The 56079-nt window shown below is 61.5% G+C and carries 54 protein-coding genes and 1 pseudogene (1 of these 55 only partly in view); 31 read left to right on the top strand and 24 right to left on the bottom strand.

Features of this window, described 5'->3' with window-relative positions:
- Positions 1 to 86, top strand: partial view of a cystathionine beta-lyase gene (metC, locus tag NPS29_RS10990; protein ID WP_274132554.1) — the final stretch only. The gene continues 2656 nt to the left of window position 1, outside the view; only the last 86 of its 2742 coding nucleotides appear in the window; the start codon falls outside the window, past its left edge; its stop codon occupies positions 84 to 86.
- 141 nt (positions 87 to 227) lie between these two features.
- Here metC and NPS29_RS10985 read toward each other — a convergent pair whose 3' ends face one another.
- A complete protein-coding gene (locus NPS29_RS10985) occupies positions 228 to 950 on the bottom strand; it encodes an SDR family oxidoreductase (protein WP_274132553.1) in 723 nt (240 codons plus the stop codon).
- Positions 951 to 1078: 128 nt separating this feature from the next.
- The gene (locus tag NPS29_RS10980; RefSeq protein ID WP_274132641.1) at positions 1079 to 2260 is read right to left on the bottom strand and encodes an MFS transporter; all 1182 of its coding nucleotides are present in this window, start codon (positions 2258 to 2260) and stop codon (positions 1079 to 1081) included.
- A gap of 251 nt (positions 2261 to 2511) precedes the next feature.
- On the opposite strand from NPS29_RS10980, the gene NPS29_RS10975 reads away from it, so the two are divergent.
- Complete coding sequence (locus NPS29_RS10975) at positions 2512 to 3447, top strand: Ku protein (protein ID WP_274132551.1); 936 nt, start codon at positions 2512 to 2514, stop codon at positions 3445 to 3447.
- A gap of 63 nt (positions 3448 to 3510) precedes the next feature.
- On the top strand, positions 3511 to 6117 hold the full coding sequence (gene ligD / locus NPS29_RS10970) for a DNA ligase D (RefSeq protein ID WP_274132550.1): 2607 nt from the start codon (positions 3511 to 3513) through the stop codon (positions 6115 to 6117).
- Here ligD and NPS29_RS10965 read toward each other — a convergent pair.
- Complete coding sequence (locus NPS29_RS10965) at positions 6114 to 7028, bottom strand: AraC family transcriptional regulator (RefSeq protein WP_274132549.1); 915 nt, start codon at positions 7026 to 7028, stop codon at positions 6114 to 6116. The genes ligD and NPS29_RS10965 overlap by 4 nt on opposite strands.
- Positions 7029 to 7141: 113 nt before the next feature.
- Between NPS29_RS10965 and NPS29_RS10960 the strand changes: the two genes are divergently transcribed.
- The gene (locus tag NPS29_RS10960; protein WP_274132548.1) at positions 7142 to 7483 is read left to right on the top strand and encodes a carboxymuconolactone decarboxylase family protein; all 342 of its coding nucleotides are present in this window, start codon (positions 7142 to 7144) and stop codon (positions 7481 to 7483) included.
- A gap of 168 nt (positions 7484 to 7651) precedes the next feature.
- Here NPS29_RS10960 and NPS29_RS10955 read toward each other — a convergent pair whose 3' ends face one another.
- From NPS29_RS10955 to NPS29_RS10945, 3 genes are all read right to left on the bottom strand, one after another.
- Complete coding sequence (locus NPS29_RS10955; protein WP_274132547.1) at positions 7652 to 8515, bottom strand: SDR family NAD(P)-dependent oxidoreductase; 864 nt, start codon at positions 8513 to 8515, stop codon at positions 7652 to 7654.
- A 62-nt stretch (positions 8516 to 8577) separates the two neighbouring features.
- The gene (locus NPS29_RS10950) at positions 8578 to 9150 is read right to left on the bottom strand and encodes a TetR/AcrR family transcriptional regulator (protein ID WP_274132546.1); all 573 of its coding nucleotides are present in this window, start codon (positions 9148 to 9150) and stop codon (positions 8578 to 8580) included.
- Positions 9151 to 9239: 89 nt separating this feature from the next.
- Positions 9240 to 9575, bottom strand: coding sequence for a hypothetical protein (locus tag NPS29_RS10945; protein WP_274132545.1), 336 nt, complete (start codon positions 9573 to 9575; stop codon positions 9240 to 9242).
- Positions 9576 to 9763: 188 nt separating this feature from the next.
- Between NPS29_RS10945 and NPS29_RS10940 the strand changes: the two genes are divergently transcribed.
- Together NPS29_RS10940 and NPS29_RS10935 are read left to right on the top strand one after the other, a co-directional pair.
- Positions 9764 to 11068, top strand: a complete 1305-nt coding sequence (locus tag NPS29_RS10940) for an NTP/NDP exchange transporter (protein ID WP_274132640.1) — start codon at positions 9764 to 9766, stop codon at positions 11066 to 11068.
- Positions 11065 to 12006 (top strand): aldo/keto reductase, encoded by a 942-nt coding sequence (locus NPS29_RS10935; RefSeq protein WP_274132544.1) that lies wholly within the window; start codon positions 11065 to 11067, stop codon positions 12004 to 12006. Before NPS29_RS10940 ends, NPS29_RS10935 begins: the two co-directional genes overlap by 4 nt.
- Positions 12007 to 12123: 117 nt before the next feature.
- Here the strand turns inward: NPS29_RS10935 and NPS29_RS10930 are convergent, their stop codons facing one another.
- The 4 genes from NPS29_RS10930 to NPS29_RS10915 all read right to left on the bottom strand — a co-directional run bounded on the left by NPS29_RS10930 (position 12124) and on the right by NPS29_RS10915 (position 16451).
- Positions 12124 to 13437 carry an MFS transporter gene (locus NPS29_RS10930; protein ID WP_274132543.1) on the bottom strand — a complete coding sequence of 438 codons (1314 nt, stop codon included), beginning with the start codon at positions 13435 to 13437 and terminating at the stop codon, positions 12124 to 12126.
- A gap of 248 nt (positions 13438 to 13685) precedes the next feature.
- Positions 13686 to 14318 carry an N-carbamoylsarcosine amidohydrolase gene (locus NPS29_RS10925; protein ID WP_274132542.1) on the bottom strand — a complete coding sequence of 211 codons (633 nt, stop codon included), beginning with the start codon at positions 14316 to 14318 and terminating at the stop codon, positions 13686 to 13688.
- A gap of 169 nt (positions 14319 to 14487) precedes the next feature.
- Positions 14488 to 15306, bottom strand: a complete 819-nt coding sequence (locus NPS29_RS10920; protein ID WP_274132541.1) for an alpha/beta fold hydrolase — start codon at positions 15304 to 15306, stop codon at positions 14488 to 14490.
- Positions 15303 to 16451 (bottom strand): FAD-dependent monooxygenase, encoded by a 1149-nt coding sequence (locus NPS29_RS10915; protein ID WP_274132540.1) that lies wholly within the window; start codon positions 16449 to 16451, stop codon positions 15303 to 15305. The genes NPS29_RS10920 and NPS29_RS10915 overlap by 4 nt, the downstream gene beginning before the upstream one ends.
- Before the next feature lie 356 nt (positions 16452 to 16807).
- Between NPS29_RS10915 and NPS29_RS10910 the strand changes: the two genes are divergently transcribed.
- From NPS29_RS10910 to NPS29_RS10895, 4 genes are all read left to right on the top strand, one after another.
- On the top strand, positions 16808 to 17860 hold the full coding sequence (locus NPS29_RS10910) for a 2,5-dihydroxypyridine 5,6-dioxygenase (protein ID WP_274132539.1): 1053 nt from the start codon (positions 16808 to 16810) through the stop codon (positions 17858 to 17860).
- 197 nt (positions 17861 to 18057) lie between these two features.
- Positions 18058 to 18516 (top strand): MarR family winged helix-turn-helix transcriptional regulator, encoded by a 459-nt coding sequence (locus NPS29_RS10905; protein ID WP_274132538.1) that lies wholly within the window; start codon positions 18058 to 18060, stop codon positions 18514 to 18516.
- 302 nt (positions 18517 to 18818) lie between these two features.
- Complete coding sequence (locus tag NPS29_RS10900; protein ID WP_274132537.1) at positions 18819 to 19304, top strand: (2Fe-2S)-binding protein; 486 nt, start codon at positions 18819 to 18821, stop codon at positions 19302 to 19304.
- Positions 19305 to 19317: 13 nt separating this feature from the next.
- The gene (locus NPS29_RS10895) at positions 19318 to 22881 is read left to right on the top strand and encodes a molybdopterin cofactor-binding domain-containing protein (protein ID WP_274132536.1); all 3564 of its coding nucleotides are present in this window, start codon (positions 19318 to 19320) and stop codon (positions 22879 to 22881) included.
- A gap of 172 nt (positions 22882 to 23053) precedes the next feature.
- On the opposite strand, the gene NPS29_RS10890 is transcribed toward NPS29_RS10895, so the two are convergent.
- The 3 genes from NPS29_RS10890 to NPS29_RS10880 all read right to left on the bottom strand — a co-directional run bounded on the left by NPS29_RS10890 (position 23054) and on the right by NPS29_RS10880 (position 26298).
- Positions 23054 to 23713: a TetR family transcriptional regulator gene (locus NPS29_RS10890; protein ID WP_274132535.1), complete on the bottom strand. Its 660-nt coding sequence runs from the start codon at positions 23711 to 23713 to the stop codon at positions 23054 to 23056.
- Positions 23714 to 23718: 5 nt separating this feature from the next.
- Entirely contained in the window at positions 23719 to 25062 is a 1344-nt protein-coding gene (gene pssA / locus NPS29_RS10885; protein ID WP_274132534.1) for a CDP-diacylglycerol--serine O-phosphatidyltransferase, read from the bottom strand.
- Between the two features lie 231 nt (positions 25063 to 25293).
- A complete protein-coding gene (locus NPS29_RS10880; protein WP_274132533.1) occupies positions 25294 to 26298 on the bottom strand; it encodes an NADP-dependent oxidoreductase in 1005 nt (334 codons plus the stop codon).
- A gap of 241 nt (positions 26299 to 26539) precedes the next feature.
- On the opposite strand from NPS29_RS10880, the gene NPS29_RS10875 reads away from it, so the two are divergent.
- Positions 26540 to 27301, top strand: a complete 762-nt coding sequence (locus NPS29_RS10875) for an SDR family oxidoreductase (protein ID WP_274132532.1) — start codon at positions 26540 to 26542, stop codon at positions 27299 to 27301.
- A gap of 176 nt (positions 27302 to 27477) precedes the next feature.
- Here NPS29_RS10875 and NPS29_RS10870 read toward each other — a convergent pair whose 3' ends face one another.
- On the bottom strand, positions 27478 to 28053 hold the full coding sequence (locus tag NPS29_RS10870) for a TetR/AcrR family transcriptional regulator (protein ID WP_274132531.1): 576 nt from the start codon (positions 28051 to 28053) through the stop codon (positions 27478 to 27480).
- A 190-nt stretch (positions 28054 to 28243) separates the two neighbouring features.
- On the opposite strand from NPS29_RS10870, the gene NPS29_RS10865 reads away from it, so the two are divergent.
- The 5 genes and pseudogenes from NPS29_RS10865 to NPS29_RS28850 all read left to right on the top strand — a co-directional run bounded on the left by NPS29_RS10865 (position 28244) and on the right by NPS29_RS28850 (position 33925).
- Complete coding sequence (locus NPS29_RS10865) at positions 28244 to 29017, top strand: SDR family oxidoreductase (protein WP_274132530.1); 774 nt, start codon at positions 28244 to 28246, stop codon at positions 29015 to 29017.
- Positions 29018 to 29097: 80 nt separating this feature from the next.
- Positions 29098 to 30570: a mechanosensitive ion channel family protein gene (locus tag NPS29_RS10860; RefSeq protein WP_274132529.1), complete on the top strand. Its 1473-nt coding sequence runs from the start codon at positions 29098 to 29100 to the stop codon at positions 30568 to 30570.
- Positions 30571 to 30709: 139 nt separating this feature from the next.
- Positions 30710 to 31639, top strand: a complete 930-nt coding sequence (locus NPS29_RS10855) for a S66 peptidase family protein (RefSeq protein WP_274132528.1) — start codon at positions 30710 to 30712, stop codon at positions 31637 to 31639.
- Between the two features lie 315 nt (positions 31640 to 31954).
- Positions 31955 to 33064 (top strand): annotated as a pseudogene (locus NPS29_RS28855) (HAMP domain-containing protein); the annotation flags it as partial.
- Entirely contained in the window at positions 33044 to 33925 is an 882-nt protein-coding gene (locus NPS29_RS28850; RefSeq protein ID WP_425312487.1) for a methyl-accepting chemotaxis protein, read from the top strand. The pseudogene NPS29_RS28855 and the gene NPS29_RS28850, both read left to right, overlap by 21 nt.
- 109 nt (positions 33926 to 34034) lie before the next feature.
- On the opposite strand, the gene NPS29_RS10845 is transcribed toward NPS29_RS28850, so the two are convergent.
- Together NPS29_RS10845 and NPS29_RS10840 are read right to left on the bottom strand one after the other, a co-directional pair.
- On the bottom strand, positions 34035 to 35222 hold the full coding sequence (locus NPS29_RS10845; RefSeq protein ID WP_274132526.1) for a benzoate/H(+) symporter BenE family transporter: 1188 nt from the start codon (positions 35220 to 35222) through the stop codon (positions 34035 to 34037).
- A 229-nt stretch (positions 35223 to 35451) separates the two neighbouring features.
- Positions 35452 to 35895 carry a MarR family transcriptional regulator gene (locus tag NPS29_RS10840; protein ID WP_274132525.1) on the bottom strand — a complete coding sequence of 148 codons (444 nt, stop codon included), beginning with the start codon at positions 35893 to 35895 and terminating at the stop codon, positions 35452 to 35454.
- Positions 35896 to 35976: 81 nt separating this feature from the next.
- Here NPS29_RS10840 and NPS29_RS10835 point away from each other — a divergent pair, with 81 nt between their 5' ends.
- From NPS29_RS10835 to NPS29_RS10825, 3 genes are read left to right on the top strand one after another with little or no spacing between them, the layout of a single operon-like run.
- Positions 35977 to 37143 carry a PLP-dependent aminotransferase family protein gene (locus NPS29_RS10835; protein WP_274132523.1) on the top strand — a complete coding sequence of 389 codons (1167 nt, stop codon included), beginning with the start codon at positions 35977 to 35979 and terminating at the stop codon, positions 37141 to 37143.
- A 37-nt stretch (positions 37144 to 37180) separates the two neighbouring features.
- Positions 37181 to 37783 (top strand): glutathione S-transferase family protein, encoded by a 603-nt coding sequence (locus NPS29_RS10830; RefSeq protein WP_274132522.1) that lies wholly within the window; start codon positions 37181 to 37183, stop codon positions 37781 to 37783.
- 26 nt (positions 37784 to 37809) lie between these two features.
- Positions 37810 to 38190 carry a lysozyme inhibitor LprI family protein gene (locus NPS29_RS10825; protein ID WP_274132521.1) on the top strand — a complete coding sequence of 127 codons (381 nt, stop codon included), beginning with the start codon at positions 37810 to 37812 and terminating at the stop codon, positions 38188 to 38190.
- A gap of 109 nt (positions 38191 to 38299) precedes the next feature.
- On the opposite strand, the gene NPS29_RS10820 is transcribed toward NPS29_RS10825, so the two are convergent.
- Both NPS29_RS10820 and folE read right to left on the bottom strand, forming a co-directional pair.
- The gene (locus NPS29_RS10820) at positions 38300 to 38671 is read right to left on the bottom strand and encodes a glutathione S-transferase N-terminal domain-containing protein (RefSeq protein ID WP_274132520.1); all 372 of its coding nucleotides are present in this window, start codon (positions 38669 to 38671) and stop codon (positions 38300 to 38302) included.
- A gap of 27 nt (positions 38672 to 38698) precedes the next feature.
- Complete coding sequence (folE, locus tag NPS29_RS10815) at positions 38699 to 39244, bottom strand: GTP cyclohydrolase I FolE (protein WP_274132519.1); 546 nt, start codon at positions 39242 to 39244, stop codon at positions 38699 to 38701.
- 641 nt (positions 39245 to 39885) lie between these two features.
- Here folE and NPS29_RS10810 point away from each other — a divergent pair.
- Positions 39886 to 40077 carry a hypothetical protein gene (locus NPS29_RS10810; RefSeq protein WP_274132518.1) on the top strand — a complete coding sequence of 64 codons (192 nt, stop codon included), beginning with the start codon at positions 39886 to 39888 and terminating at the stop codon, positions 40075 to 40077.
- A 10-nt stretch (positions 40078 to 40087) separates the two neighbouring features.
- Here the strand turns inward: NPS29_RS10810 and NPS29_RS10805 are convergent, their stop codons facing one another.
- From NPS29_RS10805 to NPS29_RS10795, 3 genes are all read right to left on the bottom strand, one after another.
- Positions 40088 to 40648, bottom strand: a complete 561-nt coding sequence (locus NPS29_RS10805; protein WP_274132517.1) for a Smr/MutS family protein — start codon at positions 40646 to 40648, stop codon at positions 40088 to 40090.
- A 93-nt stretch (positions 40649 to 40741) separates the two neighbouring features.
- Positions 40742 to 41062, bottom strand: coding sequence for a hypothetical protein (locus NPS29_RS10800; RefSeq protein WP_274132516.1), 321 nt, complete (start codon positions 41060 to 41062; stop codon positions 40742 to 40744).
- A 233-nt stretch (positions 41063 to 41295) separates the two neighbouring features.
- Complete coding sequence (locus tag NPS29_RS10795; protein ID WP_274132515.1) at positions 41296 to 41919, bottom strand: cysteine hydrolase family protein; 624 nt, start codon at positions 41917 to 41919, stop codon at positions 41296 to 41298.
- 253 nt (positions 41920 to 42172) lie between these two features.
- Here NPS29_RS10795 and prmB point away from each other — a divergent pair, with 253 nt between their 5' ends.
- Positions 42173 to 43081 carry a 50S ribosomal protein L3 N(5)-glutamine methyltransferase gene (prmB, locus tag NPS29_RS10790; RefSeq protein WP_274132514.1) on the top strand — a complete coding sequence of 303 codons (909 nt, stop codon included), beginning with the start codon at positions 42173 to 42175 and terminating at the stop codon, positions 43079 to 43081.
- 116 nt (positions 43082 to 43197) lie between these two features.
- Here prmB and NPS29_RS10785 read toward each other — a convergent pair whose 3' ends face one another.
- The gene (locus NPS29_RS10785; protein ID WP_274132513.1) at positions 43198 to 43998 is read right to left on the bottom strand and encodes a hypothetical protein; all 801 of its coding nucleotides are present in this window, start codon (positions 43996 to 43998) and stop codon (positions 43198 to 43200) included.
- Between the two features lie 589 nt (positions 43999 to 44587).
- Positions 44588 to 45583 (bottom strand): alpha/beta hydrolase, encoded by a 996-nt coding sequence (locus NPS29_RS10780; RefSeq protein ID WP_274132512.1) that lies wholly within the window; start codon positions 45581 to 45583, stop codon positions 44588 to 44590.
- A 130-nt stretch (positions 45584 to 45713) separates the two neighbouring features.
- Between NPS29_RS10780 and aroC the strand changes: the two genes are divergently transcribed.
- The 4 genes from aroC to NPS29_RS10760 all read left to right on the top strand — a co-directional run bounded on the left by aroC (position 45714) and on the right by NPS29_RS10760 (position 49682).
- Positions 45714 to 46805: a chorismate synthase gene (gene aroC / locus NPS29_RS10775; protein WP_274132511.1), complete on the top strand. Its 1092-nt coding sequence runs from the start codon at positions 45714 to 45716 to the stop codon at positions 46803 to 46805.
- A gap of 37 nt (positions 46806 to 46842) precedes the next feature.
- A complete protein-coding gene (locus NPS29_RS10770) occupies positions 46843 to 47985 on the top strand; it encodes an MFS transporter (protein ID WP_274132510.1) in 1143 nt (380 codons plus the stop codon).
- Between the two features lie 19 nt (positions 47986 to 48004).
- Positions 48005 to 48550, top strand: coding sequence for a 1,2-dihydroxy-3-keto-5-methylthiopentene dioxygenase (locus NPS29_RS10765; RefSeq protein WP_274132509.1), 546 nt, complete (start codon positions 48005 to 48007; stop codon positions 48548 to 48550).
- Positions 48551 to 48965: 415 nt separating this feature from the next.
- Positions 48966 to 49682 (top strand): helix-turn-helix transcriptional regulator, encoded by a 717-nt coding sequence (locus NPS29_RS10760; protein ID WP_274132508.1) that lies wholly within the window; start codon positions 48966 to 48968, stop codon positions 49680 to 49682.
- A gap of 122 nt (positions 49683 to 49804) precedes the next feature.
- Here NPS29_RS10760 and NPS29_RS10755 read toward each other — a convergent pair whose 3' ends face one another.
- Positions 49805 to 50083 carry a DUF3509 domain-containing protein gene (locus tag NPS29_RS10755; protein ID WP_274132507.1) on the bottom strand — a complete coding sequence of 93 codons (279 nt, stop codon included), beginning with the start codon at positions 50081 to 50083 and terminating at the stop codon, positions 49805 to 49807.
- 445 nt (positions 50084 to 50528) lie between these two features.
- Here NPS29_RS10755 and NPS29_RS10750 point away from each other — a divergent pair, with 445 nt between their 5' ends.
- From NPS29_RS10750 to NPS29_RS10725, 6 genes are all read left to right on the top strand, one after another.
- Positions 50529 to 51065, top strand: coding sequence for an ankyrin repeat domain-containing protein (locus NPS29_RS10750; RefSeq protein WP_274132506.1), 537 nt, complete (start codon positions 50529 to 50531; stop codon positions 51063 to 51065).
- Between the two features lie 107 nt (positions 51066 to 51172).
- The gene (locus NPS29_RS10745) at positions 51173 to 51697 is read left to right on the top strand and encodes a hypothetical protein (protein WP_274132505.1); all 525 of its coding nucleotides are present in this window, start codon (positions 51173 to 51175) and stop codon (positions 51695 to 51697) included.
- Between the two features lie 98 nt (positions 51698 to 51795).
- Entirely contained in the window at positions 51796 to 51987 is a 192-nt protein-coding gene (locus tag NPS29_RS10740; RefSeq protein WP_166594949.1) for a PLDc N-terminal domain-containing protein, read from the top strand.
- 199 nt (positions 51988 to 52186) lie between these two features.
- On the top strand, positions 52187 to 52438 hold the full coding sequence (locus NPS29_RS10735) for a helix-turn-helix domain-containing protein (protein ID WP_274132503.1): 252 nt from the start codon (positions 52187 to 52189) through the stop codon (positions 52436 to 52438).
- Positions 52435 to 53643 (top strand): type II toxin-antitoxin system HipA family toxin, encoded by a 1209-nt coding sequence (locus tag NPS29_RS10730; RefSeq protein ID WP_274132501.1) that lies wholly within the window; start codon positions 52435 to 52437, stop codon positions 53641 to 53643. The genes NPS29_RS10735 and NPS29_RS10730 overlap by 4 nt, the downstream gene beginning before the upstream one ends.
- 258 nt (positions 53644 to 53901) lie before the next feature.
- Complete coding sequence (locus NPS29_RS10725) at positions 53902 to 55971, top strand: LTA synthase family protein (RefSeq protein ID WP_274132499.1); 2070 nt, start codon at positions 53902 to 53904, stop codon at positions 55969 to 55971.
- Positions 55972 to 56079 lie beyond the last annotated feature (108 nt).

The following is a 56079-nucleotide window of genomic DNA, read 5'->3' as shown; positions in this document are numbered from 1 at the left end:
ACCCTTTGCTCAGGCTGCATGTGGGGCTGGAGGATGTGAAGGCGTTGATCGAGGACCTTGAGCGAGGCTTCGCAGCAATCCAGTGACCGCCCCCGCGGGTTCGCGAAGCCCTGTGGGAGGGAGCTTGCTCGCGACAGCGTCAGCGCAGGCACCACGGCGTTGTCTGACCTGGCGCAGTCGCGAGCAAGCTCCCTCCCACAAGCGCCTTCCACAGGACTGGCGTAAGCCTAGAACCCCGCCTTGCCCACCGAAGCCCCACCATCGACGAACAGCGTCTGCCCGGTGATGAATCCGCTCTGCTCGGACAGCAGGAACGCGATTGCCGAGGCGATTTCGTCTGGCTGTCCGAAGCGGCCCATGGGCACTCCCGCCAGATAGCGTTTTTCGCCTTCGCTGCCCACCGGGTTGTTCTGGCGAAACAGTTCGGTTTCGGTCGGGCCGGGGGCGATGGCATTGACCGTAATGCCGGTCTGCGCCAGTTCCAGCGCCCAGGAGCGGGTGAAGCTAATGAGCGCGGCCTTGGCGGCGGCGTAGGCGGTGCGCTGGGTGATGCCCAGCACGGTGAGGCTGGAGATGTTGACGATGCGGCCCCAGCCCTGTTCGCGCATGGTGGGTAGCAGGGCCTGGGTCGCCAGCAGGGCAGAGTGCAGGTTGACGCTCATCACCGCGTCAAAGTCCTCGAGTTCGATCTGCCCCAGGGGCTGCGGGCGCACCAGCCCGACGTTATTCACCAGGCCGTCGAAGCGGTAATGCTGGGCCAGTTCCGCCAGGCCGCAGCGGGTCTGGGCCTTGTCGGCCAGGTCCAGTGCGATGAGCACGCCGGGGAAGGTCGGGTCATCGGCGTTGCGGGCGATGCCCACCACCTGGTGACCGGCTGCTGCCAGGTGTTCGGACAAGGCGCGGCCAATGCCTTTGGTGGCGCCGGTGATCAGGAAGGTACGTTGGGACATCTGAAGTCTCCATCAAAAGTGAGTGGCACCCTGTAGGAGTGAGCTTGCTCGCGATAGCGGTGCGTCAATCACCAAATCGGTTACTGATACACCGCTATCGCGAGCAAGCTCACTCCTACAAAAGCGAATTAGTCAGCGTGTGCCGAGTTCTTCAGGAACACCAGCAGCGCCAGCAGGGGAAACGCGCTTCCGGCGATGACGATCCAGGTCCAGCCGCCGTGGTCGTACAGGGCGCTGGCAATCACCGAGCCTGCGGCGCCGCCGATGAAAATGCTGGTCATGTACAGCGCATTCAGGCGGCTGCGGCTCTTGGCGTCCAGGGCGTAGACCGAGCGCTGACCGAGGACCATGTTCATCTGCACGCAGAAATCCAGAACGATGCCGGTCACCGCCATGCCGATCACTGCGTAGGACGGCTGCACCAGGCTTGGCAGAAAACTCAGGGCGGCGAACAACATCGCAAAACGGCTGGCGACCCGGGTATGCCCGGCATCGGCCAGACGACCGGCGATGGGCGCGGCGATGGCACCGATGGCGCCGACCAGGGCGAAGATCGCGATCTGGCTCTGGGAAAGGCCGTGATTGCGCGCAAGCTCCAGCGGCACGGCGGTCCAGAACAGGCTGAAGGTGGCGAACATGCACGCTTGGTAAAACGCCCGCTGGCGCAGCACCGGCTGTTTGCTCAGCAGCGTCCACAGGGATTTGAGCAGTTGCCCGTAGCTGGCGCTGTGGGCGGGCTGGTGCTTGGGAATGGTGGTGGCCAGTACCACGCTGATCAGCAGCATCAATACGGCGGCAACGCCGAACACCGCACGCCAGCCGAAATGGTCGGCAATCAGGCTGGACGCGGGCCGGGCCAACAGGATGCCCAGCAACAGGCCGCCCATGATGCTGCCCACCACGCGACCGCGGGATTCCTCTGGGGCCAGGTGAGCGGCCAGCGGAATAAGGATCTGCACCGCCACCGAACTGAACCCCACCAGCAGCGAGGCCAGCAGGAACACGTTGGGCGTCTGGGCGAAGGCTGCGCTGGCAAGGCTGGCAATCGCAACAACGGTGGTCACGATCATCAACCGGCGATTTTCCAGCAGGTCACCCAGCGGCACCAGGAAGAACAGCCCCAAGGCATAGCCGATCTGCGTCAGAGACACGATGAAGCTCGCCAGCGTGCTCGACAGGCCGATGTCCGGGGCAATCAGCCCGATGATGGGTTGGGCGTAGTAGATGTTGGCAACGATGGCGCCGCAGCAAAAGGCGAACAGCATCGCCAGGCCTTTGGTCATCGTCGCTCGGTGAGTGAGGTCAGTCATGGCTGTCATGGGATTCTCGAAGGGCATTCAAGGAAGGTGCCGTTGCGCAGGCCAGGGGCTCTGCATCGGTGCCTTTAAAGGAAGTGAGAGAAGGCTAACGCTTTTTCGTTGCGTTAAGAAGGTCGGGACTGGGGATATGTTTCATGCCTTGGAGGAATACCCCAACGGCCTGCCGCTGCACCCGTCGCACGCTCAGAACTTTTGCCCGTCAGCCCCGGTCACTGCTGGATACACCTCAAGGAAATAAAACCATGGCTCGGGCAATCTGGAAGGGCGCGATCAGTTTCGGGCTGGTGCATATTCCTGTGGCGCTGGTGTCGGCGACGTCGCAGCAGGGGGTCGATTTCGACTGGCTGGACAAACGCAGCATGGACCCGGTCGGCTACAAGCGCATCAACAAGGTCACCGGCAAGGAGATGACCAAGGACAACATCGTAAAGGGCGTGCAGTACGAGAAGGGCCGCTACGTGGTGATCAGCGAAGAGGAGATTCGCGCTGCGCACCCGGCGTCCACCCAGACCATCGATATCTTCGGTTTTGTCGACAGCACGCAGATCCCGCTGCAAAACATCGACACGCCGTACTTCCTTACACCCGACAAGCGCGGCGAGAAGGTCTACGCTCTCTTACGGCAGACACTGGAAGACACCGCCAAGGTGGCGCTGGCCCATGTGGTGATTCGCACGCGCCAGCATCTGGCGGCGGTGATGCCGCTGGAATCGGCGATCATTCTGGTGTTGCTGCGCTGGCCCGCTGAAGTACACGGGCTGGACAGCCTGGATCTGCCCAAGTCAGCCACGGACGTCAAGCTCAACAAGAGCGAACTGGACATGGCCAAGCGTCTGGTCAAGGACATGTCCACCGACTGGACGCCGGACGCCGAAGAGTACCGTGACACGTTCCAGGACCAGATCATGACGCTGGTCGAGACCAAGGCCCGGGAAGGCAAAATCGAGAGTGTGGAAACCGACGCCGGCCAGGCCGAGCGCAAATCTGCTGATGTCATCGATCTCACCGAATTGCTCAAACGCAGTCTGGGCAGCCGTGGCGGTTCCGCCAAGGCCCCGGGAAAGACCAAATCTGCCAGCAAGAGCAAAACCGCTGCCGCTGATGCTGCTGTTGATGGTGATGCACCACCGGCCAAACGGCGCGCCCCTGCAAGGAAGAAAACGACCAAGGCGTCCTGATGTTGTGGACGGCAACGCGCGGCGCCTGAGGCTAAGAGAAGAGTGCAGAGGTTTTAACCGATCATGGCCAAACCCGTGAGTGAGTACACCCGCAAGCGCAATTTTGACATCACCTCCGAACCTCCTGAAACCGCAGGCCGGGCCCGTGGCGGCAAGGCCCGCGCATTGAGTTTCGTGATTCACAAGCACGATGCGCGCAACCTGCATTACGACTTTCGCCTGGAGCTGGACGGCACGCTCAAGAGCTGGGCCGTGCCCAAGGGCCCGAGCCTGGACCCGAAAAACAAGCGCCTGGCGGTGCATGTCGAGGACCATCCACTGGGCTATGGCACCTTCGAAGGCAACATTCCCGAAGGCCAATATGGCGCCGGTGATGTAATCGTGTGGGATCGAGGCATCTGGCAGCCCCATGGCGATCCGCGCAAGACCTACAAGGAAGGCAAACTCAAGTTCACCCTGGTCGGCGAGAAACTCACCGGCGACTGGGCGCTGGTGCGCACGCACCTGCAGGGCAGCGGGGACAAGGAACAGTGGCTGCTGATCAAGGAGAAGGATGACGCGGTGCGCTCGGCTGACGAGTACGACATCGTCGTCGACAAGCCTGAAAGCGTGGTCAGCGGCGCGACGGTGGGCGAGGGTCGTCCGGTCGCAAAAAGCCGCAAAGCCAAGACCGCTGCTTCAGCTCCTGTTACTAAAAAGGCCAGCAAGACCAGCAAGGCGTCGATCCCCGACAAACTCAGCCCGCAACTGGCGACGCTGATGGATGCCCCGCCCGACGGTCAGTGGCTGTACGAGATCAAGTTCGATGGCTATCGGATCATGACCCGCATTCGTGATGGCGAGGTGCGGCTGTTTACCCGTAACGGTCACGACTGGACCGAGCGTCTGCCCTTGCAGGCCAAGGCGTTGAGCGAACTGGAAGCGCCGGATAGCTGGCTGGATGGCGAAGCAGTGGTGCTCAACGAGGACGGGCTGCCGGATTTTCAGGCGCTGCAGAACGCCTTCGAGATCGAGCGCACCAAAGACATCGTTTATTACCTGTTCGACGCGCCGTTTCTCAACGGTCAGGATATGCGCGAGAAGCCTGTGGAAGACCGTCGCGCGGCCCTGAAGAAGCTGCTCAACAAGCACAAGAATCGGCTGCTGCGTTTCTCCGACGCGTTTTCGGCCAACCATCGCGACATCATCGAAAGCGCCTGCTCGCTGTCCCTCGAAGGGGTAATCGGCAAGCGTGCGGGCAGCGTCTATCAGTCTCGCCGCAGCCCTGACTGGATCAAGCTCAAGTGCAAGCTGCGCCAGGAGTTCGTCATCGTCGGCTTCACCAAGCCCCAGGGCACCCGAAGTGGCTTTGGCGCGCTGTTGCTGGCCGTCAACGAAGAGGGCGCAGGGCTGGTCTACGCCGGCCGGGTGGGAACCGGGTTCAGCCAGAAGACGCTCGGCGAGTTGTTCGACAAGATGAAACCGTTGGAGCAGGACGCATCGCCCCTTGGCAAGAAGCTCACCAGCGCCCAGGCCCGTGGCGTGCACTGGATCGAGCCGACGCTGGTGGGCGAGGTGGAATTCGGCGAGTGGACCCGCGAAGGCATCATCCGCCACTCGTCGTTCGTTGCGCTGCGCAGTGACAAGCCGGCCAGCGCGGTCGTCCACGAATTCCCGAAAACACCGAAGGACATCAAGGCGCCATTCAAACCCAAGGCCTCCAAGAAGGGTTCGTCAGAGCCTGAAGTCGTTGCCGAGAAGCCCGGCAAACGCCAGGCCCGTGATGCAGAAAGGGTTGAGGTGGCAGGGGTGGTCATCAGCCATCCCGAGCGGGTGATCGATAAGCAGAGCGGGTTGCACAAGGTTGATCTGGCGCATTTCTACGAGTCGATCAGCGACTGGATTCTGCCCCATCTGGATCACCGAGCGGTGGCGCTGTTGCGCTGTCCGGAAGGCGTGGAGGGCGAGCAGTTTTTCCAGAAACATTCCGAGCGCCTGGCGATTCCCAACATCAAGCAACTGGACGCCAAGCTGGACCCCGGGCACGCCCGGCTGATGGAGATCGATAGCGTGCAGGCGCTGGTGGGCGCTGCGCAAATGGGCACCATCGAGTTGCACACCTGGGGCTCGACCTACGACAAGATCGAGCAGCCGGACCATTTCGTCCTCGATCTGGACCCGGACCCCGCGTTGCCCTGGCGCAGCATGATCGAGGCCACGCAGATGACCCTCGCCGTGCTCGATGAACTGGGGCTGGACGCCTTCCTCAAGACCAGCGGCGGCAAAGGCATGCACATCATTGTGCCGCTGGCGCGCAAGGCCGATTGGGATACCGTGAAAGCCTTCGCCAAGGCCCTGGCGCAGTTCATGGAGAAACAGTTGCCGGAGAGATTCACCGCAACCTCAGGGCCGAAGAACCGGGTTGGCAAGATCTTCATCGACTACCTGCGCAACGCACGGGGTGCCAGCACGGTGGCGGCTTATTCGGCGCGGGCGAGGCCGGGGTTGCCGGTGTCGGTGCCGATCACCCGGGATGAACTGGCCGGCCTCAAGTCGTCGGGGCAGTGGACCATCGCCAACCTGCAGAAACGCCTGCGCAAACTCAAGGCCGACCCCTGGGCCGGCTACAAGAACACCCAGCGCATCACCCTACCCATGTGGAAGCGGTTGGGTGCCAAGCCGCCGGCCTAGACGCCAGCGTCGAGGCTGCGGCGCAGTTGGCCGGGTGCCATGCCGTAGGTGTCCTTGAACACCTTGCTGAACGCCGCCTGAGATTGATAACCGACCTGGGCGGCGATGTCGCTCAGGCCGCTCTGTGAACGACTCAACAGCCCGTACGCCAGTTGCATGCGCACTTGGGTCAACAGCGCCCATGGGGAGCGCCCCGCCAGTTTGCTGAAGGCGCGCATGAAGGTGGCGCGGGACATGCTGGCAAGCTCGGCCAGTGCTTCGACGGTCCAGTCGTGGGCCGGGTCCTGCAGCATCGCTTGCCACGCCCGGCCCAGACGGCGGTCACTCAACAGCGCCAGGCTGCCTTCGCTCTGTGGTGATTGTTCAAGATGGGCGCGCAACACCAGGGTGAACAGCGCCGAGGTCAGGGCGTTAACCATGAACTGGCCGCCAGCGCGATTGGCTTCTGCTTCACTGCGCAACAGCGCCACCAGGGCGCGCAGCGGATCCCCCTCGTTCAAGGCCTGGCTGGGAATCAGCAGATGATCGGGCAGCGCGGAGAACAGCAGGGCGCCGGGTTGATACAGGAAGCGCCCGCAGAGCAGGTCCAGTTCGGCACCCTCGCCGAAGCGCTTGATGGGCAGCAATCCGCCATTACTGATCACCGGGAGGCCGCTGGCGACGCGCTCGCCGGGGCTTGTCACCACGTGCTCGAAACCACCGGGCAGCACCACGATATCGCCTGCGGCCAGCTTCAACTGGCGACCGCCCGGCAGTTCGATCCGGCACTGGCCGTCCAGCACCACGTGGTAGGGCGCGACCCCCTCGACCTCGGGGGCATGGTCCAGCGCCCAGTCGCCTTGAAACTGGCAACGCAGGTCAAGGCTTCCGCGTACCTGGGCTAGAGTGATGAGCGTGTCGATGGCGTTCATATGCGACTTTCGGACAAAGAAATGAGCCAAACGAGCAAGTTACCCGAATGCCATTGGCGGACACTATCTGTGTTCCCGGCGCAGTCTAGTCGCCGCTCTCAGGAGATACCACCATGTTCAGCAATTGGTCCGACCTCGTTTCAACCATCAAGCAATCTTTCGGTTCGCTGTCCAAATCCAACCCGAAAATGGTCAAGGCCTACATGGCCCTTGGCGATGCGGCTGCGGAAAACAACGTGCTTGACGCCAAGACCCGCGAGCTGATTTCCATCGCCGTGGCGATCACCACTCGCTGCGACGGCTGTATCGGCGCGCACTCGGAAGCCGCCATCGCCGCCGGCGCCACCCGCGAAGAAGTCGCCGCCGCACTGGCCACCGCCATCTCCCTGAATGCAGGCGCGGCCTATATCTACTCGATGCACGCGCTGGAAGCGTATGACGCGTTGAAGAAATAACGCCTTCGCCGTCTACTCACGACCGCCCCCGCCGGCAAGCCGTGCTGCTACGGGTCAAGCGTTGAGCACAAACCCTGTGCACAACACCAACCCCGTAGCAGCCGGGCTTGCCCGCGGGAGCGATCTCAAGAACGCCATCGCCATCAAGCCGTGCAACTACGCCAAACCTCAGTGCGCCGGCAACTCCGGCACCGACCCTTGCGCCGCAAAATCCACCGCCGTGCTGATCGCTTTCCAGCGTTCGGCGGTTTCGGCGCGATCGGCTTCCACCGGCCCCAGGTAATGCAGAGCATCGCTGCCCAGCAACAGACGCAAAGGCGGTTGAGCATGTTGCGCCACCTTGAGCACCACCTGCGCTACCCGGTCGGGGTCACTGTTTTCGTTGCCGGCGATTCTGCGCAGCACGTCAAACATCATGCCGACACTCGCCCCATAGGCTGGCATCACCGGGGTGTCATGACCCCGCGCACGCACGGCCCAGTTGGTGCGCATGCCGCCTGGCTCCAGGGTCGTCACGTGCAGGCCCAGTGGTTTGACTTCCGTGGCGAGCACGTCCGAAAACCCACCCACGGCCCATTTCGCCGACTGGTAGGCTGTCATGCCCGGGGTCGCCAGACGCCCGCCCACCGACGAAATCTGAATGATGTGTCCCGAGCCCTGCTCACGCATCACCGGCACCGCGGCGCGGCACAGGTTGACCACGCCAAAGAAGTTGGTCTCGAATTCCATGCGAAACGCGCCTTCTTCGGTCTGCTCGAAGGGCAGCATGTGCCCGAAACCGGCATTGTTGACCAGTACATCCAGGCGCCCGAACGTATCCACTGCAGCCTGTACAGCGGCCTTCGCAGCAGCAGAGTCGGTAACGTCCAGCTCGAAAGGCAGGACCTGCGACCCATAGCGTTCAACCAGATCGTCGAGGCGCTCAATATTGCGTGCCGCGGCAAGCAACCGGTCCCCCGATGCCAGGACCGCTTGCGCAATGTTGCGACCCAGACCACTGGCACTTCCGGTAATCAACCAGACTTTGGACATGATGCTTCTCCTGTCGTTAAGGTAATATGAGTAAGTAAGCACTCATTTATTTGGTAAAAAAATCAGTCCCTTGCGATTGCATTCCAGTACGCCTCAAAGCCCGCTTCGCAGTAGCGCTCGGCGAGTTCAGGTTCGTTGCTCATGAAATCCATGGTGGTGTCGGCCAGGGAGCGCATGATCGCTGCGGCGAAAGCAGGGGTCTGGTCGCGCAAGGTACTGCAGGCCGAGCCTTCGTTCAGCAGGGCGCTGATGTCGTTGAAGGCCTCGCTGCCAGCGACGCGGGTGGCGTCGGTAATCCGATCGGACATCATCAGCAGTGCCATGGACTTGCGCTTCTCAGGATTTGCCGCGCCCCAGCCGACATAGGTGTGCCAGGCATGGTGCAGGCGCGACCTGACGTCTTTGTCCCGCGGGTAACCGGGGAGCATCGCGTCTCGCAGCTGGGCCTTGAGTTCCAGGTAGACCTGGTTGAGCAGGTCGTCCTTGGTTTCAAAATAATTGAACAGCGTCCCCTCGGCCACGCCCGCGCCCTTGGCGATTCTGGACGTCGGCGCGCCCAGCCCCTGCTCGGCGAACACTCGCAGAGCAGAGTCGATCAGGGCGTTGCGCTTGTCTTCGCTCTTGGGGCGGGCCATGGGAAAATCGCGTAATGAGTGAGTAGTTGCTCATTTATACGCCGTATCGATAGCCACAAGCAAGTGCGGCGTTGATAAACGCTGCTGCATCACCCCATCGACGTAAATCGCCCTCCCGTCTGCGCAGGATAAAACTCCCCTTTGAGCCCCAGCGCCTGCAAGCGCTGGCGCACGTCGTTTTCGATGTCGATGACCTGGTCCGGGTCGTCGATGTCGTCGACCACCAGCCACACCCCGGACAGGTTCTGGTCATGGGTGCCTTCGCTCATCATGTCGTGGGTAAAGGCCTGGTCGGAACGCCACAGGCACAGTTCGTCTTCGTTATGGCCACTTTCAGCCAGCGCTTGCGCCGAAGTCAGCCAGACTTCCTTGTATGGCCGCAGGTCCGCTTCGGCGAGTTCTTGCAGGGTGATCACGGTTTTCATTTCGTTGCCTCCATGGTCAGTGCTTAAGTTGTGACGCACGGGGAATGCGCGGTGTTCCCGGCAACTTGCCCGGGCGGACGAAATGGTCGTTGAACCGACCACGCGCAGTGGCGGTCGATCAATCAACAGTCGCTCAGGAGAATCGCAATGGCTTGTCCCAGACGCTTGCGTGTCGATGCCTCGCTGACATGACCAGCTTCTCGCCCCTCAAGAGCCTTCGGGTCCAGTCCCATGAGCGGGCAGCCCTGTTGTTGGGTTTCGTCTTTCATTTCTGTGTGCTGGCCAGCTATTACCTGGTGCGGCCGCTGCGTGATGCGCTGGGCCTGGAGGGCGGGGCCGACAAGTTGCAATGGCTGTTCACCGCAACCTTCGTGGTAATGCTCGTTGCCGTGCCGCTGTATGGCGCGCTGGTTGCCAGATTGCCGGCGATCCGCTTCGTGCCGCTGGTGTACCGGCTGGTGGCGCTGTCGATGCTGGCCTTCGGCGTGCTGATTGCGCGCCACGATGCGCCGGTGCTGGTGGGGCGGGTGTTTTTCGTGTGGATCAGCGTCTACAACCTGTTCATCGTCACGGTGTTCTGGAGTGTGCTGGTCGATCGATTTTCCAATGAGCAGGGGCGCAGGCTGTTCGGTTTCATCGCTGCCGGTGGCACCCTGGGAACCTTCATCGGGCCTTTGCTGGCCGCGACCATGGCCACCCGATTGGGGCCGGTGGCGCTGACGATTGCCGCCGCTGTGTTGCTGGAAGTTGCCGTGCGCTGTTATCGCGCCTTGTTGAGCCGGACCCGGCCACGCAACCTGACTGAATCCGAGGTCGGCGCGTATCAGCGCTTTGGCGAGGAGGGCCGCAGCATGGGCGGCGGTGTGCTGGCCGGGGTGACGCTGATTCTGAAATCCCGCTATTTGCAGGGCATGGTCCTGTTCATGCTGCTGCACACCAGCGCCGCGACGCTGCTGTATTTCGAGCAAGGCCGCATCGTTGCCGAGAGTTTCTCCAGCGTGGCCACCCGCACTCAGTTTTTCGCCTATGTGGACCTGACCGTTTCCGCCCTGACCCTGATCTTCCAGCTCCTGCTGACTGCGCCGCTGATCCGGTTGATCGGCGTCAGTGGCGCCCTGGCTGCCATGCCGATGGCGACGCTGATCGCCTTTGCCGCCATGGCGCTGGCGCCGGTGCCTGCCAGTGTGGCGCTGGCCCAGGGGCTGCGCCGGGCGGTGGAATTCGCCATCGTGCGGCCGGGGCGTGAGGTGCTGTGGACGGTGGTCAGTCGCGAAGAGAAATACAAATCCAAGAACGTTATCGAAACCCTGGTCTATCGTGGTGGCGATGCGACCAGTGGCTGGTTGTCGGTGGGGTTGACCTCCCTGGGAGCCGGGTTTGGCCTGCTGGCGCTGCTCATCGTGCCGTTTGCCGGGCTCTGGAGCTGGTTGGCGGCGTGGATGGCCGAACGCCAGGAAGACCGGAAACGTGACGCCGAAAGGAGCCATCCATGAAGGACGCTACGCTGTTGACCCGTAGACGCTTTGTCACCCTGGCCGCCGGGGTGTCGGCGGCGCTGGTATTCGATTCTGCAGCGGCAGGTGTCACGCCCGATTCACAAGGAGATTCGAAGATGCTGACCCGCAATATTCCTTCCAGTGGCGAGGCCTTGCCGATGATCGGCGTGGGCACCTATCGCGGCTTCGATGTCACCCCAGGCAGCGACGAATACAAACTGCTGCCCCAGGTGCTAAGCGAACTGTTTCATGCGGGCGGCACGGTCATCGACAGCTCGCCCATGTACGGTCGCGCCGAGCAGACCACCGGTGAGCTGCTGTCGATTCATCAGCCGCGCTCGCCTGCGTTTCTGGCCACCAAAGTCTGGACCCGTGGCCGCGAGGCCGGCATCGCGCAGATGGAGGATTCATTCAGACTATTGCAGACCGACCGCATCGACCTGATGCAGATCCACAACCTGCTGGACTGGAAAACCCACCTGCCGACCCTGCGCCAATGGAAGGAGCAGGGGCGCATTCGCTACATCGGCATCACCCATTACACCTCGTCTGCCTATGACGAAGTGGAGGCGGTGCTCAAGGCCGAGCCTGTGGATTTCCTGCAGATCAACTACGCGCTGGATGATCGCGCCGTGGAGTCTCGATTGCTGCCGCTGTGTCGCGAGCGCGGGGTGGCGGTGATCTGCAACCGTCCGTTTGGCGGCGGTGGTCTGCTTGGCCGCCTGCGCGACAAACCGCTGCCGGGCTGGGCCGGGGAGGTCCAGGCCAGAAGCTGGGCGCAACTGGCGCTCAAGTTCCTGATCTCCCACCCGGCCGTGACCTGCGCCATTCCGGGAACGGGAAATCCGAAATACATGAAGGAAAATGCAGGGGCGGCGACAGGGCCGTTGTTGACCGATGCGCAGCGGCATCAGTTGATTGCGTTGGTGGCCTGAGCCTGAAGTGTTCCTCCCGTAGCAGCGCGGCTTGCCGGCGGGAGCGGTGTGCCAGACGACTGATTGGTCACAGATGCACCGCTCCCGCCGGCAAGCCGCGCTGCTACGGGGAAGGGTTCAACGATTCACCAGCTTCGCCGGCAACGCCACCACCAACAGGCTGCTGAGCACCAGGCAACCGGCGAAGAACCACAGCGCGCCCGCGCTGCTGCCCGTCACGTCAATCGCGATCCCCATCATCGAGTTGCTCACCAACCCCGCGATGTTGGCCAGCGAACAGGCCAGGGCAAAGCCGGTGGCTGCCGCGCGGCCCTTGAGGAAGGTGGCGGGCAGGCTGAAGAACACCGGCACCGCGCCGATGATCGCCGCCGAGGCCACGGCGAACAGCGCTACGGTCGCCACCACGTTATGGGTGAAGAAAGGGCTTGCGGCCATGGCCACGGCACCGATCCAGAACGGCACGATGATGTGCCAACGGCGTTCGCGACGACGGTCCGAGCTGGCGCCGATCATCAGCATGCCGATCAGTGCGGCGACACTGGGCAAGGCGGTCAGCACGCCGATGTGGAAGGTGTCGGTCACGCCAGCGTTCTTGATGAAGGTCGGCATCCAGAAGCCCATGGCGTAGGCGCTGAGCAGGATCGAAAAGTCGATGCCGCCGAGCATCCACACTTTCAGGTTGAAGAACCCGTCCCGGAAGCTGTGCTTGCTGTCCTTGCCCTCGGCATCGTCCAGGCGCAGCTCGCCTTCAAGCAGGGTCTGTTCGCTGGCGTTCAGCCACTTGGCTTCCCTGGGGTTGTTCGGCAGGGCCCAGAATGTCAGCACGCCCAGCAACACGCTTGGAATGCCTTCGATCAGGAACAGCCACTGCCAGCCGCGCAGCCCGGCCGCCTGGTCGAAATGCCCCATGATCCAGCCCGACAGCGGCCCGCCAATCACGCTGGACAGCGGCAGGCCGATCATGAACAGCGCGATGATGCGCCCGCGGCGGTAGGTCGGGAACCAGGTGGTCAGGTAGAACAGCACGCCCGGCAGAAAACCGGCTTCGGCCGCACCCAGAAAGAAGCGGAGGACATAGAACTGCATCGGCGTGGTGACGAACAGGGTGCAGACCGACAGCGCGCCCCAGGTAATCATGATCCGGGCGATCCAGATCTTCGCGCCGACCTTCTCCAGCACCAGGTTGCTGGGCACTTCAAACAGGATGTAACCAACGAAAAACAGCCCGGCGCCCAGGCCGAACGCGGTTTCGCTGAAGTGCAGCTGGTCGAGCATCTGCAGCTTGGCGAAGCCGATGTTGATGCGGTCCAGGTAGGCAGCCAGGTAGCAGAAACACAGGAACGGAATAAGCTTCCAGGTGATCTTGTGGTACAGCGCTTTGATCGGGTCCGCGGCATCTGACGCGGCGGTTTCTACATTCGCAGAGGGCATGGGTGTCTCCTGGCGGTTCTTCGGCCGGTGAGTGCCGACGCGGCGGATAGTGCCTGCGTTTTCGACGATCTCAAACGGCCTGTCGTGGTTTTTGTTTGCCGCACATCCAGTACTTTGGCAAGCACCGGATGGCGGCTTCCAAAGGCAGTGTCAGAAGACTGGGCGTTGTCGGGCGTCCAGTTGTGTGCGCATTCATCCTGCGCGACCAGTGCTCTGTGGCCTGGTTCTAAAAAGCGACGCGACGGTGTTCATGTTTCGAATTGCTTTATTGCCTCCTGCTTGCTCACTACGTCGCCGTACTTGCTGTCGATGTCGAACAGGTTGGCTTCATGGGGATCGGGGTGGCGGTCGCCGACGCATTCGCGCACCACGATGGTCCGAAAGCCATACTGCACGGCATCCACGGCGGTGGCGCGGATGCAGCCGCTGGTGGAGCATCCGGCCAGCACCACGGTGTCGATGCCCTGGGCGTGCAGCATCGATGCCAACGAGGTGCCGAAGAACGAGCTGGCGTACTGTTTGCTGATGACCACCTCTTCAGGCAGCGGCAACACTTCCTCACAGAACGCTGCCAGCGGATTGCCCTCGACCATGTCCTTCATGACCGGCGCCTTTTTCACCCAGATGCCGCCGTCGGCGAAATGCCCGGCGTGGTAGCGGATGTTGGTGTGCACCACCGGGATGCCCCGCGCGCGGGCCGAGGCCAGCAGTGCGACGCTTTCGGCCACTGCACTGACCACCCCGGGTGCGAACAGCGGCGCACCTGGCTGGGTGTAGCCTTGCATGAAGTCGATCATCAGGAGGGCAGGTTTCTTGCCGAAGCCGATGCGATTGCCCCAGACGCCCTGGTAATTGGCGTCGGCGCTTTGGTGTTCAGTCATTGCGTTCTCCTTTGGAAAAACCGGCTCGGAAGCGGAACTCCGATGGCACGTCGGTCGTGTGCCCTGTAGGAGTGAGCTTGCTCGCGAATGCGGTGTGACAATCGAAAAAGTCTTCACTGACGGACCGCAATCGCGAGCAAGCTCACTCCTACAGGGATTGCGTGCGGAGTTAATTCATGGGTGTGCCGAGAAAATCCCCAAACGCCGCAAAGAACCCCGGCAGGTCGTCCCACGGAATCATGTGCCCGGCGTTTTCCACGCGGGCGATCAGAATCTGCGGTTGCAACTGTCGGATTTCGGCTTCGTCTTCTGCCTGAATCACGCCACCGCGACCGGCGACGATCAGCAGGGCAGGGACCGGCAATTTCGGCAGATCCTGATGAAAATCCACTTCATGGAAATCGCTGAAGGCGCGCACGATGGCCGGCTCGTAACAGGTGTGTAGCCATTCGGCGCGCAATTGCAGTTGCTCGTCGGTCCAGGTCGGGCAGAACGCGCGCATGTCGTCGGCGCTCATGCCTTGTTGAGATTGACGAATCGAATCGACGTACCACGGCAGCTTCGACGGGTATTCGCGGCGGCCCGGGCCTGACACCGGTGGGTCGATCAGCACCAGGCTTTTCAGGCCCTTGGCATTGCGCACCGAGGTTCGCGCGGCGAAACGCGCCCCCATGGAATGCCCCATCAGGTGATAGCTCTCGATGCCCATGGCGGTAGCAAAGGCGCTGATGTCATCGGCGCAGGCATCGACGCTGTAGTCCAGATCCGGCCCCGTGGAAGACAGGCCGCGCCCTCGCGCATCCAGCACGTAGGTGTCGAAATGCTGCCCCAGACGCTCGGCGACGAAACCCCAGGTGATCGCCGGGCTGGTGATGCCGGGGATCAGGATCAAAGCCGGTTTGTCAGCGTGACGGGCACCGCCGTAGCGCAGGTAATGCTGGCGAATGCCGTTGGCCGCCACGTTGCCGCCGTGGATGAAAGTGCTCACGCCGCCACCCCCGATTTCAGCTCCTGGCCGTAGAGGTCATAGCCGTACACCCAGGCCGGGTCTTCCTGTGTGCGCAGCCAGGTGTTGGCGTTGGACACGGCCTGCACTCGGGAGGCGCGCTCCTTGCGGTTGGCTTCGTAGAGTTCAAAGGCGGTGCGGTAGTCGCTGATGCCGGTTTCCTGCAGGCAGCGGGTCAGCATGGCAGCGTCTTCGATGGCCATGCCAGCGCCCTGGGCCATGTGCGGCTTCATCGGATGACAAGCGTCGCCCAGCAGCACTAGACGACCACGGCTCCACAGTGGCAGCGGGTTACGGTTGAGCAACGGCCACTTGGTCACGCTCTCGGTGGATTCGATCAGCGCCTGCACCGTGGGGTGATACCCGGCGAAGGCCTCATACATTTCTTCCTGACTGCTATCGACGAAGTTGCCCTGGAAGTCCCACGCCGCATGGGGCACGCCGGTGACGTAGTAGTACTCATCGCGCTTGCCGGTGGTGTGGTAGACCATCATGTGACGGTCCTCGCTCCACCATTTAACGCAGTTCTCGAAATCCAGCTTGTACTTGGTCAGCACTTCGCTGCGGATCAATGCGCGGTGGGCGACCCAGCCGCTGTACAGCGGCTTCTCGAAACCGAGCAATTCTTCGCGAATCTTCGAGTTGATGCCATCGGCGCCGATCACGATGTCGGCGTCGGCGTGGGTGCCGTCGGCGAAGTTCAAGCGAACGCCATTGTCGCGTTCTTCAAGGGTGGTCAGGCACTTGCTGAAATGCACGCTGCCTGGCGCCAGGGTCGACATCTGCAGCGCGTGCAGGTCGCCACGGTGAACGGTGATGTAGGCCGCACCGTATTCCTTGCGTGAGAACTCGCCCAGCGCGATGCGCGACATGTAGTCACCGGTGGCGCCATCGCGGCTGAACCAGAAGTCCGGGTGCGAACCCATGTCGCTCAGGCGCTGCTCGATGCCCATGCGGCGGAAGATCTTCATGATGTTCGGGCCCATGTGGATGCCCGCACCAATGCGCGAAAACTCCGGGGCCTGTTCATAGATATCGACTGTGAAGCCGGCCTGCTGCAACAGCGTGGCGGCGGCAGCCCCCCCGAGACCTGCTCCGACGATGGCGATTTTTTGCGTGGTTGGCATGGCGCACTTCCTTCGTGTTTCGTGAATCTTCGGTAAGGGTCTGACGATCGAGCGTAGTCACTCATTCGCGTTTTTAAAGTGTATACGCTGAAAAATTTAAAAGTGAACTGCTTTTTGAAAAATAACTGTGCGACGTCGTAAATGGGTATGTCACCCACGGTAACCCTTTAATTATTGGGATTGTGTGTATGGGTAACAAACTGGCTTGGGTATTGCAGCCGATCTGAATTTGATGTCTGATCGTATTTAATAAGTGTGTACGCTTTAAAAATTGCACTAATCTGAAGCGCGATGCCTTTCGATGGTGCGTCTGGCGAGATGCCTGATGCCCCGCCTCAAACGCCAGGAGAAAAGAAATGCCGGTAAGCGATTGCGAATTGACCCAGATGTTCGAGCACGTGCTGACGCTGTCGAAAGTGGACGCGACCCAAAGCGTGGCGGTGCTCAAGAGCCACTACTCCGATGCGCGCACCGTGCGCGCGGCGATGGAGGCGGCGCAGCGCCTGGGGGCCAAGGTGTACGCGGTGGAACTGCCGTCGTTCAACCATCCCAAGGCCATGGGCAATGACATGACCGCCTACTGCGGCGACACCGCGCTGACTGGCAATCTCGCCGCGCAACGGGCGCTGGAAGCGGCGGACCTGATCGTCGACACCATGATGCTGCTGCACTCGCCCGAGCAGGAACAGATCCTCAAGACCGGCACGCGGATCCTGCTGGCGGTCGAACCCCCTGAAGTGCTGGCGCGCATGCTGCCGACGGTGGCCGACAAGGAGCGGGTGCTGGCGGCCGAGCAGGTGTTGAAGTCGGCGCGTTCGATCCATGTGAAGTCACGGGCGGGCAGCGATTTCCGCGCGCAGCTTGGGCAATATCCGTCAGTCACCGAGTACGGTTTCGCCGACGAGCCCGGGCGTTGGGATCACTGGCCCAGCGGCTTTCTGTTCTCCTGGCCGAACGAGGAAACCGCCGAGGGCACGCTGGTGATCGACGTCGGCGACATCGTGCTGCCATTCAAGAACTACTCCCGCGAGCGCATCACCCTGGACATCGAAAAGGGTTTCATCACCGGCATCCACGGGGGCTTCGAGGCCGAGTACCTGCGCGACTACATGAAGTATTTCAATGATCCTGAGGTGTACGGCATTTCCCACATCGGCTGGGGATTGCAGCCCCGCGCCCAGTGGACGGCCATGGGCCTGCACGACAAGAACGACGGCATGTGCATGGACGCCCGGGCGTTCTACGGCAACTTCCTGTTCTCCACCGGCCCGAACACCGAAGTCGGCGGCACCCGCAAGACGCCATGCCACCTGGATATCCCGTTGCGTCATTGCGATATCTATCTGGATGATACGGCGGTGGTGGTGGGCGGGGACGTGGTGGCGCCCGAGGCCTCAAAAGCTATCTGATGATTTCGATCATCGCCTGACGGACGCTTACCTGTAGGAGTGAGCTTGCTCGCGATGGCGTTCGTCCAGCCGCCTTCCGTGTAAATGACCCACCGCATCGCGAGCAAGCTCACTCCTACAAGGTTGCGTGCAGTTCCCCTGCAAGCCCGCAACCGTTAATGTACCGCCCATGTTTAAAGCCGCCGAACGAGCCACCCGTGTCCACTGACAACCCCTCCAACAATAATGCGTCCTATACCTTCTCCGAGCAGGTCGGCCACCTGCTGCGCAAGGCTTATCAGCGGCACCTGGCGATCTTCCAGCAGAACGTCGGCGATTCGCAGCTCACCGCCGTGCAGTTCGTCACCCTCTGCGCACTGCGCGATCACGGCCCCAGCTCGCAGACCGAACTGGTCAAGGCCACTGCGGTGGATCAGGCCACCATTCGCGGGATCGTCGACCGGCTCAAGGCGCGTGATTTGATCAGCCTCGATCCCGACCCTCAGGACCGGCGCAAAGTCATCTGCAGCCTGACCGACAGCGGCCTGCAACTGGTACAGGAAACCGTGCCCCGCGCGGCGCAGATCAGCGAACTGACCCTGAGCCGCCTCAATCCGGCCGAGCGGGTGGCGGTGTTGTTTCTGCTGCGCAAGTTGATCGACGAACCCGAAGAATAAAGCCTACGCCCCGTAGCAGCACGGCTTGCCGGCGGGGGCGGTCTGCCTGTGCCCGATCTGTCACCTGACACCCCACCAACCGCTTTGTAGGAGCGCGCTTGGTCTGGGCCGCATTCGGACGATGGCGGTGTGTCAGGTAAAAATTTTCTTAATGACACACCCTCATCGCGGGCAAGCGCGCTCCTACAGTTCCCCGGTCGATTTGCATTCAGTTCTCCACTGGCACGCTTCCTGCTCTCTTTTCATGAAGTAACCACTTCATCAAAAGCCAGAGACAGGCGGTAACACATGGGGAAGGCGATATGAGCGAGCCGCTGGCGGGGGAGAGGACTGTCGCGTTGAGGGTCAATGGCCAGACCGCGACGGTCACGGCGATGGCGGACACGCCGCTACTGCTGATCCTGCGCAATGACCTGCAGCTCAACGGCCCCAAATACGGCTGCGGCCTTGGGGAGTGCGGCGCGTGCACGGTGATCGTCGATGGGGTGGCCGCGCGTTCCTGCGTGTTTCCCCTGGCCGGCGCCGAAGGGCGGGACATCACCACCCTTGAAGGCATCGGTTCGCGCCAGTGCCCCCACCCGGTGCAACAGGCGTTCATCGACGAGCAGGCGGCGCAATGCGGCTACTGCATGAACGGCATGATCATGACCGCCAAGGCCTTGCTCGACCGCAACCCGCATCCCAGCGAGGCCGAGATCCGCAACGAACTCTCGGCCAATCTCTGCCGTTGCGGCACCCACATCGAAATCCTGCGCGCGGTCATGCGGGCCGCCCGTCACCCGCTTTGAACCGGATGCACTCATGACCCAGACCACGCCCACTCGCGATTCCTTCCTGGCCAAAGACGGCGTGCTGCTCATCGTCGACGACATCCTGCCGCCCTCCGGCCCCGTCGCCAAAGGTGGCACGCCCACGGTCAAGCCCAAGGAACTGGGGCTGTTCATCGCCATCGATCAGGACAGTTCGGTGTATGCCTTCAACGGTCACGTCGATCTGGGCACCGGGATTCGCACCTCCCTGGCGCAGATCGTCGCTGAAGAGCTGGACCTTGGGATGGATCAGGTGACCATGATTCTGGGCGACACCGAGCGCGCGCCGAATCAGGGCGCGACCATCGCCAGCGCCACCCTGCAAATTTCCGCGATCCCGCTGCGCAATGCCGCCGCCGAGGCGCGCCGCTATCTATCGCAGGCGGCGGCGCAACGCTGGGCGCTGGACGCGGCCTCCCTGGTGATTGAACGCGGCACGATCAAGGCACCGGACGGACGCCACTGCCGATTTGGCGAGTTGCTGACGGGCGAGCATATCGAGTTGCGCATCTCCGGCAACGCACCGCTCAAACGGCTTGAAGACTACAAGCTGGTGGGCACCGTCGCCCCCCGCGTGGACATTCCGGCCAAGGCGACCGGCGAATTGACCTACGTTCACGACATGCGCCTGCCCAACATGCTCCACGGCCGGGTCGTACGCCCGCCCTACGCCGGATATGACACGGGAGCGTTCGTGGGCACCAGCCTGCTGGAGGTGGACGAGTCGTCCATCGCTCACATCCCCGGCATCGTCAAAGTGGTGGTGCTGGCGGATTTCATCGGCGTGGTGGCGATGCGCGAAGAGCAGGCGGCCAAGGCTGCGAAGGAGCTGAAAGTCAGTTGGAAGCCCTGGCAGCATCAATTGCCGGACATGAGCGATGTGGAGCAGGCCATTCGCGATAACCCGAGCATCAAGCGGGTGGTGTTGGACAAGGGCGATATCGATGCGGCATTGGCCGGTGCCAGTGAGCGGATGACACGCACCTATCTGTGGCCCTACCAGCTTCACGGCTCCATCGGACCCTCCTGTGGGTTGGCGGACTACACGCCTGACGGCATTCGCGTCTGGTCCGGCTCGCAAAACCCACACATGCTGCGGGCCGATCTGGCCTGGCTGCTGGAATACCCCGAAGAGCGGATCGAGATCATTCGCATGGAGGCTGCCGGTTGTTACGGGCGCAACTGTGCGGACGATGTGTGCGCCGACGCGGTGTTGCTGTCCCGTGCCGTGGGCTTGCCGGTCAGGGTGCAACTGACCCGAGAGCAGGAGCATGCGTGGGAGCCCAAGGGCACGGCGCAATTGATGGAAGTCGATGGCGGCATCAACGCCGACGGCGGTATTGCCGGTTATGACTTCACCACCAGCTATCCGTCCAACAACTCGCCGACCCTGGCGTTGCTGCTGACCGGGCGGGTCGAACCGGTGCCGGTGATGTTCGAAATGGGCGACCGCACCTCGATCCCGCCCTATGACATCGAGCACATGCGCGTGGCCATCAACGACATGGCGCCCATCGTCCGTGCGTCGTGGATGCGCGGCGTGTCGGCGTTGCCCAACACCTTTGCCCATGAGTCCTACATCGACGAGCTGGCGTTTGCCGCCGGGGTCGATCCGGTCGAGTACCGCCTGCGTTACCTGCACGACGAGCGCGCCGCAGAACTGGTGCGCTCCACCGCTGAACGGGCCGACTGGTCGCCGCGGACCCAGCCAATGCAAATCCCCGAAGAAGACGGCGTGCTGCGCGGGCGCGGGTTCGCCTACGCCCGTTACATCCACAGCAAGTTTCCGGGTTTCGGCGCGGCGTGGGCGGCGTGGGTGGCCGATGTGGCGGTGGACAAGCACACCGGCGATGTTTCGGTGACGCGGGTGGTGATCGGCCACGACGCCGGGATGATGGTCAACCCGGCCGGGGTGCAGCACCAGATTCACGGCAACGTCATCCAGTCCACCAGCCGCGTGCTCAAGGAGCAGGTGACGTTCGAGGAATCGACCATCGCCAGCAAGGAGTGGGGCGGCTACCCGATCCTGACCTTCCCGCAGGTGCCCAAGGTCGATGTCATGATGATGCCGCGCCAGGCCGAGCCGCCCATGGGCGCGGGTGAGTCGGCGTCGGTGCCCAGTGCGGCGGCCATTGCCAACGCGATCTATGACGCCACCGGCATTCGTTTTCGCGAGTTGCCGATCACGGCGGAGCGGGTGTTGGCGGCATTGAAGCATGCCGGTGACGAGGCCAACGCCAACCCGCCTGAGTCACCCAAAGCCAAGCGTTCGAAATGGCTGTTCGGCTCGTTGTTCGCAGCCTTTGGGGCGGTGCTGGGCATGGCGGCAACCGCATTGCCCTGGCGCGCCGAAATCGCCCCGATCACGCCACCCGCCGCAGGCACCTGGTCGGCGGCGACCCTGGAGCGTGGCCGTTTGCTGGCGTCAGCCGGGGATTGTGCGGTGTGCCACACGGCGCCGGGCGGAGTGAAAAACGCCGGCGGGCTGGCGATGCAAACCCCGTTTGGCACCTTGTACAGCAGCAACATCACCCCGGACCCGGAAACCGGCATCGGCAACTGGTCCTATCCTGCTTTCGAGCGGGCGATGCGTGACGGGATCAGTCGTGATGGCAAACACCTCTACCCGGCATTTCCCTACACGGCGTTTCGCAATATCGACGATGCCGACATGCAGGCGCTGTACGCCTACCTGATGTCCCAGGCGCCGGTGAGGCAGGTGCAGCCGGCCAATGACATGCAGTTTCCGTTCAACATGCGGCCCTTGATGGCGGGCTGGAACGCGTTGTTTCTGCGCAAGGGCGAGGTGCAGTCCAGGCCTGAACAGAGCGCCCAGTGGAATCGCGGGCAATACCTGGTGAACGGATTGGGGCACTGCGCGGCGTGTCATTCACCGCGCAATCTCATGGGCGCGGAAAAGGGCGGGGCTTCGTTTCTGGCCGGCGGCATGGTCGATGGCTGGGAGGCGCCGGCGCTCAACAGCCTGTCGAAATCGCCGACGCCCTGGACTGAAGATCAACTCTTCAACTACCTGAGCACCGGGTATTCCGACGCCCATGGCGTGGCGGCGGGGCCGATGGGGCCGGTGGTGTCCGAGCTGTCGAAGCTGCCGAAGTCGGATGTGCGGGCGATGGCGGTGTATCTGGCGTCGCTCAATGATTCGGCGCAAGCAGCACCGCAGACGGCAACCACTGTACAGCCGGGTGCTTCTGCGCAGTCCTTGAGCAACGGAAGGCGGGTGTTCGAGGGGTCATGCCAGGGCTGTCACGCCGACGGCGCAGGGCCGAAGCTGTTTGGCGTCAGCCCGTCGCTGGCCAGCAACTCCAATGTGCACAGCGCGTTGCCGGATAACCTCATTAAAGTGATCCAGCAGGGTATCGCCAACCCGGCCACGCGGGATCTGGGTTACATGCCGGGGTTCAAGGACAGCCTGAGCGATACGCAGATCAGCGACCTGGCCGCCTACCTGCGCAGTCGCTTCGCGCCGAATGAACCGCAGTGGACGGGGTTGCCGGAAAAAGTGGCGTATCTGAAAGCCAATCCCGGTACCCATTGACTAACGCAATCCGATCCGTCCGGACGCCTGCTGCCGTAGCAGTCCGGCTTGCCGGCGTTCTGCCGGAAACCGGCAGCAAAACCAGACACTGCAATCTGTCTGGCACACCGCGTTGGCTGGTTTTACTGCTGCTGCGCAGCAGAACGCCGGCAAGCCGGACTGCTACGGGGGGTCATGAGTGCATGCTGGAATCGGGCAACACCTGCACCCCACGCACCACCAGATCCTGAATGAACGCCAGCCAATCCTGGCGCTGTCCCTGGCCGCCCATGTCCTGGCCCAGAAACGAGGTCAGGGTGTGCAGGTTGGAGTTATAGAAATAGCAGAGCGAGGCGATCATCAGGTAGACGTGCTTGAGGTCGACGTCACTGCGAAACAGGCCCTGCTGCTGGCCGGCCTCGATGATCGGCTTGAGCACGCCCACCGCTTCCCCCGACAGGCGTCGCAGCTCGCTGGATTGCCTGGCGTGCTTGCCCTTGTGCAGGTTTTCGATGCTGAGGATGGCGACGAATTCCGGATGCCTGACGTAGTAGTCCCAGACGAACGCCACCAGTTGCCGCAGGGTTTCGACAGGCGTGGCCGGGTCGAGCTGCAACTGGCTTTCGGCCTGGTTGAACTGCTCGTAGGTGTGCTCCAGCACTTTGACGAAGAGTTTTTCCTTGCTGCCAAAGTAGTAGTAGATCATCCGGTCGTTGGACTCGGCCTCGGCGGAAATCTTCTCGATACGCCCGCCCGAATAGCCATCGCGGGTGAAGACCGTGATGGCCGCCTTGAGAATGCGCGCTCGGGTTTCTTCGGCTTGCTGGGCGCGGATGCCAGTGTTCTTGCTCATGGCGATCAGAGGATCCGGTACAGCAGGCGCTCGACCCGCACGCGGCTGACCCGACGCAGGAAGGTCCGTACGCCCAACGGGTATTCGCTCAGGGTATCCAGCTCATCGAACTTGCCGACTCGGTGGGTGTTGCGCATCAACAACTCAAGCTCGCCGGCACGAGGCGTGAGCCATTCGCCCTTGGGGTCGTCGATCAGCACGGCGTTTTCCAGATCCAGCTGAAAGGCCCGGGGGTTGAGGTTGTTGCCGGTGAGCAGCGTGTAGCGCTCGTCCGACCACAGGCCCTTGAGGTGGAAAGTGTTGTCGCCGTCCTTCCACAGGTGGATGTTCAGATCGTGCCTGGCCACCGCATTCTGGTGCTTCTGCATGAAGCGACGCAGGCTGATTTCGTACAGGTACGGCAGCGCGGAAATGACCTTGAACGGCTCCTGGGGCGGGATGAAGAAGTCGTTGGCGGTCTTGTCACCGATGATGATGTCGACCTTGACCCCGCGCTTGAGCGCCCGATTGATCTCGCGCTTGACCACCAGCGGCATGTTGAAATACGGCGTGCACAGGGTCAATTGATGACGGGTGGCGGCGATCAGGTCGCACAGCACCTTGCTCAGCGGGTTCTTGTTGCCGATACCCAGCAGCGGGATCAGGCGCATTTCACCGTTTTCCCGCACGCCTTCGTTGATGTCGTAGCTGGCGCGCTTGAGGCGCTGGCGGAACTGGCGGATTTCCCCGCGAATACTGCGCGAGGCCGGCGGGGAGGGCAGGTCCAGGCGATGCACGGCGTCGGACGGCAGGATCTGCTCGCGCACCAGGCGCAGGAACGAGTCGGCCAGCTCGCGGTTTTCCAGCAACTGGTAGCGGTCCAGGCGGTACTTGCCCAGCTTGTGCAGGTAGACGTTGTTGATGCTGGCCCCTGTGTAGATCACGCAGTCATCGATGATGCTGCCCTTCAAGTGCAGCACGCCGAACAGCTCGCGGGTCTGGACAGGCACACCGTAGATCGGCACTTCGTGCTCGTGCTCGAGGTTCTGCGCCTGGTACCACGCCGAGTTGCCCGCCTGTTTGCCAGCGCCGATCAGGCCACGCTGGGCGCGGAACCAGTCCACCAGCACGACGATTTCCAGCGCCGGATTGGCAGCCTTGGCAGCGTACAGCGCGTCGAGGATTTCCTGGCCGGCTTCGTCCTGCTGCAGGTACAGGGCAACGATGCAGATGCGCCGGGTCGCCTGGGCGATCTTCTCCAGCAACACGCGCCGATAGTCGGCCGCGCCCGGCAGAAGGGTGATGGCCTGGCTGGACGATTCAAAGCCGCGCAGCGCTGCAAGGGTAGAGCGTCGGAAGGGAGCCCGCATAAGCCTCTCGATGGGTCGAATCAACAGCGCACGAGCTTACACCAGAGTGCGCCTATTGGTGCCTTTGGCAGCAGCTTCGTTGAGTTGTTCAGCGGATTTTCAGGAAAAGCCGGGCCCAGGCATTCCTTTCGTAGCAGCACGGCTTGCCGGCGGGGGCGGTGTGTCAGTCACGTATAGGTCGCCTGACACACCGCCCCGCCGGCAAGCCGTGCTGCTACGGGGCGTGTTCTTTCAGACCTTCAACACCAGCTTGCCGTTGTTCTCGCCTTTGAACAGCATCTGCAGCGTTTCCGGAAAGGTCTCCAGCCCTTCAACCACATGCTCTTTGCTCTTCAACTTGCCCTGAGCCAGCCAGCCGGCCATTTCCATGCCCGCGCGGCCAAAGTGCTCGGCGTGATCCATGACCACGAAGCCTTCCATGCGCGCACGGTTGACGAGCAGTGACAGGTAGTTGGCCGGGCCCTTGACGGCTTCCTTGTTGTTGTACTGGCTGATTGCACCGCAGATCACCACCCGTGCCTTGAGCGCCAGGCGGGTGAGCACGGCGTCGAGGATGTCGCCGCCGACGTTGTCGAAAAATACATCGACGCCTTTCGGGCACTCGCGCTTGAGGGCGGCGTGGATGTCTTCGCTCTTGTAGTCGATGGCGCCGTCGAAGCCGAATTCCTCGATCAGCGCCTTGCACTTGTCCTGGCCGCCAGCAATGCCAATCACGCGGCAGCCCTTGATCCTGGCGATCTGCCCGGCAACGCTGCCCACGGCGCCGGCCGCACCGGAAATCACCACCGTGTCACCAGCTTTTGGCTGGCCGATTTCCAGCAGGGCGAAATACGCCGACATACCGGTCATGCCCAGCGCCGCCAGATATACCGGCAGCGGCAACAGCTTGGGGTCGACCTTGTGAAAGCCTTTCGGCTCGCCAACGAAGTAATCCTGAACCCCCAGAACACCCTGAACGTAATCGCCCACGGCGAATTTCGGGTTGTGCGACTCAACGACCTTGCCCACACCCAGCGCACGCATCACCGCACCCAACTCTACCGGCGCGATGTAGGACTTGCCTTCGTTCATCCAGCCGCGCATGGCCGGGTCCAGCGAGAGGTATTCGCTCTTGACCACGATCTGGCCATCTGCGGCTTGCTCCACGGGTACGGTCTGGAAGGTGAAGTCATCGCGGCTGGCAGTGCCAACAGGACGACGGGCCAAGAGGAATTGACGATTGTTCAGGGCGGTCATGGCAGGTTCCTGGATGAAAGGGAAACGCCAGTGATAGACCGCTAATGCTGTGAGGGCAAGCAACGACTGTTCTACGAATGCGCGTCGATAGAGTTCGATGATGCGCAGCCTACGCAACATCACCACAACCGATGATGATGCAAACGCCCGTTTGATAGTGCTGACGGCGGCCACCAGCCCATGACTAAACTGCCCTCCATACCCGTACGCGCTGCGTATTCCAACAATAAAGGATGACTCCATGAGCATGACGTTTGCAGGCCAAGTGGCCCTGGTCACCGGCGCTGCCGCAGGCATTGGCCGCGCCACCGCGCTGGCCTTCGCCGAGCAGGGTTTGAAAGTGCTGGCGGTGGATCTGGACAGCGATGGTGGGGAGCAGACCGCCGAGCTGATTCGCCAGGCTGGTGGTGAGGCGCTATTCCTGCGCTGCGACGTGACCCGCGAGGCCGACGTCCGGCAGATGATGAACGAGGCCGTGCAGGCCTATGGACGGGTCGACTATGCGTTCAACAACGCCGGGATCGAAATCGAGAAGGGCAAGCTGGCCGAGGGCAGCGAGGCAGAGTTCGACGCGATCATGGGCGTGAACGTCAAAGGCGTGTGGCTGTGCATGAAATATCAGTTGCCGGTGATGCTGGCCCAGGGCGGCGGGGCTATCGTCAACACCGCCTCGGTGGCGGGCCTGGGGGCCGCGCCGAAAATGAGCATCTACGCGGCGTCCAAGCATGCGGTGATCGGCCTGACCAAATCAGCGGCCATCGAGTACGCGAAGAAGCAGATTCGCGTTAACGCGGTATGCCCTGCGGTGATCGACACCGACATGTTCCGCCGCGCCCACGAGGCCGATCCGCGCAAGGCCGAGTTCGCCGCGACCATGCACCCGGTGGGGCGCATCGGAAAGGTCGAGGAGATTGCCAGCGCGGTGTTGTACCTGTGCAGCGATGGCGCGGCCTTCACCACGGGGCATTCGCTGGCGGTGGATGGCGGTGTGACAGCGTTTTGATCGAAACGATGAACACCATCCGTTGCAGTCCGGCTTGCCGGCGTTCTGCTGCGCAGCAGCAGTAAAACCAGCAGATGCGGTGTGTCAGGGCGTTTGCATTCGCTGATTTTACTGCCGGTACCCGGCAGAACGCCTGCAAGCCGGACTGCTACGGGGGCGGTGAGAGTGATCGTCCCTCAGGCATCCAGCGCCTTGAGCAACGTCTTGCCGGTGTCGAGCAGTTCGGCGGTCAGCTCTTCGTCCTTCACCGCCCGCGACAATCCGATCGCGCCCACCAGCGCGCAAATCGCCAGCAGCGCCTGTGAGCGCTTCTTCGCCGGCTGTTTACTGTTCGTCAGCGAGGTAATGACGTCCAGTTCGTTCTGCAATTCCCGGGTGTAGAGTTCGCGGATCGGGTCGCTGCTGCGCGCCACGTCATTCATGACCGCGGCCAGGGCGCAGCCGGATCCGGGATCATTCAGATGGCGCTCGCTCAGGTAGCTTTCCACCAGGTCGCTGAGGGTCAGCGTGGACTCTGGATCGGTGTACTTTTCCAGCGCTTTGGTGCGTTTGTCGAAGGCGCACTGCAGCGCTTCCTCCACCAGTTTTTCCCTGGATTCGAAATGCTTGTAAAAGCCGCCGCCGGTTCGGCCTGCTTCTTTCATCAGGTCCGCAACACCGATGCCGTTAAGGCCCACCTCGCGAAAACGTTCGGCCGCCAGATTGACGATATGGTCATGGATGATGGCTTTGTCTGCCTGCGAGCGCGACATGGGGAGGTCTCCGGTATTCACTTTTCACTACGATATGGCGAGCGATCATACGCCAAATACCGATAGAGAAAATTTTAATTTGGAGTGTGGACGAAATCCAAAATAAGAGTATGGTTGTGCTCCATAACGTTCTGGCAGGTGTCAGGCGCCGATCCCATTCATCCCACTCGATGCAGTGAAAGGAGCAATCATGACGGTCAAAGGCAAAACCATTCTGGTCACCGGCGGCAACAGCGGCATTGGCCTTGCAACCGCTCGGCTGCTGCTGGAAAACGGCGCACGGGTGGCCATCACCGGCCGCGATCAGGCCAAGCTCGATTCCGCTGTCGCCGAACTCGGCGGCGACGTGTTGGGCATTCGTGCCGACGTGAACAACCTGGCCGACATCGAGGTGGTGGTGAAGGCGGTGGGTGATGCGTTCGGCACACTCGATGTGGTCTTCGCCAACGCCGGCATCTCTGGCGCCACGCCGCTGGGCAACACCACGCTTGAGGCGTTCGAATCGATCGTGCGCACTAACCTTACGTCGGTGTTCTTTACCGTGCAGGGCGTCTTGCCGCTGCTCAAGGAGGGCAGTGCGGTGATCCTCAACGGCTCGGTGATGCGCGAACTGGGCTCGCCCGGATCCTCGGCGTACTCGGCCACCAAAGGTGCGATCACCTCCATGGCCAAGGTCTTCGCCTCGGAGCTGGCGCCCAAGGGCATCCGGGTCAACACCGTTATTCCCGGCGCGACCCGCACGCCGATCTGGAGCCGCGGCTCGCGTGCCGGCGCGACCATCGACGCCACTGAAAAAGCCATGTCGCCGCGCATTCCGATGGGGCGTTTCTCTGATCCTGAGGAGCTGGCCCAGGCTGTGATGTTCCTGGCCTCTGACGCCTCCAGCGGCATGACCGCCGCCGAGATCGTGGTCGATGGCGGCAACATCGGCGCGCCGTGGGGGATTCCGCTGTTTCGCGGATGATCGCTCAGCTGCTACAGGTATCCATCGGCGCCACGGTAATCAGCTAAGCTGCTGTGGCTGCTTATCTTCAGGGAGCTCTGATGGATCACCTGTGGTTCGCCTATCCCCTCGTCAGCGCCTCGGTGCTGCTGGTCATCGATCTGGTGCTCTGGCAATGGCTGCACCCCCGCTTGCTGCGGCGCAAGCTGGTCTGTCGGCTGGTGCTGTTCGTGCTGTTCAGCATGGCGTTGCTCGATGGCGGTTTGAGCCCGCTGTACCAGGTCCCCGATACGCTGTCCGGTCCGCGGCATGTGCTGGCGACAATCCTGACTATCGCCTGGTGGCTGTTCGGCGCGCGCACCCTGACCGTGCTGGCGGTGGTGGTCATGGAGCCGCGCATTGGCGGCAAGGGCCATCTGCTACAGGACGTGATGGGCGCCATCATCTTCCTGGTCGCTGCGGTGGCGGCGGCCGGCTACGTGCTGGACCTGCCAGTCAAAGGCCTGCTGGCGACCTCGGGCGCGGTGGCGATCATCTTCGGTCTGGCGGTGCAGAGCACGCTCGGTGACGTGTTTTCCGGCATCGTGCTCAACGCCACCAAGCCGTTCCGGGTCGACGACTGGATTCGCGTCGACGACATCGAAGGCAAAGTCATCGAGATCGACTGGCGCTCGACCCACCTGCTGACTTCCGAAGGCAGCATGGCGGTGATCCCCAACGCCATGGCGGCCAAAACCCGGATCGTCAATTTCAGCCGCCCCGATCACTTTCATTCCGTCAGCCTGACCATCGAATTGCCGACCCGCCTGCGCCCAAGCCTGGTGCTCGACTCGCTGGACAAGGCCATTCTCGGCTGCCGGGAGCTGCTGGCGCAGCCCAAGGCGTCGGCGGTGGTGGTCAAATCCGGCCTGCGCAGCGTCGAGTACGAAGTCACCGGCTACGTGAAATCCCGCGACCGCCGCTCCGCCGTGCGCAACCAACTGTACGACCTGATTCACCGGCAACTGGCGTCCACCGAAACCCGGCTGGATCAGTCCCGAGCCGCCACGCGGCAATCGGCGGTGCTCAATACCGTCGGCGCGTTGCGCATGCTCAGCGACGAAGACCGCGCCCAGCTTGAACAGCACATGCGTCTGGGCGCCTATGCCGCCAAGGATGTGGTGCTGGCCGAAGGCGTGGTGCCCGATGCGCTGTTTATTATCGAGTCTGGGGTGTTGTCGGTGTCGATCCAGCGCCCGGACGGCTGGGTGGAAGTGGGGCGGATGGGGCCGGGCGAAGTGTTCGGCGAGACCGGTTTCGTCGACGGCTCGCCCACCGTCGGTCGCTTCTGCACGTTCACCGACTGCATGATCTATCGCATCGACAAGGCCGACCTCGAGCCGTGGCTGCAAGAGCACACCGAGTTGATCGGCGCGCTGGCGGGGCTGGCGAAGTTTCGCAGCAAGGCCCGCGCCGCGATGCTGGAAACCAAGCCGGTCATCACCGACCCGAGCGGCTTCATGAGCTGGCTGCGCAAGAGCGTCACGCGCTTCCAGGTCAATCGCGGGCCGGGGCCGACTGACAAGATGAGTTGAAAACGCCTACGCCATCGCCGTCTGTTTGCGAGCGAGGCTTCAGGCATATCCGACCTGTCCCAGCGCAAAGGGCGACTGGATTCGATCAAGGGAGTGCTCTAAATTGCCGGTTCATTCAAAAGCCAGCCGAGTTGTTGAAATGCCTGTCTCCCGCCCGACTCTCAATCCCCACGTCCTGCGCGCTGGCGATGCCGTTGCCTTGGTGACGCCTGCCGGCCCGGTGGCCGAAGCCCGGGTGCAAGCGGCTGTGCGTGAACTGACCGCATGGGGGCTCAAACCCCGGATTTACCCCCACGCGCTGGATGCCGAACACTACCTGGCGGGCAGCGACGCCAACCGTGCCGCTGACCTGAACGATGCGCTGGCCGACCCGGAGATCCGCGCCGTGCTCTGCAACCGCGGCGGTTACGGCGTGCAGCGGATCATCGAACACCTGGACTACGACGCCGTGCGCCGGGATCCGAAGCTGGTGGTCGGGTTTTCCGATATCACCGCGCTGCACGCTGCGCTCTGGTCCCGTACCGGGCTGGTCACGGTTCACGGCCCGGTGGCCGCGCAACTCGAACGTGGCGGTCTGTTCGCCAGTACCTTGAAACACGCGCTGATGAGCACCGAGCCGATGGTGGTGCTCGCCGATCAGACCGAGCCAACTTTCAGCGTTCGCACCTCGGGTGTCGCCGAAGGTACATTGCTGGGCGGCAACCTGAGCATCCTCAGTACTTGCGTAGGCACGCCGTTCATGCCGAACCTGGAAGGCGCGATCCTGTTGATCGAAGACGTGGGCGAACTGGCCTATCGCGTCGACCGGCTGCTCACCCACCTGGGCAATTGTGGGATTCTCAAGCAACTGGCGGGCATCGCCGTCGGCCAGTTCAGCGAGCCTGGCCATGGCAACAATGCCATTCGGCCCCCGGAGGTATTGATGGAGCGCCTTGGCGGCCTGGGCATTCCCGTGCTGGGTGGCCTGTCCATCGGTCATGGTGATCGCAATCACGCTGTGGCGCTGGGCAGCCACGCGATGCTCGACGCGGATGCCGGGAAGCTGACCGTGGTCTCGGCTACGCGATAACTCCATTTATTCTGCGAGCGTTACCGGCGCACGTATGTCAGGTGAAAGCGGGGTTTTGCCCCGTCGTGGCGCGTTACCTTTCGTCGCATTGGCGGGAGGATTAAGGCGTTTTCAGCTGCTCCCTCCCTGCTGAAGATGCTGGAAGCGCCGATAACCATTCTGGAAGCGACGTTGGCGTAGCTATTTGCCATTATTCCGACGTCAAAAGCTTGTTTTACCGCGATCCCGTTGCGAATCTGCACGAAAATTGAATGGTCATGCGAAAGAACATGGCCTCCGTGTGTGCGCCTTTTTGCTGTGATTGGGGATGATCCTATGATTCGGGCCGTGCAATCGCGTTTTGCCAACCTGGGAATGGCAAAGAAACTGGGGATCGGATTCTTTCTCGTTCTATTGCTCACAGCGTTGGTAGCCGCCATTGGCGTCTGGTCGCTGCGCTCGATCAGCGTGCATTTCGACAGTCTAAAAGACATGACTGCGCTTAACACAGGGCTCAATCGCGTACGGCTGCTGGAGCAGGCGTTTGCCCTGCATGGCGATCCCAAGGTGGTCGATGAACTGCATACCGGGCTGGACGGTTTGAATGCTCAAGCCGAGCAGCTCAAGTCCACTTCGGCGGTTAACCAGCAGTTGATGGGGCAGGTCCAGCTGTCGCTCGCGGCCTACCGCAAATCCTTCGATGAGTTCGTCAGCATCAGCCAGAGCAAGGAGCTGGCGCTGGACATGGCCAGTTGGTCGGTCTCCAGCGTCGCCAATAACCTTGACGTCTTGCAGGCAGGGCTAGCCGACGACGGCGCCTACGGTCTCAAGGATTCCCAAGGCCAGCAAGGCGCCGAATTCATCGAGCAATCGACCAAGGTCAGCCAGATTTCCAAACTGATGATGCAGGCCATGGACGAGGCGCGGGTGCGTCTGGACAAGAGCCGCAAGACGGCCTCCGGCGAGGAGGCGAACACCGGCAAGATCGAACAGGCGGTGCAGGCCAAGGAACTGGCTGAAGAACTCAAAGGCGTGATCAAGGACGCCGGTTACCTTACGGTGCTGACCGAGGTCAGCGGCCACATCACCAACTTCGGCGAGAAACTGGACGAATACACCGGGCTCCTGGCGAACGAGGCCAATGTCTCGCAGACCCTGGCAACCAATGCCAAGGCCGTGGTGGATCAGGTCAACCAGGCGTATGACGCCGAGGATCAGTCGATGCTGGGCGAGCTGTCGGCGAACTCGCTGAAGATCATCGGCTCCTCGATCATGGCGCTGCTGGTCGGTCTGATCGCGTCCATCGTCATCACCCGGATCATCGTCGCGCCCCTGCGCACTGTCATCGCCACTGCCCAGCGAATCGCGTCGGGCGACCTGAGCGGCACGGTGCAGGTGACCCGCAGGGACGAGATCGGCCAGTTGATGCAAGCCATGCAACAGATGGGCGCGGGCTTGAGCGGCATCGTCAGCGGTTTGCAGGCCGGTATCGAGCAACTGGCGACGTCCGCCCATTCGCTCTCGGCGGTCACCGAACAGACCAATCTGGAAGTCAGTACCCAGAAAGAAGAAACCGAGCAGGTTGCCACGGCGATGAACCAGATGACCGCCACGGTTCACGACGTGGCGCGCAATGCAGAAGAAGCGGCGCAGGCCGCGCAGACCGCCGATAGCAAGGTCGACAGCGGCCAGGCGGTGGTGCGTCAAAGCATGCAGCGCATCGAGCAGCTGGCGGCCTCATCCAGTTCGGCGAGCCACAGCATCGAAGACCTGAGCGATGAAATCCAGAACATCGGCAAAGTGCTGGGGGTTATCAAGAGCGTCGCCGAACAGACCAACCTGCTGGCACTGAACGCCGCCATTGAGGCTGCACGCGCGGGCGAGCAAGGCAGGGGCTTTACGGTGGTGGCCGATGAAGTGCGGGCGCTGGCCAAGCGCACTCAACAGTCGACCGAAGAAATCGAGCGGCTGGTGACGCGCCTGCAAAGCGGCGCCCAGGCCTCGGTGGCGCAGATCCAGAGCAGTGGTGAGCTGGTCAAGATGGCGGTCAGTGATGCACTGCAAACTGAAAGTGCGCTGGGCAGCATCGCGGCGGCCGTGTCACTGATTCAGCAAATGAACCAGCAGATCGCCGCTGCAGCGGAGGAGCAAAGCTCGGTGGCCGAAGAGATCAACCGCAGTGTCACCAGCATCCGCGCCAGCGCCGATCAGTCGGCACTGGCCATGCAGGGCAATGCCGCTTCGAGTATCCAGCTGGCATCGCTGGGCATGGAGCTGAAAGGCATGGTGGGGCATTTCAGGCTGTAAGCCTCACGCCCTGTAGCAGTCCGGCTTGTCGGCGACGGCGTCTTTGTGATCGCTGTCGCCGGCAAGCCGGACTGCTACGAGGTCCATGCCTGAGCCCGTCGAGCGGCAGTTATTTGCGATAGTTCAGAATCAACAACGTCAACACCCCCGCCACGATCCCCCAGAACGCCGAACCGATGGAGAACAGCGTCAATCCCGACGCTGTCACCATGAAGGTAATGAGCGCGGCTTCGCGCTCCTTCGGCTCGTTCATCGCAACCGTCAGGCCATTGATGATCGAGCCGAACAGCGCCAGCGCTGCAATCGACAGCACCAACTCCCGGGGAAACGCGGCGAACAGCGCAGCCAGTGTGGCGCCGAAAATCCCGGCAATGGCGTAGAAAATCCCGCACCAGATTGCTGCCGTGTAGCGCTTGTTGCGGTCTTCGTGGGCATGTGGCCCGGTGCAGATCGCGGCACTGATGGCGGCCAGGGTGATGCCGTGGGCACCGAATGGCGCGGTGATCAGCGAGATAAGCCCGGTGGCGGTAATCAGCGGGGAGGCTGGCACGTCGTAATGGTCGGCGCGCAGGACCGCCATGCCCGGCATGTTCTGGGAGGTCATCGCCACTACGAATAACGGAATGCCAATGCTGATGGTCGCGCCCAGCGAGAACGACGGTGTGGTCCAGACCGGCACCGCGACTTCAAGGGTAAAGCCGCTGAAGTTCAGCATGCCGAGCATGGCCGACAGCGCCACCCCCACCAACAGCGTCACCAGTACTGCGTAGCGCGGCGAGAAGCGTTTGACGATCAGATAGGTGAAAAACATGCTTAGCACCAGGCCCGTGCGGTGCTGCGCGGCGACGAAAATTTCGCTGCCGATCTTGAACAGAATCCCGGCCAGCAAGGCCGCGGCCAACGAGGTGGGCAGGCGCTTGACCAGCTTTTCAAAACTGCCGGTGATCCCGCAGATGAACACTAGAATCGCGCTGGTGATGAAGGCGCCAATGGCTTCGGGATAGGCGACATGCCCCAGGCTTGCAATCAACAAGGCCGCACCCGGCGTCGACCACGCCACACTCACCGGCGCACGGTATTTCAGCGACAAGCCGATGCTGCACACCGCCATGCCCATGAACAGCGCCCAGATCCACGAAGAAATCTGCGCCGACGTCAGCCCCGCCGCCTGCCCGGCCTGAAAGATCAACACCAGCGAACTGGTCACGCCAGTCATCATGGCGATAAACCCGGCGACAATGGCAGAGGGCGAAGTGTCACTCAACGGGCGCAGCGGTGTATGGGTCACGTCAGTCATGCGGTCTATCCTTGGAACGGCCAATTCACAGATCAGCAAGCCTATACGCAGTTGTCACATTTCGTTGCGATACAGCCACAAACGTTATGGTCGGCACAGTTTCCATAAGCCTGCGCGCGCAAGCGCGTTCCCGTAGCAGCACGGCTTGCCGGCGGGGACGATCTCGAGGACGCCCCCGCCGGCAAGCCGTGCTGCTACGGGTCAGTGATGTGTTTTAGACGACCAGGAATCAACCGCGATTCAGCGTCTTGCCCAGCGCCTGATTCACCGCCAGCCACCCATCCACCGCTTCCCGCCCGGCCTCGGCGAACACCCGTTGCAACAGCTTCACCTGCTCGCGACGCAACGACTCCTCAAGCTTCGCGCCCTCGCCAGTCAACTCCAGCAGACGCTTGCGCTTGTCATCCTCAGGCGTAACGCTGCGCACCAACTCCATCTCCAGCAACTGGCGCAGCGGCGTGTTCAGCGCCTGCTTGCTCACCCCCAGCACACCCAGCAGTTCCTTCACGCTCAAGCCCGGATAACGCGCGATAAAAAACACAATGCGCTGATGCACGCGGCTCAAGCCTCGCCGGTCGAGCATTTCATCGGCCTTGGCAGTGAACGCCTGGTAGCCGAAGAAAAAGGCCTCCATGGCGATTTGTTGCGTCGATGAATTTTTAAGGTCAAGCATATTGACGTATCCGGGCAAGTCGTCGTAATTTCGGTCAAACAGTTTGACCTATTTCCAACGATGTCTGCCAGCGGTGATCTCATGGCTTTTTCCGAACGCGTCACCCGTTTGAAGAGTTCCTTGATTCGCGAAATCCTGGCCGCTGCCCAGCGCCCGGAAATGATGTCCTTCGCCGGCGGCCTGCCCGCCGAATCGATGCTGCCCCACAGCGAGTGGGCCGACATGCCGCGCAGCATCGGCCAATACGGCATGAGCGAAGGCGAGCCGCAACTGCGAGAGGCCATTGCCGAGCAGGCGCGGGCGCTGGGTATCTCCTGTGAAGCCAGCCAGGTGATGATCGTCAGCGGTTCGCAACAGACGCTGGATCTGGCCGCCAAGCTGTACATCGACAAAGGCACGGAGATTCTTCTGGAAGGGCCGACCTACCTGGCTGCGCTGCAGATCTTCCAGTTGTTCGGGGCCAATTGCCTGACCGTTCCGCTGCAAGCCGAAGGGCCGGATCTGGACGTCCTGCGTCAGCGTCTGCAGCAACACAAGCCGTCCTTTGCCTACCTGATTCCCACCTTCCAGAACCCTTCGGCCGTGCGCTACAGCGAGGCTGCCCGGGACGCGGTCGCAGCTCTGCTGGACGAATACGGCGTGACGTTGATCGAAGACGAACCCTATCGCGAGCTGACCTTTGACGGCGGCAGCGCTCGGCCCATCGTCAGCCGCCTGAAGAACGCCAGTTGGATCTACACCGGCACGGTGTCGAAAACCCTGATGCCGGGGCTGCGGGTGGGCTATTTGATCGCCTCCCACGACCTGTTCCTGCACCTGCTGAAACTCAAGCAGTCCGCCGACCTGCACACCAACCGGGTCGGTCAGTGGCAGGCGTTGCAGTGGATCGGCAGCGAGCGCTACAACCAGCACCTGCTGGAACTGCGCGGCTTCTACCGAACCCGGCGCGATCAGTTCGAGGCGGCTTTGCAACGCCACTTCAGTGATCTGGCCGAATGGAACAGCCCCCAGGGTGGCTTGTTCTTCTGGCTGACACTGCGCAACAAGCTCGACACCCGCACTTTGCTCGACCGGGCACTGGCGCAAAACGTGGCCTTCATGCCCGGTGAGCCGTTCTTCACCGATCCTGAGGCAAACCCCGGGTATTTGCGGCTGAATTTCAGCCACATCGATCCGGCCCGGCTGGACGAAGGCCTCAAGCGCCTGGCGGCAGTCATTCGTGAAGCACAGACTGACATGGCAGCCTGATACAGTATTGAAAAAGCAGATTCCAGGGAGAGCAGCGATGTACAAGGTTTACGGCGATTACAATTCGGGCAACTGCTACAAGATCAAGCTGATGCTCAACCTGTTGGGCGCACAATACGAATGGGTGCCGGTGGACATCCTCAAGGGCGAGACCGAAACCGAGGCGTTTCTGGAAAAGAACCCCAACGGCAAGATTCCGGTGCTGGAACTCGACGACGGCACCTGCCTGTGGGAGTCCAACGCCATTCTCAACTTCCTGGCCGAAGGCACGCCGTACCTTCTGACCGAGCCGCGCCTGCGCACCCAGATGCTGCAATGGCAGTTCTTCGAGCAGTACAGCCACGAGCCGACCATCGCCGTGGCGCGTTTCATCCAGTTCTATCTCGGGCTGCCTGAAGAGCGTCTTGAGGAATATCAGATCCTGCAAAAGCGTGGCTACAAGGCGCTCAAAGTGATGGAGAAGCAACTCAAGCAGACGCCGTTCCTGGTCGGCGAGCAATTCTCCATCGCCGACATCGCGCTCTATGCCTACACCCACGTGGCCCACGAGGGCGGTTTCGACCTGTCGCCGTTTCCATCGATCCAGCGCTGGTTGACCCAGGTTCGGCAGCAGCCCGGTTATGTGGGTATGCTGGACTGACGATCAAGCTAGAGAGGGAGTATTGGATGCGTAACAGGACGATAGTGCTCGGGGCCTTGATGGCCTTGAGCATGGCAGCCCAGGCAGAGGATTGCAGCAGCACCCAGGCCTCGATGAACGAGTGTGCGGGCAAACAATACGCAGCGCTGGATGCCGAACTGAACAAGCAGTACAAGGCGCAGATGTCTTATCTCAAGACGCCGGCGCAGAAGAAGGCGTTGCAGGAAGCGCAGAAGAAATGGATCGCCTTCCGGGATGCCGATTGCCTGTATCAGGTTGGCAGGCGCGAAGATTCAGGCTCGATCTGGTCGCTGGAACAGTCCCAGTGCCTGGCCGATCAGACCAGAGTGCGGGTCGAACAGTTGAAAGCGTTCGTGGCGTGCCGGCAGGAAGGCTGCCCGAGGTAATTCTCAACCCGTAGCAGCACGGCTTGCCGGCGGGGCGGTGTGTCAGGTTCACAAATAGTGACTGAAACACCGCTCCCGCCGGCAAGCCGTGCTGCTACGGGACGGGAGACTAGACAGTGGCGAAACGCTTTTCCAGGTAATCGATGATGACCTTGGAGTCGTACATCCACACCGTCTGGCCTGCTTCTTCGATACGCAGGCACGGCACCTTGATCTTGCCGCCTTCGTTGAGCAGGGTCTGACGGTCCAGCTCGTTGTTCTTCGCATCGCGCAGGGCCACCGGTACGTTCAGCCGGTGCAGGGTGCGGCGGGTCTTCACGCAGAACGGGCAGGCGTGAAACTGATACAGCGTCAGGTCCTTCGCCTGTGCCTCGACCGCAGCCTGCGCTTCTGGCGTGCGTTTCTTCTTGCCGGGACGCGTCAGCCAGTCGCCCAGAATGACCAACTGGCCCAGGCCGACCCTCAATGCCTTCATCAACATGCTTGCAACCTCTTCAGAACGCCCGCATCACTTGATCAGGCTGAGGAACTCGGTGCGCGTGGCGGAGTTCTCGCGGAATTCGCCCAGCATCACCGACGTGATCATCGACGAGTTCTGCTTCTCGACGCCGCGCATCATCATGCACATGTGCTTGGCTTCGATGACCACGGCCACGCCCAGAGCGCCGGTGACCTGCTGAACGGCTTCAGCGATCTGGCGGCTGAGGTTTTCCTGGATCTGCAGGCGGCGGGCGAACATGTCGACGATGCGCGCGACCTTCGACAGGCCCAGCACCTTGCCGCTCGGGATGTAGGCCACGTGGGCCTTGCCGATGAAGGGCAGCAGGTGGTGTTCGCACAGCGAGTACAGCTCGATGTCCTTGACCAGCACCATTTCGCTGTTGTCGGAGCTGAACAGCGCGCCGTTGGTGACTTCTTCCAGCGTCTGCTCGTAGCCGCGGCACAGGTATTTCATGGCTTTGGCGGCACGTTTCGGGGTGTCGAGCAGGCCTTCGCGGGAGACGTCTTCGCCAAGTTGACCAAGGATCTCGGTGTAGTTCTGTTCCAGTGTCACAGGGTTGTGTTCCGTGTGGGTTCAAGAAAAACGCAGGCTTGGTGGCCAGCAAAGGCGCACATAGTAGCCTAGCTGGACGGGGAGGGGTACGGCAGGCGACCGACAAGCCTGCGACAACTGGCCGCCTGAAGCTCATGCCGATAGCCTTTACCTAACCTTTACCCTGCAAAAATGTCGAAATGTGTCCGCTTGGTGTCTGAGTTAATGGGTGATAGATGCCCGGATGAAGAGAGTAACCATAATGTTTAGCCGAATCGCGAAAATCGCACTGGTGATCGCCTTGATGTCATCGGTTTCGGGATGTTTTTTTGGCCCTGGATGGGGCCGTCACGGCGGCTGGGATCATCGCCACTATGATGGTGGCCACTATTATGAAGGGCGCGGAGGCTATGGGCCGGGACCTGGCTACTATCGTCGCTGATCTATTCTCGTCGGGTCGGGTAGCGATGCCTTGATCCCGCATACCACTCTGAATAAAGGCCGCCAGGGAAGTGTTCTTCCTCAGCGGCCTTTTTCGTTTCCGGATGGCGCCTGGTATCGGTTTCGATACCAGTGCGCTACCAAGTGGCGACGCAGTTTGGCGCAGGTGTGCTGTCAGACTTGGCAGGTGATGAATGCCTGTTTTCTAGAGAGTAACGAGTATGTTGAGTCGTATTGCGAAAGTCGCGATGGTCATCGCGGTGATGTCGGCGATGTCCGGTTGCTGGCCGTTCTGGGGCCCGGGCGGAGGAGGTCACGGTGGTGGCCATGGCGGCGGTGGCGGCGGGCATTATGAAGGTGGCGGCCCGGGTGGTGGTGGCGGACCTGGCGGCGGTGGCCCAGGCCCGCGCTGACGTTCGACTGTTACTCGTCCCGCCCTTCCATCATGGTGCGCTTGAGCATCACGTACACCGCTCCGGCGCCGCCATGCTTGGCCAGGCACGAGGTAAAGCCCAGCACCTGCGGGTGCTGGCGCAGCCAGGTGTTGACGTGGCTCTTGATCATCGGCCGCTTGCCATCCAGGCGCACGGCCTTGCCATGGGTGATCCGCACGCAACGAATCTCCAGCTTCGTCGCCTCGGCGAGAAACTCCCACATGGTTTCCCGCGCCAGCTCCACGCTCATGCCGTGCAGGTCCAGGCTGCCCTCGAAGCTGATCTGCCCCAGCTTGAGCTTGCGCATCTGACCTTCCTGCACCCCGTCGCGGGCCCAGTTGAGCGTGTCTTCGGGACCTACATCGATCACGAACTGGTCGGAAAGGCCGTCCACGGTGATGGTGGCGTCCGAGCGCACGGAAGCTGCCTGCCGAAGTTTGGCCAGATTCTTACGGTCGGTCTTGGGTTTGCCTACATCGGCGTGTTCAGTCTTGATCGGCTTTACGCCGCGAATCTCATTTCTGAACAGGGAAAAATCGTCGTCTTGCATGTCGGTCTCCGCGAAGGACGCCAGTTTAACCAAGTCACGCCGGAAACGGCGCGACTAATCCATGGAAAACGGCTGCGGAACACGTGGGAGGGGTCAGTCGTGTTTCTTCATCAAGTGCGCGGACATGCTCAATTCTCCGGCGCGACGACGGCGCCGGCGGCTGCGGCGCCACATCCAGACACCGATGTAGAGCAGAAACAGACCGATCACAATGGTAACCACTGCGCCCGCCGGGCTGGCGTTGAGTTCGCCGAGCGCGTCAGGGTGTCCGATCAGGCTGGCCACGCCGGCCATTGCCAGCAGTACGCCTGCTGTCGCGAGTAGAGCTGATATGGCCGCGCCAATGCGCATGCGCCAGTTGCTCTGGCCCTTGGGGCGCAGGCGACGGGCATCGAAACCATCGGATATCTTCATCCCGACTTCCTCTATGGGTATCGGCGCTCTGACCAGCCTGGGCCAATGTGGTTCCCGCCTGGTCGGCGCTCGGAAGCAAACACCAGTGATTAACGGATGGGCGGTTATGTGAAGGGGATCACACGCCTGATGAGGTTATTTGTACGCTTTTTCTTCAGGAACTGCCGGAAAATGATGCAAGTCGTTTACGACATCGCGGATCAACGGGTCAGTTCCTGATGAGGCGGGGGCAGTCAGATCAGGTCGGCAGTCATCGCGAGCTTGGCGAAGTTGTCGTTCATGATCGCCATTTCTGCCTGTTGCACGAGCTCTGCCTTGATGACGCCAGTCGGGGTCGGCAGGTCGCGGGTGGCGCAGGCGTCCTGGACCAGCGTGCAACGGAAACCGTATTCCTTGGCCGCACGCACGGTGGTGCTGACGCTTGAGTGGCTCATGAAGCCGCAGACCACCAGATCCAGGCGGCCGAGGCTTTCCAGCAGGCCGTGCAGGGTGGTGCGATCATCGTTGAGCACGGTGCCGTTCAGGGCATTGGGCAGGCGCTTTTCGATGATGATTTCGTCGGCTTGCGGCTGCAGTTCCGGCACGAATTTTCCGCGCTCGCCTTGTGGGTCGAACATGCCGCCGACGGTGCCCAGGTGGCGTACGTGAATGATCGGCGACTTGGCCACACGGGCAGCGGCAACCAGTTGCACGATGTTGTCGATCGCGGCCTGAACCCCGGTCAGGGCCAGTGGACCGCTCAGGTATTCCTTTTGCGCGTCGATGATGATCAGCGTGGCATTGCTCAAGGTGGCCGCCGCGTATTCACGGCCACTGAGTTGAAACATGGTCTTGGGACCGGTGTTTGGAACAGACATCTGGGGCTCCTTCGAGTGGGGCTTTTGCCACATTGTCCACTGGCAGAACGATTCTGTGAATCTCAATGCTCACAGGCGTCGTTTTTTTGCCGGGCTTCAAGCCGTCGAGCAGGTCGCGGTTACTGTCATATTGCCTGCAAAATCATCGAAAGGCTGTGGAAAGTTTCAACAGGCCGACCCGTGTCGGGCTCAGGCATCGTGTCTTGGCCGGATGGCTGATAGAATCGCCCGTCGTTTTTTCAAGGAGTCTTACGTGATCACTTCCCGCCTGCGCACCCTGCGCGATCATATCCGTTGGGCCGTCAGCCGCTTTCACGGGGAAGACCTGTTCTACGGTCACGGCACTGACAACGCCTGGGACGAGGCCCGCCAACTGGTGCTGGGCGCCTTGCACCTGCCTTGGGAAATCTCCGACAACTACCTGGATTGCAACCTGGAAGACGACGAACTGGTCAATGTGCAGCGCCTGATCAAGCGCCGTATCGACGAGCGCGTTCCTACCGCCTACCTGTTGGGCGAGGCCTGGTTCTGCGGGATGTCGTTCATTGTCGATGAGCGTGTGCTGATCCCGCGCTCACCTATCGGCGAGTTGATCGAGAACGGCTTCACGCCCTGGCTTGCCAGCGAGCCTGCGCGAATCCTGGACCTGTGCACCGGTTCCGGTTGCATCGGCATCGCCTGCGCCGACGTGTTCCCCTATGCCGAAGTGGCCTTGGCGGACCTGTCGTTCGAAGCCCTTGAAGTGGCCAACCAGAACATCGAGCGCCATGGCCTGGACGAGCGGGTCTACACCGTTCAGGGCGATGGTTTCGACGGTTTGCCGGGACAGCGTTTCGACCTGATCGTGTCGAACCCGCCTTATGTCGATGCCGAAGATTTCGCCGACATGCCCGATGAGTATCAGCACGAACCAGAGCTGGCGCTGGCCTGTGGCGATGATGGCCTGAACCTGGTGCGGCGCATGCTGGCCCAGGCGGCGGATCACCTGACCGAGAAGGGGCTGCTGATCGTGGAAGTGGGCAACAGCCAGGTGCACGTCGAGGCGCTGTACCCGGAAGTGGACTTCGCCTGGCTGGAGTTCCAGCGCGGCGGGCACGGGGTGTTCATGCTCAGCGCTGAACAGTGCCGTCAGCATCAGGCGATCTTTGCCGCGCGGGTGTAAGCCAATGCGCTACCGCTTGTAGGAGCGCGCTTGCCCGCGATTGCGGTGTGTCTGTGCCAAATGTGCTGACTGACACGCTGCGGTCGCGGGCAAGCGCGCTCCTACGGCTGTTTAGATCAGCGATGCGTCGCAATCCAGATCAACAGCCCCGCCTGGAACACCGCGAAGGTCACCAGGCACGCGATGGTAAAGCGTAACCCGCTGTCGTCGCGCTTGTATTTGCCGACCTTGTCTTCGGCTTTCTTGATCAGCACTTCCTGTTCCTGAATCTTCTGCTCGGCCTGTTGCAGCATATGCGCGGTGTCGAGAATCTCCACGACCTGCACCTTATCGGCGTTCCAGGTGCCGTTCAGGTTGCCGACCTTGACGTCCTTGATCGTTCCCTTGAGGTGCTGGGCATCGGCGTAGGCCACTTCGAAACCCAGCGCCTTGAGGAACTGGTCGCGGCGCAGGCGAGTGTCTTCGTTGAGCGCATCCTTGTTGGCCAGGGCGGTGCCGGCAATCTGGTAGTCAGACCAGCGCTTCTGGGCCCAGATCACGCCCTGGGCGGCCATGAAGCGCCCCAGCCCACGATTGCAGGGCTCGATCTGCAGACCCGATTCCGGCCCGATGCGCACTGTGCGGTTGGCGTGGTCGACCCAGATGTCCAGCTGGTTCTGTTCCTTGCGGGTCTTTTGCCCCGGCAGGTTGTAGCTCATGCGCAGGAGGCTGAAGTCCTTGTTGCTGCGCTCGGCGCGCCCGAATTCGACGAACCGCAGTGGACGGCTGCCGGTGGCACGGTCGGTGGGCAATGGCGCCAGGCGCAGCATCGAAAAGTGTTCGGCGGATACGTTGTCCCACAGCACGGCCACGGCGACTTCACCTTCACTGGCGACGGCCTGGGCGGGCGCTTGATCCTCGATAATTGCTTCTGTCATCACGGCGATCCTGTTCTAGACATTGCTCGGCAAACACAATGCCAGCATCCCGCTATCGGCCAATTTTGCCGAAGCTGAAGGGGGATCGTTGCTGATCGCTCCGCGTGGGGGTGACGCTGATGCCGTGTGTATATCCGTTATGGCTGTGGTCCGGATCTTTGGGTTTCGCCCCTTACGGGCGACCTACTTTCTTCCGGGAAAGTAGGCAAACCATTTGCTCCTGGCTGGGGTCCTCCTTCGTCGGACTTCCCTCGACTCCGGCGCCGTTCCGGGGGCACGCCATGATGGGCCATCCATGGCCCGCACGGCTTTCGCGGCTTCCTGCCGCTCATCCCCCTCCACGACGCCTGCGCTCGGCCTGGCGCCTTTACGTCGCGTTCTGCGGCGCTTGCACCATCGCGCACAAAGATCAAAAGCAAGGGCGACCCTGTCCCGTAGCAGCACGGCTTGCCGGCGGGGGCGTCTTCAAAATCGCCGACGCCGGCAAGCCGTGCTGCTACGGGTCGGTGTTTACATCTGTAGGAGCGCGCTTGCCCGCGAAGGCGTCCTTGAGATCGCCCCCGGCGGCAAGCCGTACAGCTACGTGCAATCAGGCAGCAGGCACCGAATCGATGAATTTCATAATGCGGTCCGACAACTCGCTGGACAGCGGCAGTTGCGGGTCCTTGTAGGACGCCAGTTGGCGTTTCATGTCCATGGGCACGATGCGCAGTACGTGGTTCATGCCGTCGATGATCGCCAGTTGCGAATCGGGCTTGGCCTTGTGCAGCAGCTCGGCATCGCCGACGCCGACCTGCATGTCGTTGCGGCCCTGGAGGATCAGGGTGGGGATTTTCAGTTTGCCGAAGGCCGCCGCCGGATTCTGGCGGAACAGGGAAATCAGGTAAGGCTGCACGCTGGGGCGAAACACCACTTGCAGCGGCTCGGGCACATTGTCGTCGGTCTTGCCGGCCTTGATCTCTTCGATCAGCTCTTCACTGCGCGCCAGCAGGGGAGGCGGCAGCCGGTATTGCAGTTGCTCGCGCACCACCTGGTCCACCGGGCGGCCGGTGCCTGCCACGGAAATCAGGGCGCTTGCGCCGGCACGCTCGGCAGCCAGCGATGCCACCAGCGCGCCCTCGCTGTGCCCCATCAGGATCAGTTGCCCCAGGCGTGGATCGGCCTTGAGTTTCTCGCTCCAGGCCACCGCGTCGTCGACGTATTTCTCGATGGACAGGTCGCGTTCGTCAGGGGTGGCCGGGCGGCTGGCGGCCACGCCGCGCTTGTCGTAGCGCACGCTGGCGATGTTGTGCCGGGCCAGAATCAATGCCAGACGTTTCATGCTGTCGTTGCGTCCGCCGTCCGGATTGTTGCCGTCACGGTCGGTCGGGCCTGATCCGGCGATGATGAGCACCACCGGCACCGGCTTGTCGGATTTGGGCAAAAGAAGGGTGCCGAACAGCTCGCCCGTGCCGGTGTCCAGGCTGATGGGGCGTTGCAGCACGACCGGCGTGCCAGCGTGGGCCAGAGAAGTCAGCAGTGTGAGGGTCAAAGCGATTACTCGCAGCGGCATCAAGCCGCGGATCAGGGACATACCACGTAGCATCGCAGGGCCATCATCAATAAAGTGTGAAATTGGACGCGGTCAATTGAATAAGGTTCGCGCGTGATCTGTACGCAGACCCTGCGTATACTGGCGCCCTCGTGTTTTTGGTCGATTTATCGGAGCCTCCCGCATGTCCGGCAATACCTACGGCAAGCTGTTCTCTGTCACCACCGCCGGCGAAAGCCATGGTCCGGCGCTGGTCGCTATCGTCGACGGCTGCCCGCCGGGTGTCGAACTGTCGCTGGAAGATCTGCAGCGTGACCTGGATCGCCGCAAGCCAGGCACCAGCCGCCATACCACCCAGCGTCAGGAGGCCGATGAGGTCGAAATCCTGTCAGGCGTGTTCGAAGGCAAGACCACCGGTACTTCCATCGGCCTTTTGATCCGCAACACCGACCAGAAGTCCAAGGACTACTCGCAGATCAAGGATCTGTTCCGTCCGGCCCACGCCGACTACACCTACCACCACAAATACGGCATCCGCGACTACCGTGGCGGCGGCCGCAGCTCGGCCCGCGAAACCGCCATGCGCGTGGCCGCCGGTGCCATCGCCAAGAAATACCTGCTCAGCCAGGGCATCACCGTGCGCGGCTACATGAGCCAGTTGGGCCCGATTGAAATTCCGTTCAAGGGCTGGGAGTCGGTGGAGCAGAACGCCTTCTTCAGCCCCGACCCTGACAAGGTGCCGGAACTGGAAGCCTACATGGACCAGCTGCGCCGCGATCAGGACTCGGTGGGCGCCAGGATCACCGTCGTCGCCGAAGGCGTGATGCCGGGCCTGGGCGAGCCGATCTTCGACCGCCTTGATGCCGAACTCGCCCACGCCCTGATGAGCATCAATGCCGTGAAAGGCGTGGAAATCGGCGCAGGTTTCGCCAGCGTTGCCCAGCGCGGCACCGAGCATCGCGACGAGATGACGCCTGAAGGTTTCACCTCAAACAACGCCGGCGGCATCCTGGGTGGCATCTCCTCGGGGCAGCCGATCGTTGCTCATCTGGCGCTCAAGCCAACGTCCAGCATCACCACGCCGGGCCACTCCATCGACGTCGATGGCAATCCGGTCGAGATGATCACCAAGGGCCGCCACGACCCGTGCGTGGGGATTCGGGCCACGCCGATCGCGGAAGCCATGATGGCCATCGTGCTGCTCGACCATCTGCTGCGTCATCGTGGCCAGAACATGGATGTCCGTGTGAATACGCCGGTTCTGGGCCAGCTGTAATGCCCCCGGCCGTTGCCGCTGCCAGGGTCCTGTGACCGTGGCAGCGCTGCCTTACTGGCGCCTGTCCAGTTTCTATCTGTTCTATTTCGCCTTGCTGGGCTCCACGGCGCCTTTCCTGTCGCTGTATTTCAATCACCTGGGTTTTCCCGCGGCACGCATCGGCGAGCTGGTGGCCATTCCCATGCTGATGCGCTGCGTGGCACCGAATATCTGGGGCTGGCTGGGTGACTACACGGGGCGGCGGCTGGCGATCGTGCGGTTCGGCGCCGTTTGCACGCTCGCCTGTTTTTCGCTGATCCTCGTCGACAAATCCTATGCCTGGCTGGCTATGGTGATGGCGCTGCATGCCTTCTTCTGGCATGCGGTCCTGCCGCAATTCGAGGTTATCACCCTCGCTCACCTGCAAGGCCAGACTGCCCGTTACAGCCAGATCCGGCTGTGGGGCTCGATCGGCTTCATTCTGACGGTCGTGGGTCTGGGGCGTTTATTCGAGGTGTTCAGCCTGGATCTCTACCCCCAGGCACTGTTGCTGATCATGGCGGGTATCGTCGCCAGCAGCTGGTGGGTGCCCAATGCCCAGCCTGCGCACTCGAGCGTGCGGGCGGCAGGCGAGGGGTTTGTCCGGCAGTTGTTGAGCCCGGGCGTGCTGGCCTTTTATGTCAGCGTGGCGCTGATGCAACTCAGCCACGGTCCGTACTACACCTTCCTGACCCTGCATCTGGAGCACCTGGGCTATAGCCGGGGAATCATCGGCATGCTGTGGGCCGTGGGCGTCGTCGCCGAAGTGCTGATGTTCCTGTTCATGAGCCGTATCCTGCAAAGCGTCAGTGTTCGTCACGTGCTGGTCGCAAGTTTCGCCCTGGCGTCGTTGCGCTGGTTGCTGCTGGGCAATTTCGCCGATCACCTGTCAATCCTGATCTTCGCCCAATTGCTGCACGCGGCTACCTTTGGCAGTTTTCACGCTGCGGCCATCCATTTTCTGCAACGCAGCTTCGGCCCCCGCCAGCAAGGCCAGGGACAGGCGCTGTACGCGGCGCTTTCCGGCACCGGTGGCGCCGTGGGTGCGCTGTACGCAGGTTACAGCTGGAACGCCCTTGGCCCAGGCTGGACCTTTGCCATTGCGAGCCTTGCGGCGCTGACCGCTGCGATCCTGGCCGCCGCCCGCATGAAAGCCGACTGACTATGAGGAAACCACGCCAATGAGCATTCTGTCCGTCTACTCCGTATCATCGCCTGACCTGCCGAACAAGGTCCTGACCCATCTCGAAGACATCGCCTCGACGCTGGCCGACCACGGCATCCTCTTCGACCGCTGGCAGGCGACCACCAAGGTTGTGGCTGGTGCCAGCCAAGAGGAAGTGATCAATTCCTATCGCCAGTCGGTCGATGAATTGATGACCGGGCGCGGCCTTGAGGCCATCGAAGTCATCAGTGTCAACGCGGGTCTGGGGCAGCAAGCCGAACTGCGCGCCAGCCTTCTCGACGAGCGACTGCACGACACCGATGAAGTGCGGCTTTTCGTGGCGGGCCGTGGGCTGTTGTCCTTGCACATCGGTGATTTCGTCTACACCGTGCAATGCGAAAAGAACGACCGGATCAGCATCCCCGCAGGCACCCGACACTGGTTCGACCTGGGCGAACAGCCGCATCTGGTGGCCATTCGTCTTTTCGCCACCTCACAAGGTGCGGCGGCAAAAATCACCGGTGACGCCATTGCCAGTCAGTTTCCTCGCCTGGACGATTGAAACGCTGACGCGATTGAAATTCCCGTCTCTCCGAATCGCTCGCCCATTGAAAGTTGCGCAGCCCGACGCGCAACTTCTCGAACGTCAAAGTGTTCAATTTCGTACAACTTCGTGCAGGGGTTGATGGAGCAATGTTAGCCATTTTTGCGACTTGGTCGACAAAAATGTAAGCGCGTTTTGGATATTTTGTAAGACATTGCCTGTTTATGAGTCAGGCAAGACTGTTTGTTTTGCACCGTGTGTTTAACCCTTCCAGTCTGTGTAACCCTTGTCCTGTCGAAGCCTGACAGCCCTTGAACGTGCCGTGCCCTTGCAGCCTTTTTGCAGGGCCCGGCGCGTCTGGCCGGCTGCAATCAACTTCAAACTCTAAAAGAGCATTCAGGGACGACAGTTGACGTTTTATACGGAGGGGAAAATGAAAAACGTGGAAACAGGGACATTGAGTCCGTTGATTCAGCAGATGGTCAGCAGCGTTACCGAACAGGATGGCGATGCGGCGATTGCCAACGCGCTCGACTGGCTCAGGGAAGAGTGTCGCTGTGAGCGGGCGATGCTGTATCAATACCGTGAAGGCGCGTTGCTCAGTTGCATCACATCCAATGTCGACCCTTACTGGAAGGACCTCTACGTTCAGGGACGGCTGATGATCGAAGATCCGGTCATCCGTTGCTTCCGGCACACCATGGGGTTTCTGGACTGGATGCAGGCGTTCCAGACCTACCCGCCATCTTCGGCCTATCTGGCAGCGGTGCAGGATTGCCAGTTGTTACCGGCCTTTTCTTACGGCTACAGCAGTGAAAACCGCGCCAACCGGGGCGTGATTACCGTCTGCTCGCTCAATGGCATGGAGCGGCCGCTTACCCACAATGATCGCTATCTGCTCACAAGCCTGGTGCCGATGCTGCACGTCGCCGGCAAAGGCCGGCAACTACTGACAAGGGCGTTGACGCCCAAGGAGCTCGAAATACTCAAATGGGCCAGGGAAGGCAAGACGGCGTGGGAGATCGGCCTGATCAAGGAGGTTTCCGAGGCGACGGTCAAGCATCATTTCAAAAGCATCTACGCCAAGCTCGGTGTCTCGAACCGTGCGCAGGCCGTGGGTGAGGCCCTCTGCCGAGGCATTCTTCGCTGACCCGGCACCCGTCGGCGTCGCGTTGCAGCGTGAAATGAATTGCACGCAAAAAAAACCGCGATGGCTCAGGTAGCGATCGCGGTGTTTCAAAAGGGATGCTTCGGCAGTGCGACAGGCCCGACTCAGCGAGTGTGATAGGTCGGGAGGTCGAAACGGTGCTGGCTTTGCAGCATCGAGATGGCCGGCAGTTCACTCGCCTGAGCGGCCAGGTCGCGACGAATCGCGCTGATGACCCATTCCAGCTGAACCGGTGTGTGCAGTTGGGCGTAAGACACTGAACGGCGAATCTGTTTGCCCTCACCATTACGAAGTGAAAGCAGCACGCCACCATCCGGACGCGGTTGGGTGGTGACTTCAAAATCGGAAAAGACAGAAGCGAATTTCTCTTGGATGAAAGTCATGTCTAGCGGCTCCATTGCTCAGTGATAACAAGCTTGGGAGTACTAGTGCAGTGACTGTGCCATTATTGATAAATGAAAAAACTTTTATAAATCAATGAGTTAAAATTTTGATCAGGACCGGGTTTCGTGCATTTTGCATGAATGGCCATCTGCGCATCCTGCATTTTGCCGCAAAAGGCTGACTGTATACGTGGGCGAGGAGGGGAGATGGAGCGCTGTTGAGAATTATGACCGCGACGTCCCGGAAATATTTCGTGTGGTTTCAGCAATTCTTCAACCGGGTCGATAAACGGCATTTTCTATGGGCACTATGCGAAAGGTTCATGGCGAGACAACTCTTGAGCTGTCATCGTTGTCGACATCAGCGCAGGCAGTGCATTTCTGAACCTGCCAGACGAATCGACCGAACACACGCGCATGCAAGCAGCGCTACAGGAGTAGAGCAATGTCCGATACCCCCAATGCCCCAGCTTCCGCCACCCGCATGACCGATGACGAGGCGCTGGAATTTGCCGAGCAGGTATTTGACCGCGCCCGGGCAGGCGACGCCGTGATGCTCGACCGCCTTCTGGAGAACGGATTGACCCCCAATCTGCGCAACCACAAGGGCGATACGTTGTTGATGCTCGCCAGCTATCACGGCCATCAGGATGCCGTGAAAGTGTTGCTCAAACACCACGCCGACCCGGAAATCCGCAATGACAACGGCCAAAGCCCCATTGCCGGTGCGGCTTTCAAGGGCGATCTTGCGGTGGTGCAGCTCCTGGTGGAGGGCGGTGCGGATGTAGAAGGTGCATCCGCCGACGGGCGTACGGCGCTGATGATGGCAGCCATGTTCAACCGCACGGCCATCGTCGACTACCTCATTTCCAAAGGCGCCAACCCCCACATCACCGACGCCAAGGGCGTCACGCCACTGATGGCTGCCCAGACCATGGGCGCCACCGAGACTGCCGAGCAACTGACTCGCCTGGGGCGCTGATCCGCAGCGGTTCAATTTGCAACAGATGCGCGGGTCAATTTGATAGAGGTGCGGGGGATTTGCAGCTATCCTTCGCGCCTGTTTTTTCAGCTCGGAATTGCCCCGCCATGAAAGCCTCACTCATCGAATTCATCAGCAAGATCAGCTCCGGCTGCATGAGCGACGAGGAAATCGAAAAGATTGCCGACGAAGCCGCCCAGGCCTACGCCGATCCCGACGCCTTTCTGGCCGCCAACCCCGACATCAACTACGACGATACCTTCCCCATCCCGCTGGGTGAATGGATCGTGATCGGCAGCCTGCCGGAAACCGTGATGTTCCAGGCTGACAACTTCATGGACCTGTTCGCTGAAATCACGGCCTCATTCGGCCCGGGCGTCGCGTTCAACATCAAGCCCAAACAGTTGGCGAAGACCGAGCCGCTGACCGCCATGAACCGCATCCAGATCCAGATGGGCAGCATGAACAAGGAAATGGGCGGCTATGTGGTGATGAACATCAGCGAGCCTCTGGACGACGAACTGCAGACCGTACTGGTCTACGGCAATGACCAGGCGCGGGTCATGGAACTGGGCGTCGAACTGGGCATTCTGATCGAGCCGACCCTTGAGGCGCTCAAGGCGCAGGAGTGAAGGCTTCGAGGGCGTTTTGAAATATCTGCCGACGAACGGAACCGTCGCCAAGTGCCACTACTCCTAATAGGGGCAAGCCCTCAATAAGGAGCGACACCATGGGTTCCACCTTTAATGGTCTGATTGGCCTGATCATTCTGGCTCTCGACATCTGGGCCATCATCAACGTATTGAAGAGCGGCGCCGAAACCGGCATGAAAATCCTCTGGGTGCTGCTCATCGCGCTCCTGCCGGTACTGGGCCTCATCATCTGGGCCATCGCCGGTCCTCGCGGCAACGTGCGGATCTAGCCTGCTGCCAATTTCCCTGGAACACCGACGCCCGATTGGCTTGCCAGCAATCGGGCGTTTTCATGGGGTTTTCCTACACGTAATGTTACGTTTACGTAACTTAAATGTAAAAATGTCATATCCGCATAACATGGACTTGTGATGGGTTCCTGTTACGTATACATTCCATTGACCTTTAATTGTTATACAGGCATAACAAATGGATGCCTTGCTCATCGTTGAGCGTCTGGGACGTCAGATCGCGGATATGCGCAGAGCTCGAGGCCTCACCCTGGTTCAGTTGGCCGCACAGTCGGGGCTGACTCGCCAGAAACTGGCAGAGATCGAGAAGGGCAGTCCCACCGTATCCATGAGTGCCTACGCCAAGGCGCTCGCCGCCCTGGATGCGGAAATCAAGACAGTGCCCGCCCGGCGCCCGTCCTTCGAGGAACTGCGTGAGGTGTTTCGATGAAACCACTGGATCGCGTGCGCATCCACACGCCGGAGGGGGAGAGCGGCGAACTGTCTCTGGCCGACTCCGGCGACTACCTGTTCCGGTATGGACTGGACGCCAGGCCCGGCTCGCAGATCAGCCTGACGATGGCTGTGCGTGATGCTGCTTTCACGTCGCGAACGCTGCATCCGGTCTTCCAGATGAACCTGCCCGAAGGCTATGTCCTCGAGCAACTGCGCAACCGACTGGCCAAGACCACGCCGATCAACCCCATGTTGCTCATGGCATTGACGGGCAGTGGCTCGCCGGTGGGGCGGCTAGCCGTTCAGTCGCCAGCGATAGATCAACTCCTGGGTGAGTGCCGTCAGGCCAAGGGCCGAAGCCTGGGGCAGATCCTCAGTTGGGATGGCGCTCACGATCTTTTTGCCGAGTTGGTGGACAGCTACATCCTGCGCACCGGGATTTCCGGCGTCCAGCCGAAGGTCCTGGTGCCAGAGCAGGATGAGGGGCCGGATCCGAAAGCGACCTTGCTGATGCCGGAACTGATAGTGAAGTCGGGCAGGGCGGATTTTCCGGGATTGGCCATCAACGAATTTGTCTGCATGGACGCTGCACGCAGAGCGGGCATGCCGGTGCCGGAGTTCTACCTTTCGGACAACCGCCAACTGTTTGTCATGCGCCGTTTTGACCGCGAACACGACCAGCGCCCCATCGGATTCGAGGACATGGCGGTATTGATGGGGCTGGGAACAGAGCAGAAGTACGATTCGAGCTACGAAAACATATCCCGGGCGATTGGCCTGTTCTGTGCCCCGGAACATGTGGCGTCATCCCGGGAGCAGCTCTTCGACATCGTCGCCTTGAGCTGCATGGTCGGCAATGGCGACGCCCATCTGAAGAACTTCGGACTGCTGTATCGCGACCCCCAGGGTGCAGATGCCCATCTGGCGCCCGCGTACGATATCGTCAACACGACGGCCTATATCGAAGAAGACAGCCTGGCGTTGCGTCTGGCGGGGTCGAAGAGTCTCTATGCCTCGCGGTTGGGGATCCTTGACCTGGCATCCACGTGCAATATCTCCAAACCCCGGCCACGCATCAGACGGCTGATTACGGCAGTGGAGGAGTCTCTGGAACACAATGCTGCACTGGCTGAGCATGCCCCCAAGGTCTTTGCGGCAATCGGATATGCGTTGAAACTCTTCGATGACTCTTTCGAATGAGTTGTTTGTAAGAAAATATTAGAACACTGTCCAAACAACGGAATTTTCACTGCTTCTTCGTGAAAATCCGCAGCGCCTTGCCTGTGCCCAGTCCCACCGGCGGGAGAAATCGGCCGAGCGTTGATGAAGAATGCAGCGCATCGGTGATAAAGCGCAGGCGTTCACGTAGTATTTGCCCCCCGCGACCGGACCTGCATTGCAGCTGCGGACGCGTAGGCTTTCTGAACCTAAACCTGAATCCAACGGATCCCAAGACACATGGCCAAAACGGACGCCCCGGCGCGCGCGCCGCAACCTACCGTCAAATCGCACCTGGCTTACACGCTGTTGAGCGGCCTGGCGCTGATGGTCCTGTACACCCTGCTGCGCGTGGCGCTGCTGGTCTACAACCGTGAAGGGATCGGCGCCACGCCGGCCTCGACGTTCATCGAGGCTTTCGGCAACGGGCTGCGTTTCGACCTGCGCCTGGTGGTCTATATCCTCATTCCGCTGCTGCTGGCGCTGTTCAGTGCACGGTTGATGGCTGCGCGAGGTTTCTTCCGTTTCTGGCTGACGCTGGTGGCGAGCCTCACCACGTTCTTCGGCCTCATGGAGATGGACTTCTACCGTGAGTTCCACCAGCGCCTGAACGGCCTGGTGTTCCAGTACGTCAAGGAAGATCCGAAAACCGTTCTGAGCATGATCTGGTATGGCTACCCGGTGGTGCGCTACCTGTTGGCGTGGGCGCTGCTGACCTGGCTGCTGAGCCTGGTGTTCAAAGGTATCGACCGCCTGACCCGGCCGCGTGGCGGCTTCAACATCGGCAGTTCCAGCAACCGCATCGTGGCGCCGTGGTACACCCGCGTCGGCGTGTTCGTGCTGTGCCTGGTGGTGGCGGTGATCGCTGCGCGCGGCACCTTGCGTCAAGGCCCGCCGCTGCGTTGGGGTGATGCGTACACCACCGAATCGAACTTCGCCAACACCCTGGGCCTGAACGGTACGCTGACACTGATCGCCGCCGCCAAGAGCCGGATGTCCGAAGATCGCGACAACATCTGGAAAGCCACCCTGCCAGTTGCTGAGGCGCAGCAAACCGTGCGCGACATGCTGCTGACGGCCAACGAGAAACTGGTCGATCCAGGCACCGCCGCCGTGCGCCGCGAGTTCACACCGCCTGCCAGCAACACGCTGCCGATCAAGAACGTCGTGGTGATCCTGATGGAAAGCTTCGCCGGTCACTCGGTGGGCGCGCTGGGCGACGAATCGAATATCACCCCGTACTTCGACAAGCTGTCCGAGGAAGGCCTGCTGTTCGACCACTTCTTCTCCAACGGCACCCACACCCACCAGGGCATGTTCGCCACCATGGCGTGCTTCCCGAACCTGCCGGGCTTCGAATACCTCATGCAGACGCCTGAAGGCAGCCACAAGTTGTCCGGCCTGCCGCAACTGCTGAGCGCGCGCAAATACGACGACGTGTACGTCTACAACGGCGACTTCGCCTGGGACAACCAGTCCGGGTTCTTCAGCAACCAGGGCATGACCAACTTCATCGGCCGCAACGACTTCGTCAATCCGGTGTTCTCCGACCCGACCTGGGGCGTGTCCGACCAGGACATGTTCGACCGTGGCGCCGAAGAGCTGAAAGCCCGCGAGGCCAAGGGCAAGCCGTTCTACGCCTTGCTGCAAACCCTGTCGAACCACACCCCGTACGCCCTGCCAGCGAACCTGCCGGTGGAACGCGTCACCGGCCACGGCACGCTGGATGAGCACCTGACGGCCATGCGTTATTCCGACTGGGCCCTTGGGCAGTTCTTCGAGAAAGCCAAGAAAGAGCCTTACTACAAAGACACCTTGTTCGTTGTAGTCGGTGACCATGGTTTCGGGAACAACGAGCAGATCACTGAAATGGACCTGGGCCGTTTCAACGTGCCGATGCTGATGATCGCACCGGGCCTGCAGGACAAGTTCGGCAAGCGCAGCAGCATCGTCGGCACGCAGATCGACATCGTGCCGACCATCATGGGCCGTCTGGGTGGCGACACCGTGCACCAGTGCTGGGGCCGCGATCTGCTGAACCTGCCGGCGGGCGACCTGGGCTTTGGCGTGATCAAGCCGTCGGGTAGCGAGCAGACGGTGGCGATCGTCACTGGCAACCGTATCCTGATCGAGCCCAAGGAAATGGAGCCGAAGATCTACAGCTACGAGCTGGGCACCAAGCCTCATGCTGAACTCGTGCCGGACGCACCTGACGTCGCCGAGCTGCGCAAGAAGCTCGACAGCTTCCTGCAAACCGCGACCAAGAGCCTGCTGGACAACACCGCTGGCGTGAAAGACGCCAAGCCGTGATGGCGAGTCGTTGATAAAAAAAGGGGCCTTCGGGCCTCTTTTTTATTGGGCGCTCGTCAGCATTCCAATCGCCCCGGCACCCCGTAGCAGCACGGCTTGCCGGCGGGA

Source organism: Pseudomonas putida (genome assembly GCF_028682175.1).
Taxonomy (GTDB): domain Bacteria; phylum Pseudomonadota; class Gammaproteobacteria; order Pseudomonadales; family Pseudomonadaceae; genus Aquipseudomonas; species Aquipseudomonas putida_AD.
This window is presented reverse-complemented; position numbering and strand designations above follow the sequence as displayed.

Bases quoted from the DNA above. Each gene is read 5' to 3' on its own strand.
- NPS29_RS10985 (WP_274132553.1), bottom strand. From the start codon at position 950: ATGTCCCAACGTACCTTCCTGATCACCGGCGCCACCAAAGGCATTGGC.
- NPS29_RS10980 (WP_274132641.1), bottom strand. From the start codon at position 2,260: ATGACTGACCTCACTCACCGAGCGACGATGACCAAAGGCCTGGCGATG.
- NPS29_RS10975 (WP_274132551.1), top strand. From the start codon at position 2,512: ATGGCTCGGGCAATCTGGAAGGGCGCGATCAGTTTCGGGCTGGTGCAT.
- ligD (WP_274132550.1), top strand. From the start codon at position 3,511: ATGGCCAAACCCGTGAGTGAGTACACCCGCAAGCGCAATTTTGACATC.
- NPS29_RS10965 (WP_274132549.1), bottom strand. From the start codon at position 7,028: ATGAACGCCATCGACACGCTCATCACTCTAGCCCAGGTACGCGGAAGC.
- NPS29_RS10960 (WP_274132548.1), top strand. From the start codon at position 7,142: ATGTTCAGCAATTGGTCCGACCTCGTTTCAACCATCAAGCAATCTTTC.
- NPS29_RS10955 (WP_274132547.1), bottom strand. From the start codon at position 8,515: ATGTCCAAAGTCTGGTTGATTACCGGAAGTGCCAGTGGTCTGGGTCGC.
- NPS29_RS10950 (WP_274132546.1), bottom strand. From the start codon at position 9,150: ATGGCCCGCCCCAAGAGCGAAGACAAGCGCAACGCCCTGATCGACTCT.
- NPS29_RS10945 (WP_274132545.1), bottom strand. From the start codon at position 9,575: ATGAAAACCGTGATCACCCTGCAAGAACTCGCCGAAGCGGACCTGCGG.
- NPS29_RS10940 (WP_274132640.1), top strand. From the start codon at position 9,764: ATGACCAGCTTCTCGCCCCTCAAGAGCCTTCGGGTCCAGTCCCATGAG.
- NPS29_RS10935 (WP_274132544.1), top strand. From the start codon at position 11,065: ATGAAGGACGCTACGCTGTTGACCCGTAGACGCTTTGTCACCCTGGCC.
- NPS29_RS10930 (WP_274132543.1), bottom strand. From the start codon at position 13,437: ATGCCCTCTGCGAATGTAGAAACCGCCGCGTCAGATGCCGCGGACCCG.
- NPS29_RS10925 (WP_274132542.1), bottom strand. From the start codon at position 14,318: ATGACTGAACACCAAAGCGCCGACGCCAATTACCAGGGCGTCTGGGGC.
- NPS29_RS10915 (WP_274132540.1), bottom strand. From the start codon at position 16,451: ATGCCAACCACGCAAAAAATCGCCATCGTCGGAGCAGGTCTCGGGGGG.
- NPS29_RS10910 (WP_274132539.1), top strand. From the start codon at position 16,808: ATGCCGGTAAGCGATTGCGAATTGACCCAGATGTTCGAGCACGTGCTG.
- NPS29_RS10900 (WP_274132537.1), top strand. From the start codon at position 18,819: ATGAGCGAGCCGCTGGCGGGGGAGAGGACTGTCGCGTTGAGGGTCAAT.
- NPS29_RS10895 (WP_274132536.1), top strand. From the start codon at position 19,318: ATGACCCAGACCACGCCCACTCGCGATTCCTTCCTGGCCAAAGACGGC.
- NPS29_RS10890 (WP_274132535.1), bottom strand. From the start codon at position 23,713: ATGAGCAAGAACACTGGCATCCGCGCCCAGCAAGCCGAAGAAACCCGA.
- pssA (WP_274132534.1), bottom strand. From the start codon at position 25,062: ATGCGGGCTCCCTTCCGACGCTCTACCCTTGCAGCGCTGCGCGGCTTT.
- NPS29_RS10880 (WP_274132533.1), bottom strand. From the start codon at position 26,298: ATGACCGCCCTGAACAATCGTCAATTCCTCTTGGCCCGTCGTCCTGTT.
- NPS29_RS10875 (WP_274132532.1), top strand. From the start codon at position 26,540: ATGAGCATGACGTTTGCAGGCCAAGTGGCCCTGGTCACCGGCGCTGCC.
- NPS29_RS10870 (WP_274132531.1), bottom strand. From the start codon at position 28,053: ATGTCGCGCTCGCAGGCAGACAAAGCCATCATCCATGACCATATCGTC.
- NPS29_RS10865 (WP_274132530.1), top strand. From the start codon at position 28,244: ATGACGGTCAAAGGCAAAACCATTCTGGTCACCGGCGGCAACAGCGGC.
- NPS29_RS10860 (WP_274132529.1), top strand. From the start codon at position 29,098: ATGGATCACCTGTGGTTCGCCTATCCCCTCGTCAGCGCCTCGGTGCTG.
- NPS29_RS10855 (WP_274132528.1), top strand. From the start codon at position 30,710: ATGCCTGTCTCCCGCCCGACTCTCAATCCCCACGTCCTGCGCGCTGGC.
- NPS29_RS28850 (WP_425312487.1), top strand. From the start codon at position 33,044: ATGCAAGCCATGCAACAGATGGGCGCGGGCTTGAGCGGCATCGTCAGC.
- NPS29_RS10845 (WP_274132526.1), bottom strand. From the start codon at position 35,222: ATGACTGACGTGACCCATACACCGCTGCGCCCGTTGAGTGACACTTCG.
- NPS29_RS10840 (WP_274132525.1), bottom strand. From the start codon at position 35,895: ATGCTTGACCTTAAAAATTCATCGACGCAACAAATCGCCATGGAGGCC.
- NPS29_RS10835 (WP_274132523.1), top strand. From the start codon at position 35,977: ATGGCTTTTTCCGAACGCGTCACCCGTTTGAAGAGTTCCTTGATTCGC.
- NPS29_RS10830 (WP_274132522.1), top strand. From the start codon at position 37,181: ATGTACAAGGTTTACGGCGATTACAATTCGGGCAACTGCTACAAGATC.
- NPS29_RS10825 (WP_274132521.1), top strand. From the start codon at position 37,810: ATGCGTAACAGGACGATAGTGCTCGGGGCCTTGATGGCCTTGAGCATG.
- NPS29_RS10820 (WP_274132520.1), bottom strand. From the start codon at position 38,671: ATGTTGATGAAGGCATTGAGGGTCGGCCTGGGCCAGTTGGTCATTCTG.
- NPS29_RS10810 (WP_274132518.1), top strand. From the start codon at position 39,886: ATGTTGAGTCGTATTGCGAAAGTCGCGATGGTCATCGCGGTGATGTCG.
- NPS29_RS10805 (WP_274132517.1), bottom strand. From the start codon at position 40,648: ATGCAAGACGACGATTTTTCCCTGTTCAGAAATGAGATTCGCGGCGTA.
- NPS29_RS10800 (WP_274132516.1), bottom strand. From the start codon at position 41,062: ATGAAGATATCCGATGGTTTCGATGCCCGTCGCCTGCGCCCCAAGGGC.
- NPS29_RS10795 (WP_274132515.1), bottom strand. From the start codon at position 41,919: ATGTCTGTTCCAAACACCGGTCCCAAGACCATGTTTCAACTCAGTGGC.
- NPS29_RS10785 (WP_274132513.1), bottom strand. From the start codon at position 43,998: ATGACAGAAGCAATTATCGAGGATCAAGCGCCCGCCCAGGCCGTCGCC.
- NPS29_RS10780 (WP_274132512.1), bottom strand. From the start codon at position 45,583: ATGCTACGTGGTATGTCCCTGATCCGCGGCTTGATGCCGCTGCGAGTA.
- aroC (WP_274132511.1), top strand. From the start codon at position 45,714: ATGTCCGGCAATACCTACGGCAAGCTGTTCTCTGTCACCACCGCCGGC.
- NPS29_RS10765 (WP_274132509.1), top strand. From the start codon at position 48,005: ATGAGCATTCTGTCCGTCTACTCCGTATCATCGCCTGACCTGCCGAAC.
- NPS29_RS10760 (WP_274132508.1), top strand. From the start codon at position 48,966: ATGAAAAACGTGGAAACAGGGACATTGAGTCCGTTGATTCAGCAGATG.
- NPS29_RS10755 (WP_274132507.1), bottom strand. From the start codon at position 50,083: ATGACTTTCATCCAAGAGAAATTCGCTTCTGTCTTTTCCGATTTTGAA.
- NPS29_RS10750 (WP_274132506.1), top strand. From the start codon at position 50,529: ATGTCCGATACCCCCAATGCCCCAGCTTCCGCCACCCGCATGACCGAT.
- NPS29_RS10745 (WP_274132505.1), top strand. From the start codon at position 51,173: ATGAAAGCCTCACTCATCGAATTCATCAGCAAGATCAGCTCCGGCTGC.
- NPS29_RS10740 (WP_166594949.1), top strand. From the start codon at position 51,796: ATGGGTTCCACCTTTAATGGTCTGATTGGCCTGATCATTCTGGCTCTC.
- NPS29_RS10735 (WP_274132503.1), top strand. From the start codon at position 52,187: ATGGATGCCTTGCTCATCGTTGAGCGTCTGGGACGTCAGATCGCGGAT.
- NPS29_RS10730 (WP_274132501.1), top strand. From the start codon at position 52,435: ATGAAACCACTGGATCGCGTGCGCATCCACACGCCGGAGGGGGAGAGC.
- NPS29_RS10725 (WP_274132499.1), top strand. From the start codon at position 53,902: ATGGCCAAAACGGACGCCCCGGCGCGCGCGCCGCAACCTACCGTCAAA.